Raw genomic sequence first — 56,679 nt, forward strand, 5'->3', positions numbered from 1 at the left:
AACCCGGGTGGCCGCCGGCAACCGGAGCCGTCGGCACGATGGACTCCGCCACGGATGACGGCCGGCTACCTGACCAGCCGCAAGCAGTTCGGCGTCACCCTCAACAACTTCCAGTCGCTCACCTTCCGGGCCGCCGACCTCTACATCGCCCTGAGCTCACCCGGAGCCTGGTCGGCTGGGCCACGATGGTCGAGGCAGAGGCGCCCGAGGAACTGGCCGAGGCCAGCACCCGGGCAGCCTTCCAGGTCGCCAAGGCTGGCCGGCTCATCGGCCACGAGTCCATCCAGTTGCACGGCGGCATCGGCATGACTGCCGAATACGCGATCGGCGCCCACACCGCGCACCTGTTCACGCTCGAGCAGTGGCTCGGAACCGGCGGCCACCACCTCAGTGCCCTGGCGGCGACGGTGGCCGACCACGGGGAGGTCGAACCGATCCGTTGACCGACCGCCCCACTCGTCCATGGTTTGGGAGGACCATGGACGATGTGGGGGTGCCTGACTGGCCGGTCGTCCCGCTCTTCTGCTTCCTGTTCGTGCTCGCATGCGTGCGCGGCGGAGCGACGTACGCCGTGGGCCGTGGGGTCCGCAGCGCGGCCGACCGCAGGAGCCATCTCGCCGAGAGCGAGAAGATCATCCGCGGTGAGACGATCGTGCGCAGGTACGGCGCACCTGCGGTCACCGCCTGCTTCTTGACCGTGGGGCTCCAGACCGCGGTGCTGGCGGCGGCCGGGTCGCTGCGCATGCCGCTCCCCGCTTCGCTCCGGCGCTCGCGATCGGCGCCCTCTTCTGGGCGACGATCTATGTCACGATCGGGTTCGCCGTCGTCGAGGCCATCTGGGGTGGCCGCGCCTGGGTCCCGTTGGCGGTTGCCGCCGGACTCCTCCTGCTCGCCTGGCTGGGCAGCCGGGCCCGTCGCCGCTTTGCCGCCGACGACGAGGCATAGTCCCGGACGAACTTGTAGTGAAACGCGGCGGGGACTACAAATTCGTCAGGGACTATCGCGGTGGGCGGGCGGCGCCCGGGGTGGTCAGCTACGCGCCGCGCGGATCATCTCCTCACGGGGCACGACCTTGATCCGTTCGCGACCACCCGACTCCCCGAGCGCGAGTTCGTGGGCGTCGAGGCGCAGCCAGTCCTCGTGGGTCACGACGTCCACCCCGCGGGCGGCCAGGTGCTCGAGGATCGACTCACGCGCCGGCGACTCCGGCACCGGGATGCCGTCGAGATCGTCGAGGAGGCTCCGGATGGTCTCGGCCGCATCCGACTTGGTGTGCCCGATGAGCCCGACCGGGCCGCGCTTCACCCATCCGGTGGCATACACGCCGGGGACCGCCATCCCGTCGAGGTCGAGCACCCGGCCGGCATCGTTCGGGACCACACCTGCGGCGTGGTCGAAGGGCAGGTCGGGCAGGTGCGACGAGAGGTAGCCCACCGCCCGGTAGACGGCTTGGACCGGGGTCTCGACGTACTCCCCGTGCCGACCGCGTTGCCGGTGCCGTCGAGCTGGGTCCGCTCGGTGCGGATCGCCTCGACCCGCCCCTCTCCCAGCAACGCGACGGGTGCGTGGCACAGGTGGAGGTGGATCCGATGCGCGGCACCCGTGGGTGTCGCCTCCAGATACTTCAGCAGGGTGTCCACGACGAGCCTGACGCCCTTGTTCGAGCTGATGACCGACTGGCTGGCCTCATCGATCTGGAAGCCGTCCTCCTCCACCAGCACGTCGACACTCGGGGAGTGGGAGAGTTCCCGCAGCTCCATGGGCGAGAACTTGACCTGCGCCGGACCGCGACGGGCGAAGACGTGCACGTCCTTGGCCCGGTTGGCGGCAAGACCACGATGGACGTTGTCGGCGATCTCGGTGGTGAGCTGTTCGTCTGCCGGCTTGGCGAGCATCCGGGCGACGTCGAGCCCGACGTTGCCGGCCCCGATCACCGCAACCGACTCGGCATCCAGGGTCCAGTCCCGCGGCACGTCCGGGTGACCGGCATACCAGGAGACAAAGTCGGCGGCACCATGGCTGCCGGGAAGGTCGATGCCGGGGATGTCCAGAGGACGATCCGTGGCGGCACCGGTCGCCACGATGACGGCGTCGTAGTGGTGCTGCAGGTCGGTCAGCTTCAGATCGGTGCCGAACTCCACGTTGCCCAGGAAACGGATCCGCGGGTTCGCGAGCACCCGGCCCAGGGCCTTGATGATCTCCTTGATCCGTGGATGGTCCGGCGCCACGCCATAACGCACCAGACCGTACGGCGCGGGAAGCCGGTCGAGGACGTCGACCTCCGCTGCGTCGTACTCCTTGGTCAAGATGTCAGCGGCATAGATGCCGGCAGGGCCGGCGCCGACGACGGCAACACGGATGGGGCGCATGAAGACTCCTCGCATCGAGATTCAGATAAGGCAAGCCTTACCTAAATGCGAGGGTGGGCCAACGTGATGCCCGACACAGCTCCTCAGGCGAGTGCGGCACGCTCCCTGAGTGCGTCCTCGAGCAGGCCCACCAAGGCCTCGACCTGGATGTCGGCGGAGTCGACGATCTCCTCGTCGGAGCCGTCCAACGCTCGGGCCGCCAGGCTCGCCTTGGAGTCGATGAGTTGGGCGATGCGGGCGTCGATCGTCTGCGCCGCGATGAGCCGCCACGCGGTGACCGGCTCGGTCTGGCCGATGCGGTGCACCCGGTCGATGGCCTGGGTCTGCTCGGCATTGGTCCACGAGAGCTCGGCGAGCACCACGTTGGACGACACCTGCAGGTTGAGGCCGACCCCAGCCGCGGTCAACGAGCAGACGATGACCTTGACCTCGGGATCGTTGACGAAGGCATCGATCTGGTTCTGTCGCGTGGTGCTCGACTGATCGCCGCGCACCGTGGCATAACGGATGCCACGCTGCTCGAAGTAGGCCTGCGCGGTGTCCATGACGTCGATGTGCTTGGCGAAGAAGACGACCTTGCCGGTGCTGTGCGCCAGTTGCGCGGCATAGTCCGCGGCCATGGTGACCTTGGCGCGACCGATCTCGCGCACCATCGAGAAGACGTTGCCGCCGGTGGAGGCGCCGTTGGCGTCGTTGACCTCCCAGCCCGCAACGCGGCGGACCAGGTCGAGGTCGATCTCGCCAGCATCGAACTCTTCGCCCGCCTTGGCTGCCTTGGCAGCACGGGTCGCGATCGCAGCGTCGTAGCGCTGCATGAGGCGGGTGGCCAGTTCGCGCTCGGCGTCACGGATGGAGCGGCCGAGAGCGCCCTCGAGCTCGACCGGGAGGTCCGCCACCCGGCGGGCAGGGATGTCGGAGGCGACGTCGACCTTGCGACGCCGCACGATCCCCTGATCGACCACCGCTGAGCGAGCTGCCGGATAGAAGGCGTGGTCGATCGGGGTCAGACCGGTGCGCTCCAACGCCGCCATCAGCGGACGGGTGGGCACCTTCTGGTCGATCCAGCCGAGGAACTCCCACACGGCCCGGAAGTCGTCGACGTCATTGATGAGCGGGGTGCCGGTCAGCGCCATCATCAGCGGGTTCCCGCTACGACGGCGGAGCCGGTCGGCGATGTCGAGCACGTTGCGGGAGCGCTGCGACTTGCGGTTCTTGATGAAGTGGGCCTCGTCGACCACCATGCCGCGGAAGCCATGGTTGCCCATCCAGTCGACGTGGCGGTCGAGGACCTCGTAGTTGACGACCACGATGTCGGCGAACCCGTCCATCGACTCGCCGTCGCCGTGGATCACGGTGACGTTGCGGTGCGGGGTCCACGCCTTGGCCTCGCGCGCCCAGTTGGTCTTGACGACGTTGGGGACGACGCAGAGCAGCGGATAGGCCCCCGCGGCCTCCGCTGCCAGCAGCGCCTGCGCCGTCTTGCCCAGACCGGGCTCGTCGGCCAGCAGGAAGGTGCGGTGCCCCTTGGCTGCCGAGGAGATCACCTGGGCCTGGTGGAGCATGAGCTCTCGGCCGCTGGGCGTGGTCGTGGTGAGCGGCTCGGGCAGCTCCATGGAGGAGCGAGCACCCGGCTTGGCCTGTTCGAAGGAGTTGAGCAGTGGCTCGATGAGCTCCCACCCGATGAGGCGCCGCTCCTGCGGCATCTCGACCGGGGTGAGATAGACGGGGGCCCGGAACGGCTGGGCCAGTTGGGCTGCGCGGACGCTGGGCGGCGTGACCTGACGCTCGTGGCGGGCGACGGCCTCGGGGTCCTCCGGGGCCGGCTCCTTCTCGGGCGGCGGCTGCATGCCGCCTGCGATCTGCATCTCGCGCATCATCCGCTTGGCGGACTCGGACACCTCGGCCTCGTCGGCCAGGAGGTGGAAGAACTGGGGCTCACTGGCCGCTGTCTGGGCAAGGATCGTGGCGATCCCGTCGAGCCGTTTGAGCTGGCCGTCGCGCTGGGCCTCGGAGAGGTCGGTGTCGGCCTTGACCCGCTTGCGCTCATCGCGCGCGAGCAGGGCGATCACTTGGAACTTGGTGTGCGTGGTGGTGCTGATCTGGCGCCGCTGGACGTCATGTTCGACCTCGCGGACGGCCTTGGCGAGCACAGGAAGGATGCCCTCGTTGTCCCGTTGCTTGCGCCCTCCGCCGCTGCGGTTCTGGCGTCGCTGTGCCAATCGACTCTCCTCGTACGTCGCCTCTTGCGACTGCGGGACCCCCACCTCGACGGCGAGCGGCCAACTCCTGCGCCGTCCCAGCGGGACGGGCGCCCGAGGCATCGAGGATGCTCGGGATGGAACTACCCGGGTCTGCGAGAACTGCTCGCTGTGGAGTGTGAGTCGCGGTGACCGTTCGCGGAAGGTGCCCGGCAAGGTCGGTCAGGACCCGGCAACGCGTTCGATGCTACCTGACCCCGGGCTCCTCACACGATTCGAGTCACCCCCGGAGCCGGCGGGTGTGCTCGAGGTGGACCTCGCGCATCTGCTCGGCCAGTGCCGGCACCGGGCCGAGCACCTCCACGTGTGGCGCGATCTCCCGGGCCGGGATCGCGGCGACAGGTCCGTCCGGCCAGCCGAGCTCCCGCCGCCACGTGGTGAGCTGGGCCGACGAGGCGACGTACACGATGCGGCCGAGGCCCACCCAGCCGTGCGCGGCCGCGCACATGGGGCAGTGCTCGCCCGAGGTGTAGACCGTCGAGACGGACCGCTCCTCGGGAGTGAGGTGTTCGGCCGCCCAGCGGGCAAGCTCGAACTCCGGATGCCGGGTGCTGTCCCCGCCCGCCGTCCGGTTGATGTCCTCGGCCCGCACCAGCCCCTCACCGTCCACGAGCACCGAGCCGAAGGGCTCCTCCCCTGCCGCCATGGCGTCCCGTGCCAGTTCCACGCACCGCTCGAGGTGTTCGAGGTCCGCTGCCGTGAGTTCACGCATGGACCGAGGCTAGGCCCACGTGCACCGAAACACATCCGCAGGGGGTTTGCCCGCGCTCCGTTCGCGGTAGGACGAGCATTGGCCCGCGGTCGGCGGGAGAGTTCGTGAGGGGAGCCCCGATGTCCGCGAGGCGCATACGCCTGTCCGTCGTCACCGTGCTGGTGGCACTGCTCGGCACCTGGTTGGTCGCCGTACCAGCCGAGGCTGCTGCGAAGGGGGTCGTGACCGGTAAGGTTCTCGGACAGCTGGCAGGCCAGTCGGCCAAGCCCGAGGCCGGGGCGTGGATCGCCCTCGACCGGCTGAATGCCGACGGCTTCCACGACAACGCCTACCGCTCGGGCAACACCAACGCCAACGGCGTCTTCACGATCAAGGACGTGCCCAACGGCAAGTACCAGGTGCGGATCTATCCCAGCAACGATGCTCTCGGCTACGAGTACTACAAGAACAAGTGGAGCCCTTACGGCTCCAGCTACGTCACCGTCAACGGCGGCAAGGTCACCCTCGCCAACGTGGTGCTCGAGCAGCCCGGATGGATGACCGGCAAGGTCACCGGACCGACGACCGCCGAGATGAAGGACGTCTCGGTGATGGTGCAGGACTCCCCAGCAGCGGCGGTTACGGGTTCACGGTCAACTCCAACGGCACCTACGACACCCGCACCGGCGAATGGACCGGCAACACGATCCCCGGTTCCTACGTGATCAGCGCCAGCTACAGCGGCTATCAGGCCGACGACCCCGTCTACACCAGCCCGTCGGCGACGGTGAAGGTCTCGGCCGGCAAGGCGACGAAGGTGCCCGACCTGGTGCTCAAGCGCCGCAAGACCGTGGTGTTCACCGCGACCGACAGCGCCAACCGTCCGTTGAAGTACGCCCCCGTCGGCCTGTGGATCCAGCAGAAGGCCGGCGGCCCCTACCAGTCCGCCCAGTACGGCCCGATCGAGACCGATGCGAACGGCAAGTTCCGTCTCGTCGAGGGACGCAACTACAAGGTCAAGTTCTATCCCGACAAGAACACCCCCGCCGGCAACGTCGCCGAGTACTGGGACGGTCCCTCCGGGACCGGTTCCTACGCGTTGCAGGACGCCACGGCCATCACCTGGCCCAGCAGTGCAGCAGTGAAGCGCTCCTACACCGTGAAGCTGGGCGCGGCACCCGCGATCAAGCAGGGCAAGGTCAAGGTCAAGGGCACGCCGAAGGTGGGCAAGAAGATCAAGGTGGCCACCAGCAAGTGGCCCGGCAACGCCAAGCTCCGCATCCAGTGGGAGCAGGACGGCGTTCCCATCAAGAAGGCCACCAAGCGCAAGCTCAAGGTGACCAACAAGATCGCCAAGGCCACCAAGATCGAAGCGCGCGTCACCGCGACCCGCGCCGGCGACCGAGCCGTCGACAACGTGAGCGCGCCGAAGGTCATCAAGAAGCTCGCGATGAAGGCGAAGAAGCCGAGGGTCTCCGGGAAGGCCACGGTGGGCAAGAAGCTCACCGCGAAGCCGGGAGCGTGGCAGCCCAAGAAGGTGAAGTTCTCCTACCAGTGGCTCCGCGGCGGCAAGCCGATCAAGGGCGCGACCAAGAAGACCTACAAGTTGAAGGCCGCTGACCGGAAGAAGCGGATCCAGGTCAAGGTCACCGGCAAGCTCGGTGGCTACAAGACGGTGACCAAGGCCAGCGGCAAGACCGCGAAGGTCAAACGCTGAGCTGACCCCGAAGGCCACAAGCGTCGATGCCCGTGCAGCTGCTGCTGCACGGGCATCGACGTCTTGCGGTTCAGCGGGTCACTTGGTGACCTTCACCTGCTGCTTGGCGGTGGCAGTGCCGCCGGCGCCGGTCGCCGTGACGACGACCTTCAGCTTGCCCTTCTTCGCATTCTTGACCTTGACCTTCACGACGCCACCCTTGGTGGGGGCGTTCTTGCTCGCGAGGGTCTTCGCGCCCTTCTTGACCGTCACCTTGACCTTGGTCGCGGACGAGGCGGCAACCGCGACCTGCAGACCCTGCTTCTTGATCTGCTTGACCGAGATCTTCTTGACCGCAGCGACCGAGGCGGCCGGCTTCGGGGTGGCGGGCGTCGGCGTACCGACCTCGCTCGGGGTGCGCCCCAGCATCGTCGCGAAGAGGTCGGTCTGGTCGATCACACCGGTCACGTTGGCGGCCTGCGGGCCGGAGGCGGCGACCCGGATCTGGGTGCCGGTGTGGTTGGAGCCCGACTCGGCGGTCGAGTAGGCCACCGTCATCGGGTCGCCGTCGGCGGTCTGGACCGTCGCGGTCTGGCGGCCCTCGCCGGCGCTGCCGACGATCTGGGTGGAGTGGCCGTGGTCACCGGTGACGATGATCAGGGTGTCGGGGTTCTGCTCCTGGTAGTCGAGCGCGACCTGGACGGTCTCATCGAGCGACTTGAGGTCGCCGATGGCGCCGCAGATGTCGGAGGCGTGCTCCTGCTTGTCGATCATGGCGCTCTCGGCCTGCAGGAAGAAGCCCTCGTCGTTGTCGAGGAGCTCGATGGCCTTCTTCGTCATGTCGGCAATGCTCGGCTGGTCGCCGCGATCGGCCTCGGTGCACCGGGTGTCCGGCCCACCCACGCCGCCGGGCTGGGCGACCAGCGGCTCGTAGATCGGGGTCATGTTGCCGCCGGTGAAGAGGCCGAGCACCGGACCGTCCTCGAGGGAGTTGATCGCCTCCATCGAGTCCTTGTCCTCGACGAGCCGGTAGCCGTGCTCGGACTCGGCGTACTCCTTGACGGTCGGTCCCGCGTCCGTGGCCTGGTTGTAACGGTTGAGGCCGCCGCCCATGAGCACGTCGATCTTGTTGTCGACGAGCTGCTCCGAGATCGAGCCCTTGCCACCTTCGGACTTCTTGGCCGACGTGCAGTTGGCCATGTCCGCCGGGCCCTGGCAGGCGCGGGCGTTGATGTGCGAGGCCGCCGCGGCCGGCGTGGCGTCGGTGATCTCCGCGGTGGAGACGTTGCCGACGAGCTTGCCGTCCTGCTTGAACTGCTCGAGGACGGTTCCGTAGTCCTCGCCGGGGACGTTGGCCGCGGTACTCGGTCCCTGCGAGATACGACCGTCGATGGTCTTCTTGCCGGTCGACCAGGCCGAGGCCGTCGGGGCGGAGTCGGAGACGTAGGCGATCGGGTAGTCCGGGCCCTCACCCGCCTTGTAGCCGTGCGTCGTCATGGCACCCGTGAACGGAAGCGCGTCCAGCGCCGCGAAGCGGCCGCTGGCGCCGTGCTCGTAGTTGCGCGCCGCGGTGATGACGGAGTCGTCCATGCCGTCGCCGATGATCAAGATGACGTTGCGAGGCTTGGAGGGGTCGATCTGGGAGGCAAGGTCTGCGGACTTCTCGTCCGAGAAGCCAGTCGGGTACTGCGTGAGCTCTGCCTGAGCAGCGATCGTGCCAACGAGCACCAGCCCCGCTGTGGCAGCGGCGGCGAGCGCGAAACGTTTGCGTCCGAGCACGGGTGTTTCCTTCCGTTGAAGTGGTCTGGACCGCACGGAACCGGTGACACACGACTCGTTGGGAGCCTCAGGGCGACATCTCGGTGTCCATTGGGTGACCACTCGTGCAGACGCAGGGGTGACGAACGCCTGGGGTGGGCCCAGAAATCACCTGAGCCACCCGATCGCGCAGGATGGTGCGATCAGGTGGCTCGGGTCGGGCCGGGTCAGGGCAGGGTCCAGGCGCCGGGACGCTCCTTGGTCATGAGGCCCTGACGGATGAGGCTCTGCCTCGCCTTGCGGGCCGCGAGCTGCCAGCGCAACTCGCCGGTCGGCGTACGGTCGCGGTCACCGGAGCGGAAGTGCTCCTCCAGACGCTCCTCGATGGCCGCGAGCGCGAGGTCGTTGTCGAGCTCACCGTCGGCCTCCTCCAGAAGCTGGAGGATCAGCGGCTCAAGCTCCTCGGACGACGTCCACTTGCGTACGGCGCTCCGCGTCGCGACGGGCGGCTCGGTGCTCTTCCTGGCTCGTGGCGTGCTCGGTGCCTTGGTCTTGCGGGGAGCTGGAGCCTTGGGCTGGGCCACCGGTTCCGGTGCTGGCGGACGCCCGTGGTGGCACTGGCTCAGCGGGAGGTCACACATCTCGCAGTAGTCGTCGCCGTTCATCGTCCGAAATCCTACGCCTGTGGTTGGGACGCGGGCGCCCCGGGAAGGGTGATCTCGCAGACAGGACGGAGGCGACCATGGTGGACAACCACTCAGGCATGTCGGACTGGGGCAGTGCACCGCCCGGTTCGCGGCCCGGCCCACCGCCCCGCGCCGGCCGGAACTGGCCCTTGATCGCCGCCACCGCGGTGACCGCAGCGGTGGTGATCATGTCTGCCGCGCTGGTGTGGGCAGCAGTGTCGGACGACGACGTCGACGACCCGCAGGAGGGCCAGGTCTATGACGTCTCCACCGCCGGCCAGGCAGCGTTCGTCTCGCCCGACGGGTCGGTGCTGTGCAATCTGGAACGTACTCAGGTTCGTTGCGATGTCCCCGAGCATGGCTATCAGCCTCCCGACAAGCCCGGCGACTGCGAGCTCTCGTGGGGACAGGTGCTGACCCTCGGCGCTGATGGGGCGCACTTCGCCTGCGTCGGGGACTTCGCCCTGATGGCAGCGTTGGACGACGAGTCCGGCGCCTCGGGTGATGTCGGTTGGTTCGACGCGGCGGCGAACCCGACCGTCGACTTCCTCGGCGAGCAGTCGGCCGGCCTTGCTCCAGGCAACAGAATCGTCCTCGGGGACCTCGCCTGCACCGCCTTGGCGACGGGCATCGAGTGCACGCGAGGCGACGATGTCGGCTTCATCGTCTCGGGTGACTCCTATGAGTTGAGGTGACTCGTGCGGCGCCGCGGCGCCCGGACTCCGACGCTGTCGGGGCGACCTCGCTGACGCGTCAGGTGAGGAGCCAGTTGACGAGGCTGGCCACCACCAGGAACACCACCAGGAAGACCACGATCCCCACGAGCGCGGCCAGCACCTTGTTGTCCTTCATCCTTGCACCTCCTCGGCCACCGGCACGTCCTTGTGCCACGACTCGGTCACATACTTGGTCACCCACCCCATGGAGACATAGAGGCCCTCGGCCCCGGTGGGTGAGTCGGCGTCGACCTCGAGCGCCACCCGGTTGCGACCACGTCCGGCAGCGTCGGCAATGATCGTGTTGAGCATCCCTTTCGCCACTCCCCGACCCCGAGCAAGGGACCGCACGCCGATGTAGGCAACGTAGGAGCCTGCAGGATCGCCGCCGAGCTCGGTGCCCACCAGTGCCCCCACAGGTTGCGGGTGGGAGCCGTCCATCAGCTCAGCGAGCCACCAGTGGTCCCAGCGATGCCCCGGGTCCTCGCGGAGGCGGAAGACGAACTCCTCGAACGTCTCCTCGTTGGAGTTGAAGTGGTCGGTGAAGGCTTCTTCGAGCACATCGTGCACCGCATGCAGGTCGTCTTCGTCGGGCATCCCGTTGCCGGCACGACGTACCAGCCGGAAGCGGACCCCCTCCTTCTCCCAGGAGACGGGTGACGGCACCAGGTCAGTCTCGGGCGCCTCGACCTGGCGGCTCATCTGCCACCAGCTGCGCACCCTGTTGAAGCCCGCGTTCTCCAGCCACTTGTGCTGACGTTCGTCGTCGGCGAACGCCTCGAGATCGATCTGCTGGACAGCGAGGCCTCGCGCGGCGCCCACCGTGGCGGCCTGCGCTTCAGCCCAGGCGAAGAGTACGTCGGAGCAGACGTCGGCATCGGCGGCCGGCAGGTCACGATCGACCACGTGGCGAAACATCATCCGCCCAGAGGCTCGGTCGTGGACGGTGCCCCACGCCCGGATCACGCCGGCACGGTCGCGCACCACGACGTTCTCACGCATGCGGGTCCCGGTGTCTCCGACGTCGACCAGGACGTCATCGGCGGACGCGGTGGACCAGCCTCGACCGTCTTCCTGCTGAGCGCACAACAACTCCTTGAGCCGCGCGACATCGGCCTCGCTGGAGGCGTCTGGGGGCTCTACCTGCCAAGCGTGTGGCAGGTCCACATCATCGGGGAGCGCTTCTTCGGGTTGACTTTCGAATCTGTTCTCATCCGGAATCATCGCCGTCCAGCCTCCCCGATCACCGCTCCTTGAAACTTTGCGAGTCTCGCCAACCGATACGCTACGCCGCTCTCGCCGCCCCGCAACCAGTCCGATGAGCCGATCCGAGCACCCGGAAATGCACCGAGGGCCCGGAGCGGATTCCGCTCCGGACCCTCGTCAGGCAACTTGTCAGCTGCAGCCGCTGGTGCTGCCACAGCCCTCGCACACGTGGCACGAGCCGGCGGGGCGCATCTTGGTGCCGCAGGTGAAGCAGAGCGGGCTGTCGATCGCGCTGCCCGAGATCTTCTCGAGCAGCTCAGCGGTCGTGTGGGCCTGCTTGTCGTCGACCACGGTCGCCTCGACCACGTCGTCGACCGGCGCGGCGGCCGGGGCCTCCACGACGGGCTCGGACTTCAACGACTCGAGCTCGCTGGCCTCGACCAGCTCATAGGAACCGGTCTCGAGGTGGCGCTGACGCTCTTCAGCGGAGTAGATGCCGAGCATCGAGCGGTCCTCGAAGGACAGGTAGTCCAAGGCCAGGCGGCGGAAGATGTAGTCCATGATCGACTGCGCCATCCGCACATCCGGGTCGTCGGTCATGCCGGCAGGCTCGAATCGCAGGTTGGTGAACTTCGAGACGTAGGTCTCCAGCGGCACGCCGTACTGCAGGCCGATGCTCACCGCGATCGAGAAGGCGTCCATCACGCCGGCCAGGGTCGAGCCCTGCTTGCCGAGCTTGAGGAAGACCTCACCGAGCTGGCCGTCGTCGTGGGCGCCGGAGGTCATGTAACCCTCGGCCCCACCCACAGTGAAGGACGTGGTGCGCGAGATGCGGCTCTTGGGGAGACGCTTGCGGGTCGGTCGGTAGACGATCTTCTCGACGACCTTCTCGGCAACCTCGTTGGTCGCGGTGGTCGCTGCCGACGCGTTGGAGTCGGTGCCCTTGTTCTCGCCCTTGCCGGACGAGAGCGGCTGGCCGACCTTGCAGTTGTCGCGATAGATCGCCGTGGCCTTGAGGCCCAGCTTCCACGACTGCAGGTAGATGTCTTCGATCTCCTCGACCGTCGCCGACTCGGGCAGGTTGACGGTCTTGCTGATCGCCCCGGAGAGGAACGGCTGCGCGGCAGCCATCATCCGCACGTGGCCCATGGGCTTGAGCGCACGCTCGCCCATGGCGGTGTCGAAGATCTCGTAGTGCTCCGTGCGCAGGCCCGGGGCATCGACGACATGGCCGTGCTCGGCGATGTAGGAGACGATCGCCTCCACCTGCTCGGGCTGGTAGCCCAGCTTGCGCAGCGCCCGCGGGATCGTCTGGTTGACGATCTGCATGGAACCGCCACCGACGAGCTTCTTGAACTTGACCAAGGAGAAGTCGGGCTCGATGCCGGTGGTGTCGCAGTCCATCATGAAGCCGATGGTGCCGGTCGGAGCGAGCACGGAGGCCTGAGCGTTGCGGAAGCCGTTGGCAGCACCGAGCTCCTGGACCTGGGCCCACTCGGCGGTGGCCAGCTTGTGCACGGCCAGGTCCTCGGTGTGCAGGGTGCGCACGGCGTCGTTGGCGGCCTGGTGCTTGCGCATGACGCGCTTGTGCGCCTCGGCGTTGCGGGCGTAGCCGGCGTACGGGCCGACGACGGAGGCGAGCTCGGCCGAACGACGGTACGACGTGCCGGTCATCAACGAGGTGATCGTGGCGGCCATCGACCGGCCACCGTCGGAGTCGTAGCCCAGGCCCATCGCCATCAGCAGCGCGCCGAGGTTGGCATAGCCGATGCCGAGCTGGCGGTAGTCGACGGTGGTCTTGCCGATGGACTCGGTCGGGAAGTCGGCGAAGCAGATGGAGATGTCCATCGCGGTGATGATGAACTCCACCGCCTGCTTGAAGCGCTCGGCGTCGAACGTGTCGTCGTCGCGGAGGAACTTCAGCAGGTTGAGCGAGGCCAGGTTGCACGACGAGTTGTCGAGCGACATGTATTCCGAGCAGGGGTTGGACGCGGTGATGCGGCCGGTCTCGGGGTTGGTGTGCCAGTCGTTGATCGTGTCGTCGTACTGCAGGCCCGGGTCGGCGCACTCCCAGGCGGCTTCGGCGATCTTGGTGAAGAGCGAGCGGGCGTCGACGGTCTCGATGACCTCGCCGGTGCCGCGAGCACGCAGCCCGAAGTCGGTGCCGTCCTCGACCGCGCGCATGAACTCGTCGGTGACGCGCACCGAGTTGTTGGCGTTCTGGTACTGCACCGAGGTGATGTCGGCGCCACCGAGGTCCATGTCGAAGCCGGCGTCACGCAGGGCGCGGATCTTGTCCTCCTCGCGCGCCTTGGTCGCGACGAACTCCTCGATGTCGGGGTGGTCGACGTCGAGCACGACCATCTTGGCGGCACGACGGGTGGCACCACCGGACTTGATGGTGCCGGCGGAGGCGTCGGCGCCACGCATGAAGGAGACCGGGCCGGAGGCGGTGCCACCGGAGGAGAGGAGCTCCTTCGAGGACCGGATGCGGGAGAGGTTCAGGCCGGCACCGGAGCCGCCCTTGAAGATGAAGCCCTCTTCCTTGTACCAGTTGAGGATCGAGTCCATCGAGTCGTCGACAGACAGGATGAAGCAGGCCGACACCTGCTGCGGGGACTGGGTGCCGACGTTGAACCAGACGGGGCTGTTGAACGAGAAGTACTGGTGCACCAGGAGCCAGGTGAGCTCGTGCTCGAAGAGCTCGGCGTCGGCTTCGGTGGCGAAGTAGCCGTGTTCCTGACCGGCGTCGGTGTAGGTCTTCACGACCCGGTCGATGAGCTGCTTGAGGCTCCACTCACGAGCATCGGTGCCGACGGCGCCGCGGAAGTACTTGGTCGTGACGATGGTGGAGGCGTTGACCGACCAGAAGTCGGGGAACTCCACACCGCGCTGCTCGAAGACCGACTCGCCGGTCTTCCAGTTGGTCTGGACGACGTCTCGTCGCTCCCACGTGATCTCGTCGTAGGGGTGCACGCCCTCCGTGCTGAAAACGCGCTCGATGGTCAAGCCACCCGCGGTCTGCTGCCCGTTGTCCACGGTCTCCGTCATGCTGCCTGGTCCCCTTCGTTCCTCGGTTGCACTGATTCGTCGGTCTTGCGGCGATGGTGTTGCGGTGATGCGGTGGTGACCTCGACCTGTCACCTCACGTTTTGCACCCGGCACGAAGCTTCCCCACTCCGTGCCGGGTGGTCTGGGTCAGCCCGTCGATGCGGGCTGGTTGGCGCGCTCCATGCGGAGCATCTCGATCTCGGACTCGAAGTCCTCGGCGGACTCGAACGCGCGATAGACCGAGGCGAACCTGAGATAGGCCACCTCGTCGAGCGCGCGCAACGGTCCGAGGATCGCGAGACCAACCTCGTTGGCGGGCACCTCGGCCCAGGCCGCGGCACGCAGTGCGTCCTCGACGTCACGTCCCAGGCAGGCCAGTTGGTCCTCGGTCACCGGGCGGCCCTTGCACGCCTTGCGCACCCCACGCACCGCCTTCTCGCGGGTGAAGGGCTCGGTGGCACCGGAGCGCTTGAGCACGGTCAACTGCATCTGTTCCACGGTGGTGAAGCGCTTCTCGCACGACGGGCAGGTACGCCGACGCCGGATCGCGCTGCCCTCGTCGAGCACCCGCGAATCGAGCACCCGGGTGTCGGTGCTGCGGCAGTAGGGGCAGTGCATCGGGGTCCTCTCTCCTTCGGGTGCGGCAAGGTGTGGTGCAATCGGGGCGCGGACACGTCGGAGCACACCGAGCAGCGGCCCCTGGGGCCTGTCTCTCGTTGTGGTTGTCCGGTGGGCCTGCGTACGGAAGTGGGCCGAGCTGTGGACAACTCGGCTTGACCTGTGGAATTCGCACCTAGTTTCTGTGGACTAGATGTGGAGAACCACAACGGTGTAACTACTAGATGTAGTGGTAACCGTACGTCGCGAGCCGACGGCTTGCAAGTCAATCGGCGTGGCGTTTTTCATGCTCTCCGAACCCACCGACAAATCCCGCTCGTACGTCGTACGACACGCCCACCAGGGCGGCTCACCGGTTCCACCTCGACCGCTGGCGGGACCTGACAGAATGGCCAGCACCATGGCCAAGGGGAAGCGAGTCGGGACGCGGCGGGCGCAGCGCAAGCGCGCCCTGCCCAGTCGGGCGAGCCTGATCCTGTGCCTGGGCATCACCGTCTGCGTGGTCGCGTGGGGCTACCTGGTCAAGGCCGCCATCGACTTCGGCACGGCAGCACGCGACGGCGAGACCAATGCCTGGCTCTTCCTCGCGCTGGCCTGCCTGGGTGCCGCAGCCTGTCTCTTCGCCGGACTCCTGCTGGGCGCGCGCGTGCTGCGCAAGGCCGGTCTCCTGCTCGCACCGACGCCTGCGGAGGACGGCCCCGCGCCCGCGGACGAGCACGCCCCCAGCACCGCTGGCGTCGACGCGGTCGACTTGATCGAGACCCCGACGTACGCCCCTCCCCCGGGCCCCTACCGCGGAAAGCGCGTGGCCCGCTGATCCTCGGGTGAGGAGCAACGGGCCACGGCCGAGCAGAGCCCTTCAGTCACGGATCACGGTGCCTCGTAGCCCTCGGCCGCGTCACGCAGGTCGTCGACCTGCAACTGCGCCGCGTCGAAGGTGTAGACGGTGCCGGTGGCCAACGGGAACACGTTGCCCGCCTTCACGGCCGGCAGTCGTTTGAAGGACGCGGAGTCGAGGATCTCCTGCAGCGGGCCCTCGACCTCTCCGTCCCGGTCGACCTCGTAGAAGATGATGTCCTGGTCGGCCAGGTCAGCGAGGTTCTCGGTGGCGAACTCCTCGACGTAGCGCTCCGGGCTGGAGGTGTAGTCGGGGTTGTAGACGAAGCCCGCGGCATCCATCCGGCGGTAGGAGAGCGACTTCGAGGTGTCGACGTAGAGCTGGTCGGCCATGTTGAGCGACGTCACCCTGAGATCGGCGAGCTCGTCACCGAACTCCTCCTTGATCTCCGCAAGTTGGGCGTCGATCGCCGCGTTGCCCTCCTCGTAGTCGGTGGAGCGACCGACCAGGTCGGCGATCTGCGGGTAGTTGTCCCACACGTTGGTGGGCTCCTCGATCCCGAGGATCACCGTCGGGAACAGCTCGGCGACCTCTTCGTAGTCGATGCCCAAGCCGCCGTGGTCCATCCCGATCACGAGATCCGGATCGAGCTCGATCAGCTTCTCGATGTCGAGTCCGTCGTAGTTGCCGACCGTCGGGATGTCCTTGTAGTTGGACCAGATCGCCGGGTCGATCTCGTCCTCGAGGAACTCTCCGTCGAGCTGACCCACCGGCACGACGCAGAGATCGGCCAGCTCACTGCCCACCCGCCAGAGGGCCACGATCCGCTTCGGGTCGTTCGGCACGCCCTCGACGTCACCGTTGTAGGTGTCGGTGACGGTGCGGGTGCCTTCATCGGCAACCTCCTCGGGGGCGTCGGCGCATCCCTCCGCGACGCGGGGGCCGGCTCCTTGGCATCGTTGCCACCGTCGTCGCTGCCACAGGCGGCAAGCGGAAGCAGGGTCAGGGCGGCGATGGCGACCCCGAGAAGGCGGCTGTGTCGGCGGGCGGAACGCATGCGTTTCTCCTAGCAGTTCGGGATGGCCCGGTGACCAACCCCGGAATAAGGCGAGGCTAACCTATCTCCATGCGTCTCGGCCTTACGAGGTCCGCCCGGATCTCGGGCACCTTCCTCCTGATCCTGCTCGCTCTCCTGGGGCTTGCGGTGCTGATCAGCCTCGCCTTCGGCAGCAGGTCGATCCCCTTCGGCGAGGTGCTCGCATCACTGTTGCACGGCGTCGACTCCGACAACGCGACCGTGATCACCAGCCAGCGACTTCCGCGCACCCTGCTGGGCCTCGCGGCGGGGGTGGCACTCGGCATGGCCGGCGCGCTCATGCAGGGGCACACCCGCAACCCACTGGCCGATCCCGGACTCTTCGGGGTCAACGCAGGCGCGACGTTCGCGGTCGCCGTACTCACCTTCGGGTTCTCCGCCACCAGCACCGCCGCCACCGTGATCGCCGCCCTCCTCGGGGCGGCGACAGTGACCACCGCGGTCTTCGTGCTCGGCCTGCGAGGGCAGCACACCAATGGGCTGGCAATGCTGGCGATCATCGGCACGACGGCGGCCGTGCTGCTGAGCTCCCTCACCTCGGCACTGATCCTGCTCGACCGCCAGACGCTCGACGTGATGCGCTTCTGGGAGGTCGGCTCGCTCGCCAACCGCAACCAGGACCTGATGCTCTGGCTGGTCCCCATCATGACCTTCGGTGCGCTGCTGGCCCTCCACAACTCCTTCTCGCTCAACGCGCTCGGCCTCGGCGACGAGGTCGCCCAGTCGCTCGGCACCCGGGTACGCACCACCCGGGTCACGGGCATCGTCGCGATCACGCTGCTGGTCGGACCGGTGACCGCGCTGTGCGGCCCGATTGCCTTCCTCGGCCTGGTGGCGCCGCACGCTGCCCGTTTCGTCACCGGTCACGACCAACGTTGGTTGGTGCCGTGCGCCGGCATCATCGGGGGCTGCCTGATCCTGGTGGCCGACACCGTCGGCCGAGTCATCCCCGAGCACGGCGAGCTCCAGGTCGGCATCGTGCTCGCCTTCGTCGGAGCCCCGGTGCTGTTGGCCATCACCCGACACCGGAGGTTGGTGAGCCTGTGAGCACCGCTCGACTCGCCGTCCGACGGCGCGGCCTGGCCCTGGGACCGTTCGCGGTCCGCGTTCGGTGGCGTGCCCTGCTCGCCGGACTGGGTACGACGGTGGTGCTGGTCGCGCTCCTGGCCGTCTCGGTGTTCACCGGCACCCTGCACTTCGAACCCGACCGGGTGCTCGCTGCCATTGCCGGCAACGGCAACCGGGTCGAGCAGCTGGTGATCGTCGACCACCGGCTCGCCCGGGCCCTGGCAGCCGTCCTCGTCGGCTTCGCCCTGGGCTGCGCGGGCGCGCTGACCCAGTCGATCACCCGCAACCCGATTGCCAGTCCCGACATCCTGGGCGTCATCTCCGGCGCCAGCCTCTGCGCCGTTGCCGTGGCCACCCAACCGAGCCTGCGCAAGCTCTTCGGCAACCTGCCGACCGGGGAGGCAATCTCCTTGGCGGCAATGCTGGGAGGCCTGCTCACCACCGCCTTGATCCTTGCGTTGTCGTGGCGCGCCGGCTTCGACGGGCTGCGCCTGATCCTGGTCGGCCTGAGCGTCAATGCCATCGCGATCGCCGGGGTCAGCTTCGCCCTCACCCGCACCGAGGACTACAGCGCCCAACTCGCGATGCGGTGGCTCACCGGGTCGTTGGCACCAGCCCGCATGTCCGACGTGGAGCGGCTCCTCCCCCTGGTCCTTGCCGGTGCCGCCGTCTGCGTGGTGCTGCACCAGGGTCTCGCCCGGCTGCGCATGGGCCGCGACCTGACCCAGCTGCTCGGCGGCCGCCCGGCCCGCATCGAGGCCGTCGCCCTGCTGGTCGCGGTGCTTCTCGTCGCCGGGGCCTGCGCGGTGGCCGGCCCGGTCGCCTTCGTCGCCTTCGTCGCCGCCCAGGGCGCGATGCGTCTCTTCGGCACCGCCGGCCCCCGCCCTTGGCCGCCGGGCTGCTCGGTGCCACGCTCGTCCTCGGCGCCGACCTGCTGGTGCAGCGCATCCCCGGCGAGCTGCCCGTGGGTGTGCCCACTGGTGTGCTGGGCGCGATCTTCCTGCTCAACCTGTTGCTGCGAACCACGCGGAGGACCCGTGTCTGACACCCTGCTCACCACCGAGACACCGCTGCGCCTCCAACGCGTCACGGCGGGCTACGGATCGGCAAGGATCCTGCACGACCTGGACATCGAGATCCCCGCCGGCCGCTTCACCTCGATCATCGGCCCCAACGGGTGCGGCAAGTCGACCACGCTCCGAGTGATGGCGCGCCTGCTCGTCCCCACCTCGGGTGACGTGCTCTGCCGCGACCGCCCGATCGCCGACCTGCGACCGAAGGACCTCGCCACCGAGCTCGCCATGCTCCCGCAGGTGCCGGTCGCCCCGAGGGCATGAACGTCGAGGATCTCGTGAGCATGGGGCGCCAGCCGCACCAACCGTGGTGGCGTTCCTGGAGCACCCAGGACGACCGCATCGTCGCCGAGGCGATGGAGGCCACCGGGATCTCCGATCTCGCGGGGCGCCCCCTCGACGAGCTCTCCGGCGGCCAGCGACAGCGCGCATGGATCGCGATGACCTTGGCTCAGCAGACCGAGCTGCTGCTCCTCGACGAACCGACCACCCACCTCGACCTGGCCCACGCAGTCGAGGTGCTCGACCTGGTCGGCCGGCTGCGTGACGACATGGGGCGCACCGTCGTCGCCGTCCTCCACGACCTCAGTCTCGCCGCGCGCTACAGCGACCACCTCGTGGTGCTCAAGGACGGCCGGCTGGTCACCGCGGGGCCACCGCGCGACGTACTCACACCCGCGATGCTGTGGGAGACGTTCGGCCTCCGCGCCCACGTCTTCGACGACCCGGTGGAGGGGCGTCCCGTGGTCGTACCGGTGAGCCATGTCTGAGCCGGCTCCGAAGACCGCGTGGGCCCTCCTGCGACGGGGGTACGTCGCAACCCCGGTCGGATGGCCGGCTTCTTGACGCTGCTCACCCTCTGGCAGGTGTGCGAGACCCTGGTGCCGGTCGCGATCGGCCTGGTCATCGACAAGGCCGTCGCGACCTCCGACCTGAGTGCGCTGCTCTGGTCGGGCGCCGGCATCTGTCTGCTCTTCCTCGTGCTGTCCTTGTCCTACCGTTTCGGTGCCCGGATGGGCTTCACCGTCGTCCAGTGGGAGATGCACCGGCTGCGGCTGGAGATCACCGGTCGCTCGCTCGACCCACGCGGCGTTGCCGACGGGCCGCTGACCGGACAGACCCTCTCGTTGGCGACCTCCGACACCGACAACGTCGGCTTCACCATCCGCTCCCTGGGCTACAGCCTCGCGGCCATCGGCTCTCTCGTGATCGCCGCCGTGGTGCTGCTGCGCATCGACGTGGGCCTGGGCCTGACGGTGCTCATCGGCGTGCCCGTCGTGGTGCTGGTCCTCCAGGCCCTCACCCCGCTCATCGCACGACGCACCACCAAGCAGGAGGAGGCCGTCTCCGCGGCAGCCGGGGTGGCGACCGATCTCGTGCGCGGCATCCGGGTGGTCCAGGGGCTCTCGGCCGAGGACGAGGCGAGCCGCCGCTACCGCCGGATCAGCCGCCATGCCTGGATCGCCGGCATCCGCAACGCCGAGGCGTTCGGATCGATGATCGCGGCCACCCAGCTGGCCGGCGGACTCTTCCTCGCCCTCGTCGCGCTGCTCGCCGGCAACCTGGCACTCGACGGTGAGATCAGCATCGGCGAACTCGTCGTGGTGGTCGGGCTGAGCAGCTACCTGACCAGTCCCATCCAGGTGATCGGCTCCATCAGCGCCCAGATCGCCCGGGCCCGGGCCTCTGCGGAGCGGATCGTCACTCACCTGCAGGCCAAGGCCCGGGTCGCCGCGGGTGACGTGACCCCCGACGCAGCCGCACCGTGGCGGTGCACGGCCCCCGACTTCGAGTCGACCCAGGGCGAGTTGCTCGGCATCGTCGTCGCCGACGCGGGCCGGGCGGAGGCACTGTTGGCACGCCTCGCCGACGGCGACAGCGGGATCACGGTGGGCGACGTACCACTGGACGAGGTGAGCCTCGAGGCCCGCCGTGACCTCGTCGTCGTCAACCCGCACCGGGTCGACCTCTTCGAAGGGACCCTGGCCGAGACCATCACTCCGGCCGTTGGCTGCTCGCCCGCAGCACTGACCGCCGCCCTCGAGGCCTCGGCTGCCACCGACGTCGTGGACCTGTCCCCCGACGGCCTCGACCAACGCGTCCATCCCGACGGCGCCACGCACTCCGGCGGACAGCGCCAGCGCATCAGCCTCGCCCGGGCGCTGCTGGCCGACCCACCGCTGCTCGTGCTGCACGACCCGACGAGTGCGGTCGACGCCGTCACCGAGCACCGGATCGCGCAGGGCCTTCGGGGCCACCGTCATGGGGCAGGCAGCAACCGGAGCACGTGGCTGGTCACCACCTCTCCCGCCCTGCTCGCCGTTGCCCACCGGGTGGTGCTGGTCGAGGACGACCGGGTGGTCGCCACCGGCACCCACCATGACCTGACCGACCATCCGACCTATCGGGAACTGGTGCTGCGATGAGTGACCGCCTGCTCCTGCCCACCGCGGACCTGCGCACGACGACCCGGGCCACGCTCCGGCTGGTCTCGGCCCGCCGGTGGCCGCTGCTCGGCTCCGCCCTGTCCTTCCTGGCCGTCGGCGCCCTGGCGCTGGTGCCACCGTGGATGCTCGGGCGCATCGTCGACATCGTCACCACCGGCGGTGACTCCATCACCCGGCCCGTGGTGGCCATCGCCGGTGCCGCCCTGGCGTCGGCGCTCTTCACTGCGTTGTCGATCAGCCTGCTGGCCCGCGCCGCGGAGCCGGCCGTGGCCGAGCTGCGCGAGGAATCACTCGATCGAGCGCTCCACGTGGAGGCCGCCGCGCTCGAGTCCTCGGGCACCGGCGACCTGCTCGCCCGCGTCGGTGACGACGCCCGCCTGGTGGCCGACTCGGTCAGCGACTTCGTGCCGACGCTGATCAACTCGGTGGTCCTGATCGGCTTCACCCTCGGCGGTCTCGCCGCGCTCGACTGGCGGCTGGCGTTGGCGGGGCTCCTCGCCGCGCCCTTCTATGCCCGGGGCCTGTGGTGGTACCTGCCCCGGTCCGGTCCGCGCTACCGGGAGGAACGGATCGCCCAGGGGCAGCGCGCCCAGGCCATGGTCGGCGCCCTCAACGGCTCCGACACGGTGCGCGCGCTCGGGCTGCAGGACCAGCAGCTGGCCGTCGTCGAGGAACGCTCCGGGCACGCCCGCGACATCACGCTCGGCGTCTTCGTGCTCCTCACGAAGTTCTTCGCCGCAGCCAACCGGGCCGAGGTGGTCGGCCTGTGCGCCGTGCTCGGCACCGGCTTCTGGCTGGTCGAGACCGAACGGGTCACCGTCGGCGCGGTCACCACGGCAGCCCTCTACTTCCACCGGCTGTTCGACCCGGTGAGCGCCCTGCTCTTCGTCTTCGACAAGCTCCAGTCGACCGGTGCCTCGTTGGCCCGCCTCGTCGGACTCGCCGAGACCCCGGCGGCAGCCCCGCCGTCGTGCCCGAGCGGCACGGCGCCCTCGAGCTCCGCGCCACCGGCCACTCCTACGTCGAGGACCGCCCGGTGCTCACCCCCACCGACCTCGTCCTGTCCCCCGGGGAACGCGTGGCCGTCGTCGGAGCCACCGGGGCCGGGAAGTCGACGCTGGGCCGCATCGCCGCAGGCCTGTTGCCGCCGAGCATCGGCGAGGTCACCCTCGCCGGGCAGACGTACGACGACCTCGGTCGTCGGGGGTCCGCTCGCGGGTGGTGATGGTCAGCCAGGAGGGGCACGTCTTCGCCGGGTCGGTGCGCGACAACCTCACCCTCGGCTGTCCCGAGGCCACCGACCAGGAGGTGCTGCAGGCCCTGGAGAAGGTCGGCCTGAAGGCTTGGCTCGACACCTTGCCCGACACCCTCGACACCGTTGTCGGCGACGGCGGCCTGCAGCTCACCCCCGCCCGCGCCCAACAGCTCGCGCTGGCCAGGCTGGAACTGCTCGACCCGTGGTTCGTGATCCTCGACGAGGCGACCGCCGAGGCAGGCTCTGCCGGTGCCCGCGACCTCGACGTCGCGGCACTGGCGGTCACGCAGGGCCGCGGCGCACTCGTCATCGCCCACCGCCTCAGCCAGTCGGCCAGCGCCGACCGCGTGGTCGTGATGGCCGACGGTCGCGTTGTGGAGAGCGGCACCCACGACGAGCTCGTCGCCGCCGGTGGACGCTACGCGGAGTTGTGGAACGCGTGGACAGGAGCGTCCCGAATGTCCACGGAAGCCCCGACTCCGGTGCGCGGAACCCCCTGACCGACGTACAGTGAGCCGAATCCGCCCGTGACGTGGGGCACGTCGGGCGAACACTCGGAGGGGAAATCCATGCACGCACGCGTCCGTACGACGCTGGCTGGGCTCGTCGGCCTGGCGACCGTCTTCACCACCACCGGCCTCGTGGTCGCCACCACCACCACGACCGCAGGAGCCGCCACCGCCGGCGCCGTCTGCACGGTGAAGGCCAACGGGACGACCGGCGCCGCTCCCGGCAGTTTCGGCGCCACCGTCAACGGCAGTGTCGATGCCAACGACAACTCGCGCGTGACCTCGGTCGTCGTGGCGCTCGACGTCACCACCGACACCAACAAGAGCGGCAACTGGAAGGTCGAGCTCACCGGCGGGAAACAGAAGGTGCTCCTCAAGGCGCAGTCCACGGGTGGTCTCCTCCAGCCGCCCCGCTCGGATGTCGCCCTGCGCTCCATCACCCTCGACGACTCGGCAGCCACGGGGATCCTCGCGGCCACGGGCCCCGGCAGGTACCAGCCCTCCGCGCCGCTCTCCAACGCCACCGGCGCCAAGCCGGTCGGAGCATGGACCCTGAGCATCGCCAACACCGGCCTCCTCGGCGTCAACAAGGAGACCGGCACCGTTCGCAGCTGGTCGGTCACCGTGAAGTTCACCTGTGACGACGACGAGGACTATGTCGCCAACTCCAAGGACAACTGCCCCAGCGTCCCCAACACCGACCAGCGAGACGCGGACAAGGACGGCCTGGGCGACGCCTGCGACCCGGATGCCGACAATGACGGCATCCCCAACGAGAACGACAACTGCCCCACCGTGGCCAACAAGTCCCAGGCCGACCTGGACAAGGACGGCGTCGGCAACGCCTGTGACGACGATGCGGACGGCGACTCCTTCTACAGCGGCGACAAGTGCCCCTTGGCCGCCGCCGACACCGACAGTGGCTGTCCGGAGGTCAAGCGCAAGCTCAACGTGAAGTACAAGCCCGGCAAGCGCGCCTTCGTGGGGAAGGTGAAGGCAGCCGCGAAGAAGGGCAAGTGCCAGGCCCGGACTCCGGTACGTCTCGTCAAGGGCTTCAAGGTCGTGAAGGTGGTGAAGACCAACAAGAAGGGCAAGTTCACCCTTCCCCGGGGCCAGAGGTCCGGGAAGCTGCGGGTCACCCTCCCCTCACGGTCCATGGCAAGAAGACGTCGCAGTTCGCCTGCATCGACAAGTCGTCGAAGAAGTTCAAGCTGAAGTGACCGCGCCGTTCACCACCCGGTGGACACAGCAGGGCGACACGCCGTCGAACGCGTATTCGACATCCTGCTTGCCTCTTTCGAACACGTGCTCTAGTCTCGTACACGTGTTCGATCGAACGCCCATTCGATCCTCGCCCAGGCGAAGTGTCGGAGGGTTGCTGTAGATCTCCGGTCGGACACCAACCGACCTACTTCCCCCTGGAGGTCTCGATGAGCACCGTCGCCCTGCACTCCACCCCCACCCGTCGCCAGCTGCAGCTCACCCGCCGCGGCCGCGCGGTCGTCTTCATCGCTGCCGCCGTGCTGGTGCTGATCGCCGCGGTCTTCCTCGGCGCTACGTCGGTCGCCACGGCCGACGAGGGTGGTTCGGCCACCGCGACCCGCGTGATCATGGTCGACGAGGGCGACACCCTCTGGGCGATCGCCGCCGACCTGGCCGAGGACGGCGAGGTGCGCGAGATGATCGACACCATCAAGCGCATCAACGCGCTCGACTCCTCCGCCCTGCAGGTCGGCCAGGAGATCCACGTCCCCGCCTGAGCGGGCGACACTCCACGTCGAACAGATGTTTGAACCTCGGCGCCCGCTGAGGCAGAGTTGTGCCCACTCCCACGAGTCGCGATCCACCCTCGGAAAGGCAGCGCGCCGATGACACCTCGCAACGACTCCCGCAAGGTCACAGAGCTCCCCGACGGTCCCCCGGACGCGAGCGGCCTGACCCAACGCCAGACTCGGATCCTCGAGGCGATCCGCGACGCCATCGAGCAGCGCGGATATCCGCCGAGCATGCGCGAGATCGGCGAGATCGTCGGACTCACCAGCTCCTCTTCCGTCGCCCACCAGCTCAAGGTGCTGGAGTCCAAGGGCTTCCTCAAGCGCGACCCGCACCGGCCACGTGCCATCGAGGTGTTCCTCCCCGAAGTGCTGGCGGCCCGCCGGGCGATGGGTTCGGCCGACGACTCCGACGTCGACGTCACCGGCATCGGAGACAGCGTCCCGGCCGCCACCTACGTGCCCATGGTCGGGCGGATCGCCGCCGGTGGCCCGATCCTGGCCGAGGAGCGAGTCGAAGACGTCTATCCGCTGCCCAAGTCGCTCGTCGGCGACGGCACCCTCTTCATGCTGGAGGTCAGCGGCGAGTCCATGATCGAGGCCGCGATCTGCGACGGCGACTACGTCGTTGTCCGCCAGCAGCCCACGGCCAACAACGGCGACATCGTGGCCGCCATGATCGACGGCGAAGCCACGGTGAAGACCTTCCAGCGCAAGGACGGCCAGGTCTGGCTGCTCCCACACAATCCGGTCTTCGATCCGATCGACGGCACCCACGCCTCCATCCTGGGCATCGTCACCGCAGTCCTGCGTCGGGTCTGATCCCGACCGTGTCCCGCGCCGGTCCCGGTCGTTGTGCGGGGCATGGTGAAGTTCTCCTGGCCGGGGCGCGCCACCGTGCTCTGCCTCCTCCTGGCCATCGCTCCCTCGTCCGCCTCGGCCGACGAGGGAGCTGCCGTCTTCCCTGACGACAACGGGGTCACTGCCCTGGAGGACCTCACCGGCGCCGCGCTGGAGGAGCTCCTTGCGCGCGACCCGACCGCCCGGCTCGACGCCCGGGGACGCCTGCTGTTCGCCGATCGCCACGCAACCACCCTGACCGGCCCGGAAGCACCCAGCCGCCAGGTCGCGCCGCTGGGCAAGACCTTCACGCTGCACAGCCGCCCGGGATCGAAACGCGTCATCCACCTCGACTTCGACGGCGAACGGGTCTGCAACACCGCGTGGAACGACAGCGGCCTCCTCGGCCCGATCCTCGGCGGCGGCCTCGCCTGCGGCAACCATCCGGGGTTCAAGGGCAACACCGGCGGAGGTTTCAGCAAGGCGGACAAGAGAGCGATCCAGGAGGTGTGGGCCAGGGTCAGCGAGGACTTCGCCCCGTTCGACGTCGACGTGACCACTCAGCGCCCCGCGCGCAATGCGCTCGAACGCACCAACACGAGCGACAAGTCGTTCGGCGTGCACGCCGTGGTCAGTTCCAGCGCCCAGGTTCGCAACAGCACCTGCGGCGGCCCCGGTTGCGCCGGGGTCGCCTACGTCGGCATCTTCGACGACCCGCAGGCCAACGACGCCCGCATCCTGTGGGCCTTCCCCGAGGAACTCGGCAACAGCCCACGCCGGCTGGCCGACGTCATCTCCCACGAGGCCGGCCACACGCTCGGGCTCAACCACGACGGCCAGGGCAACCTCGACTACTACGGCGGCCACGGCATCTGGGCGCCGATCATGGGATCCTCCGATCGTCACCTGACCCAGTGGAGCCGCGGGGAGTACGCCGGCGCCACCGAGACGCAGGACGATCTCGCCGTACTCGCGCAGAACGGTATCCCCCGACTTGCTGACGATCACGCAGCCAACAAGCGCAAGGCAAAGCGGATCCGCCGTGCCCAACCGGTCTCCGGCGTCATCGGCACGTCTGCCGACGTCGACGCCTTCGTCATCAAGGCCAGCTGTCGCGCAAAGGTGAAGGTGAAGGCCCGCAACGCCGATCTCGGGCCCAACCTCGACCTCCGACTCACGGTGAAGCGGCCCCGCAAGCCCGCCCAACTCGTCAATCCGCTGTCGTCGGCATCAGGAACCGCAGGAGGTCTCGACGCCACCTGGCAGGGCAAGGGTCGGCCCGGCACCTGGCTGGTCAAGGTCGCCGGCACCGGAGCGCGCAACCCGGCCAGCACCGGGTACTCGGGTTACGGCAGTCTTGGGCGCTACACCCTCAAGGTCACGGGGAAGTGTGTGCGTCGCTGATCCGAGCCGGGTTCAGGAGCCCGCAAGGCGTTTGAGGGCCCCCTGCACCAGGGCCCGGTCCTCCGTCGGCCACATCGGCGGCAGGCTGGCGCGCAGGAAACCCCCGTAGCGGGCGGTGGCCAGCCGCGGATCGAGCACCGCCACCACGCCCTTGTCGTCGGTGGTGCGGATCAGCCGACCGGCGCCTTGGGCCATGAGCAGCGCAGCATGATTGGCGGCCACCTGCATGAAGCCGTTGCCGCCGGCCTGGTCGGCTGCGCGTTGACGCGCCGACATCAGCGGGTCGTCGGGGCGCGGGAACGGGATCCGGTCGATGAGCACCAGCTGGCAGGTGTCGCCCGGGACGTCGAGGCCCTGCCAGAGGCTGAGTGTGCCGAAGAGGCAGGTGTGTGGATCCTCGACGAACTGCTTGGCCAACTCGGGAAGCTGGGCCTCCCCTGCGCCAACGTGGTCAGGTGGGGCAACCGCTTGCGCACCTCCTCGGCCGCGGTGTCGGCCGCGCGCCGAGACGAGAAGAGACCGAGGGTGCGTCCGTCAGCGGCATCGATGAGGTCGACGATCTCATCGAGCTGGGCCTTGCCCAGTCCGTCGCGGCCCGGCGGCGGAAGGTGCCGGGCGACGTAGAGGATCGCCTGCTTGCGATAGTCGAACGGTGACCCGACGTCGACTGCTCGCCACGGCAGCGCGTCGCTCGGGGGTCCTGCGGCTGGCCGACGTCCTCGGCCGCGCGTTCGGACGGCTTGAGACCCAGGCTGCCGGCCACGGAGTCGAAGTTTCCTCCCAACATCAAGGTGGCGGAGGTGAAGACCACCGTCTTGTCGGTGAGCAGCTTGTCGCGCATCTGCGCCCACACCTGCAGCGGCGCGATGCACAGCTGCGGGCCACCACGCTGGGGTTCGCGGCCGTTGAGCCACAACACGTCGGCCTGGGACCCGGCTGCCATCCGCTCACTCGTGTTGAAGACCTCCTGCACTCCTCCCTTCGCCTGGGTGCGACCGGCGTCGACGTCGCCGTCGGACTCCTTGGGAAAGGCCCCGACACAGGAGCGGGCAGCGTCTCGCACCAGCACCAAGGCGTCTGCGAGTTGGGAGGAGATCTGGTCGATGCGGCCCTCAGTGGTCATCGCGATGGCGTCGGCCAGCGCGTCCCCGGCGTCGGCGAGCTCGGTGGCCTGGTCGCCATCGACGTAGCGCTGGGCCCGCTTGGCCGCGCGCTCCACCTCGGACACGCTGAGCTCGTCCGTGGCGGCCTGGGTGATGCGAGCGGTCAGCTCATGGGCCTCGTCGATCACCACGGCGTCGTACTCGGGGATCATCGGAATGCCCTCGATCGCGTCGATCGCCAGCAGGCTGTGGTTGGTGATGACGACCTTGGATCGGGCCGCCCGCTCCTTCGCCATCTCAGCGAAGCACTCCTCGCCGTAGACGCAGCGCGCACGCCCCAGACACTCGCGGGCACTCACCGACACCTGGCGCCAGACCCGGTCGGTGTGGCGGGGAGCGTTGTCCTTCTCCCCGGTGCCGCCGGACTCCGCCTCCTCCTCGACCCACTCACGCAGCTTGAGCACCTCCGCACCCATCGAACCCGTGGGAGCCTCGATGAGGACGCCCTGGTCGTCGGGCGCGCCCTCGCGCACCCGGTGCAGGCAGGCGTAGTTGGAGCGGCCCTTGAGCACGGCGTACGACGTGTCGAGGCCGGGGCGCTCCACGGCCTTCACCAGCCGCGGGATGTCACGCTCGACCAGCTGGTGCTGAAGCGCCAACGTCGCCGTGGCCACCACGACGCGCTCGGGATGGAGCAGGGAGGGCACCAGGTAGGCGAGGGACTTTCCGGTGCCGGTGCCGGCCTGGACGAGCAGGTGCTGCTCGGCTTCGAAGGCGTCGGCCACCGCCTCGGCCATCTGCACCTGTCCAGCCCGCTCCTGCCCGCCGAGGGCGGCAACCGCCTCACTCAGGAGTGTCGTCACCGGATGGTCGGAGGCTTCGCTGTCAGGCACCACCGGAGCAGACTATCGGGGGCCACCGACAAGCGGTGACCCCCGATCGGGTCTGTGGACGGTGCAGGTCAGACGACGGCGCCGGAGTCCTCCGGGTCGCGCTCCTTCTTCACCTTCGGCTGCCGTGGGAACGCCTGGAACCGTTGCAGGAAGCTCGCCAGCGGCGTGGCGACGAAGACCGTCGACAGGGTGCCGATGATCAAGCCGAGCAACAGGGCCAGCGCGAAGTCGGTCAACGAGTCACCGGCCATGAAGACCAGTGCGCCGAGGATGAACATGGCGCCCAGACCGGTGTTGACCGTGCGTGGCATGGTCTCGATCATCGCGGTGTTGGACACCTCGTCGAAGGTGCCCGTCTTGGTCCCGTGCCAACGTTCTCGGATGCGGTCGAAGACGACCACGGTGTCGTTGACCGACAGACCGATGATGGTCAACGCGGCCGCCAGGAAGACCCCGTCGATCGGCTTTCCGAGCCAAGCGAAGATACCCGTCACGAGCACCACGTCGTGGGCCATCGAGACCACGGCCGAGAGTGCGAAGGTCCAGTGGAAGCGGAAGGCCAGGTAGGCCATCTGGGCGAGCAGCGCGATGAAGAACGCGATCAATGCCTTCTTCTTCAGCTCGTCACCCAGGCTGGCCGCCACGGTGTCGTCCGAGATCCTCTCCGTGACACCGACCTTGGCGTCGATGGCGTCTTCGATCTGGTCCCGCTCCTCGTCGGAGATCTGGCCGGCGCGGATGGAGATGCGCTCCTCGCCGTCGCTGCCCTTCACGTTCTGCACCACGGCTTCGGGGATGCCGATGTCGGAGACGAGCTCACGAGCATCATCGGCCTTGAGCACCTGGTCGGTGGAGTAGACCAAGGTCCGGCCACCGGTGAACTCGAGGCCGAGGTTGAGCCCCTTGCCGAAGACACCGGCCAGCGCGATCACGACGAGCACGACGGCCGTGCCCAGCCAGAGGTTCCTCCGAACCATGATCTGCGGATTCTTCTTGGTCAGCCAGGTGCGCACCCGGCCGACGTTGGCGAGACCCGTGATGGCGGGCCGCCGGGCGACGAACTTGGTGGTCACACCGATCTCGGTGAGCACGCGTGCGATCACCAGCGCCGAGATCATCGACGCGACGACACCGATGGAGAGCGTGACACCGAAGCCCTTGACCGAACCCGAGGCGAGCAGGAAGAGCAGCAGCGCGGCCAGCAAGGTGGTGACGTTGGAGTCGATGATCGCGGTCCACGCCTTGTTGAAGCCGACCTGGAGGGCACGCCGCATCCCCGCTCTCGGATTTTCGGCATACTCCTCCCTTGCTCTCTCGAAGACGAGCACGTTGGCGTCGATCGCCAGTCCGATCGCGAGCACGAAGCCGGCGAGTCCTGGCAGGGTCAAGGTCGCGCCGATGCCCACCGTCATCGCATAGGCGAGCAAGGCGTACGACGTCAGCGCCAGCGCCGCCAGGGCACCGACGAGGCGGTAGACGATGATGATGAAGAGGCCGGTCATGATGACACCGATGACCGCGGCCTCGATGGAGGCGCTGATGGCGGCGTCACCGAGCGTGGGGCCGATGACGGAGTCCTGCATCGGGACACCGTTGAGGAACTTGCCGTCCTCATCGAAGGAGCCGAGCGACAGCGGCAGCGCACCGGCCTCGATCAGGAGCGCGAGGTCCTTGGCGCTCCGTTCGGAGAAGTTGCCCGTGATCTCGGTGCTGCCACCGGTGATGCCGACATTGCACCGGACGCTCTCGCCTGCCTGGGGCGCCGAGATGACGGTGTCGTCGAGCACGAAGGCCGTCTGACGCTGCGGGTCGCCGCTCGGGAAGCAGGCCGCATCCGCAGTGAGCTTCTCGTAGACGTCACCGGCCTCGCCGTCGAAGCTGATCTGCACCGCCCAGCCGACGCTGCCCTGGGGCAGCGCGGCGTCGGCACTCTTGATCTCGTTGCCGTTGATCGCCGTGGGGCCGAGCTCGTAGTACTGCCCCTCGTCGTCCCCGACGATGATGTTGCCTTCCTTCGAGGGCTCGGCGTTGGGCCCGGATGCCGTGGCCACCACCGGGTGCACCGACAGCTGGGCCGTCTTGCCGATCACCGTCTTGGCCTGGGTGGGGTCCTGGACGTCGGGCAGCTCGACCAGCACCCGGTCGTTGCCGACGCGCACCAGCGTGGGCTCGGAGACGCCGATCGAGTCGACACGGCTCCGGATCACCTCGATGGTCTTGTCGACCTGCTCGGCGGTGACATCACGGTCAGGGTTGTTCGGGTCCTGCGCCTGATACATCAGTTGGGAACCGCCCTTGAGGTCGATTCCCAGACGCGGCTCCTTCTCGAAGGACAACCAGACACAGCCTGCGAGCAGTCCGAGGACGAGCAGCAGGCGAACGAAAGCACCACGTGACATGAGAGGAATCATCCACCACGTCACCAACTGCCCTGCATTCGACCCGGTGCTTGAACGTGTCCCGGCTCACGGCGGGGTTTTGTTGCCACCTACACATGGAGGCGGCGAGACTGCTTCGGTCCCCGGTGCGACCACCGGCGACACCCGAAGCGAAAGGCACCACCCCCGTGCAGTCCCCCACCCACCCTGCTCCGGCGGAACTCTCCCCGCTGGCCAGCCGACTGGTCGTCGTGGTGCTGTGCCTCGGCGCGCTCGCCGGCGCCCTGACCCAGACCATGCTGATGCCGGTCCAGCGCCAGCTGCCCGCCCTGCTGGACACCTCGATCAGCAACGCCTCGTGGGTCATCACCGCAACGCTGCTCGGTGCCGCCGTCTCGATGCCCGTTGCCGGACGCCTCGGTGACCTCTTCGGCAAGAAGCGGATCCTGGTGGCCTGCGCGACCTTCCTCTTCGCCGGCTCCGCACTCTGCGCGTTGACCGACACGCTCACCCCGATGCTCCTCGGCCGGGTCATGCAGGGCCTGGCCATGGGTTACATGCCCGTCGCCATCAGCTTGGTGCGCGAGGTGACCCCACCCAAGATGGCCACCTCGGCGATGGCCACCCTGAGCGCCACGATGGGTGTCGGCGGCGCCATCGGCATGCCGCTCGCCGCCTGGATCGCCCAGGAGCACGAGTGGCACGCGCTCTTCTGGGTCTCGGCCGGTATCGCGGTCGTGGTCCTCGCCGCGACCGTCCTGCTGGTGCCGTCGCGCCCGGCACTCAACCCGGGACGCTTCGACCCCTTCGGGACCATCGGGCTGACGATCGGGCTCGTGGCCACCTTGGTCGGCATCTCCAAGGGCACCGACTGGGGCTGGACCTCCGGGCGGACCTGGCTCTTCCTCGCCCTCGGGCTCGTGACCCTGCTCGCGTGGGGCCGGCACCAACTCGGCCACCCCAACCCGCTCGTCGACCTGCGCACGACGGCCCGGCGTCCGGTGCTGTTCACCAACCTGGCTGCGCTGCTGGTCGGCTTCGGGATGATGGCGCAGTCGATCGTGGTTCCCCAACTGCTCACCATGCCGGCGGCGACCGGTTTCGGTCTCGACCAGTCCCTGCTCCAAGCAGGGCTGTGGATGGCTCCCGGCGGCATCTTGATGCTGCTGCTCGCCCCGGTCTCCAGCCGCCTGCTGACGAACCTCGGGCCACGGATCAGCCTCGTGATCGGGGCCTGCTTCCTGGGCGCCGGCTACCTGGTCGGCCTGTTCTTCATGACCGAGTCCTGGCACATGCTGCTCATCATGTGCATCTGCTCCGTCGGCGTCGCCGTCGGCTACGCCTCGATGCCGATGCTGATCCTCGAGAACGTGCCGATGCACGAGGCCGGGTCGAGCGTCGGCGTCAACAACTTGATGCGCTCGATCGGAACGACCCTCGCGGGCGCGGCAATGGCCGCCGTACTCACCAGCAAGACCTTCACCCTTGCCCCCGGCGCGGCCGCCATCCCCGCCGAGGAGACGTTCCGCTGGACGTTCCTGATCGGCGCCGTCGCGGCCTTCGTCGGCGCGCTCCTCGCGCTGGCCATCCCGAAGCGAAAGCCGGTCATCGACCCGCCACTGGAGGCGCGGGTGGGCGAGCCCGCAACACTCGCGGACTGATCAGGCTCAGACGGCGTACGCCGCCAACTCGCCTGCCAGTGCCTCATCGGCCCGACCCTTCACGAGGGTGCCCTCGCCCGTGTGCTCGAGATCGAGGATCTCGCCCGCACGATGGAGCCGGTCGATGAGGTCGCCGCGGGCGTAAGGCACGAGTGCCTCGAACTCGACGGCCGGTCGGGGCAGCTCGCTCTCGACCAGGGCGAGGGCCTCCGCGACGCCCTCCCCGGTCTTGGCGCTCACCACGACGGAGTGGGGCTCACGCGCCTTCAGCCGCGCCAGGACCATGGGGTCGGCGGCATCGGCCTTGTTGATCACGATCAGCTCCGGGACGTCGGCTGCGCCGATGTCGGCGAAGACCGCACGCACCGCGGAGATCTGTCCCTCCGGATCGGGGTGGGAACCGTCGACCACGTGCAGCACCAGGTCGGCACCGGCCACCTCCTCGAGCGTGGACCGGAAGGCCTCGACGAGCTGGTGGGGCAGGTGGCGAACGAAGCCGACCGTGTCACTCATGGTGTAGATGCGGCCGTCGGCGGTCGTCGTACGTCGAGTGGTGGGGTCGAGGGTCGCGAAGAGCGCGTCCTCGACCAGCACGCCGGCATCGGTGAGCCGGTTGAGCAGCGACGACTTTCCGGCGTTGGTGTAGCCCGCGATCGCCACCGACGGGATCGCGTTGCGCTTGCGCTCGGACCGCTTCGTCTCGCGGGTGCCCAGCATCTGCTTCAGCTCACGACGGAGCTTGGCGATCTTGGTGTTGATGCGACGTCGGTCGGTCTCGATCTTGGTCTCACCGGGGCCACGGCCACCGATGCCCTCACCGCCGGCCACCCGGCCACCGGCCTGGCGGGAGAGACTGCCGCCCCAGCCGCGGAGCCGCTGCTTCATGTATTGCAGCTGGGCCAGTTCGACCTGCGCCTGCCCCTCCTTCGACTTCGCGTGCTGGGCGAAGATGTCGAGGATGAGCGCGGTGCGGTCGACGCACTTGACCTTGAGCTTGTCCTCCAGGTTGCGCAGCTGGGAGGGGGCGAGGTCGCCGTCCATGATCACGGTGTCGGCACCGGTGGCCTGCACGATCTCGCGCACACCGTCGACCTTGCCGCGACCGATGTAGGTCGCCGGATCGGGCTTGGTGCGGCGCTGGAAGATCGCCTCGAGCACCTCGGAGCCAGCTGTCTCGGCCAGCAGCGCGAGCTCGGCCATCGAGTTCTCGGCGTCCTCGACGGTGCCCTCGGTCCACACCCCGACCAGCACGACCCGTTCGAGACGCAGCTGGCGGTATTCGACCTCGGTGATGTCTTCGAGCTCGGTGCGCAGCCCGGCGACCCGGCGCAGGGCGTGGCGAGCGGCGAGGTCCTCGTCGCCACTGGTGAGCTCCTCGGGGTCGGGCCCGTCGAGGGAGACGACCTCGTCGGCGTAGCCGGACTCGAAGCCGTCCTCGTCGTCCCAGCCCTGGGTCGCGTCGAGTTCGTCGGCGAGGGAGAAGTGTTCAGATGCGTTCGTCATATGCCCTCAAGGGTAGGCCGCTCCTCGACGAGGGTCGAACGAGTTTGCCGAGAGCAGAAACGGGCGGGCCGGATCCGGCCCGCCCGCTCGACGTTCTCCTCAGTTCACTTGGGTGGCATCCGGATGCCACCGTCGACCCGGACGACCTCGGCGTTCATGTAGGAGTTGGTGACCAGCTCCACCACCATGGAGGCCAGTTCGTCGGCCTGCCCGAGGCGCTTGGGGAAGAGCACGCTCTGGCCGAGGTGGGCCTTGAACTGCTCAGCACCCTCACCCTCGCCGTAGATCGGCGTGTCGATGAGGCCCGGGGCGATGGTGTTGACCCGGATGCCGGCGGCGGAGAGATCGCGCGCGACCGGCAGGGTCATCCCCACGACGCCGCCCTTGGAGGAGGAGTACGCCGCCTGGCCGATCTGGCCGTCGAAGGCCGCGACGGAGGCCATGTTGACGACCGCACCCCGCTCGCCGGACTCCAGCGGCTCGTTGCGGCTCATCGCCGTGGCCGCGAGCCGGATGGCGTCAAAGGTGCCGATCAGGTTGATCGCGATGACCTTCGAGTAGGCGCCCAGGTCGTGTGCCGATGCTGCGTCGCCGTCCTTGCCGATGGTGCGCTGGGCCCAGCCGATGCCGGCCGAGTTGACCAGCGCACGCAGCGGGCCGAGTTCAGCGGCCTTGTCGACGGCCGCCTGGATCTGCTCGGTCCGGGTGACGTCGACCGCGACGAAGGCGCCGCCGATCTCCTGGGCGAGGGCCTCACCCTTCTCGGCGTTGAGGTCGGCCACGACGACCTTGGCGCCCTTGGCCGCCAGCTGACGGGCCGCAGCCGCTCCGATGCCGGAGGCACCGCCCGTGACGATTGCGCTTGCTCCTGTGATGTCCATGACACCGGAGCATAGGACCGGTCCCGTCGTCCCGGCGGGCCCGGTCCCCTGATGTGGATGACCGGATGCGTCATCCCGCCCGCTCGACGAGGGTCATGGCATGGACCCTCATGCCGACCTGGTCGCGCCGTCCGGCGCACACTTCCTACGCCCGCCGCCCAGGCTGCGGCGTCCGCAATTCGTCGCCGCGGTGCCCGTCGACCCGTCCGGCACGGTCGGTCCGACCCGAGGCCAGGCGCGCGGGCGGCAGTGGCGGCGTACCGCGGCGGGGTTGTGCGTGCCCACTGCAGCCGTCTTCGACCAACCCGCGCAGCGCATCGTTGAGGCCAGCGCTCTGGCAGGACCGATCGGTGGAGTGACGGGGTGGGCCAGCCTCCACCTCGCGGGGGCTCGGTGGTTCGAGGAGTGACCACCTGGGCAGGGCGCTTCCGGTGCAGGTCTGCGTCGGGCCGCTCCGTCAGTGCGCTGCGCGTGATCGGATCGTGTTCGCCCGCAACCGCGTGGCCACCTCGGAGATCGTCTGGCGCTACGGCGTCCCGTGCCTCAACATCCACCGTTCCCTCTTCGACGAAGTGGTTCGCCGCGGCACTGCACAGGCAGGTGCCGCGGCGATCGACATGGTGCTTTACGCCGAGCTCACGTCGTTGCGGCGCTTCACCGCATGGTTGGGCACGGTGCGAGACGTCCCGGGCGTGCCCTTGGTACGACGCGCGGTCGCCCTCTCGGTCGAGGGCGTCGAGTCACCTCAGGAGAGCAGGTTGCGCTTCGCGTGGATGTTCGGCGCCGGGCTGCCCGAACCCCTGTGCAACATGGACGTCCACTCGACGTCCGGCGCCTTCCTGGCCCGACCTGACCTCTTCTCGCCCGAGCTCGGGCTCATCGGTGAGTACGACGGCGAGGTCCACAGTGGCGCGGCAGCGCGAGGTCACGACCACACCCGGGTGGACCGACTGCGGGACCACGGCCTCGAAGTGGTCTCCGTGGTGGGCGGTCAGCTGGACGAGCGCGAAGTCGTCAAGCGGCTGCGGGCCGCGGCACGACGCGCGCAGCGCTCACAGGTCGAACGCGACTGGGTCCTGCATGGGCCGAACGGTCCGCGGCCACCGCTCGACTGGCGCATCGACGCCCGGCTGTCCTGGCTCAGCAGCAAGCGCCGTGAGTTGCAGCTGCGCGACATGCCCGGTCCCATGTGATGTGAGTCAGGGGTTGGATTCCTCGCGGAACCCAACCCTGACTCACATCAGACACCGTTCAAGACGCACTGATCACTTCTTGCCGCCCTCCTTGGCGAGCCACGAGTTGACCCGGTCGCGGATCTCGGAGGTGTCGGGGTCGGCGTGTAGACCCGGTCCTCGTCGAGGAAGGCGAACATCGGGCAGCTGTCGAACTCCGGGGTCAGGGTCTCGAGCTCGGTGAGCACCTCACCCGTCGCGACCTCACGCACCGTCAGCTCGTAGTCGAACTGGACGAAGTCGAAGCGACCCTTGTCCTTCTCCTCCGAGGCCTTGCACTTGCGGGGCTTCACGCTGGCGCTCGGCTCGCCCTCGACGCAGACGATGAAGTTGGCCTCTGCCCAGTCCGGGACATCGATTCCCCACTTCTCGTTGGGGCCGACGCTCAGGTTGCCGCTGTAGTTCGGCTGCTTCTCGGTGTTGAGGGCGCCGAGCCCCTTCGCCGACTTGGCGTCGAACGACGGAGCGTTGGTGGCGGCGCCACCCAGGCAGACACGGGCGAGGTCAGAAGTAGGAGGTGGCCTCGAACGGAGCGGCCCCGGTGGAGCCGTCGTCACCGGGCTCGCCGGCACCGGCCTCGACCAGCCACGCACCGATGGCACTCTCGATGCTGCGGGAGTCAGGCATGGAGTGCGCCTTGCCGTCGCGGATCACGGCGTACGACGGGCAGCCGGTCTGCTTCTCTGCGTAGGGGTCGAGCTCCTTGAGCACCTCGCCGGTGGCGGCCGCACGGATGCTGACGTTCCAGTCGGTGGGCTGCCATTCATAGGCGCCCTCCCGCTCGTCCTCGCACTGCTGCGGCTCCACCGTGCTGCTCGGCGTGCCCTCGGCGCAGACGACGAAGTTGGTGGTCTCGAACTCGCCGTACTCCTGAGGCCCAGCTCCTGCGAGGCACCGAGCGGCATGGAACGGAACGTCCGGCTCATCGAGGCTGTTGAAGAAGGGCAGGCCCACCGGAGCCGCCGGATCCCAGGCGGCGGCGTTGCTCATCGCCTGGTCCTGGCAGACGAGGCCGACCTCGTCGAAGTTCGCTGCCTCGAAGGAGTTCGCAGGAGCGGCGTCAACGCCGTCGTCGGTCCCCGCGTCCGAGGGCTCGCCACTCGGATCCGCTCGCCTGGCTGTTGTCGTCACCCTTCGCGTCGTCGTCCTTGTCGTCGCCCGACAGCGCGACGGCTGCCGCAATGCCGCCGCCGATGAGCAGGAGGACGAGCACGATCGCGCCGATGACCAGTCCCTTGCGACTGCCGCCACCCGACGGCGGCTGTTGCGGCGGGCCCCACCGGCCCCTGTGGTCCACCGGGGCCACCCGGTCCACCGGAAGGCGGCCCCCAGCCGCCTTGCCCGCCACCCGGCTGTCCGGCGGGCTCTGCTGCTGTCCCGGGGCGGGCCAACCCCGCTGCGGCTGTCCGGCCTGCTGCGGCCTGTCCGGGCGCCGGCCAGGACCCCTGGGGCGGCTGGCCCGGGCAGGCCAACCCTGCTGAGGCTGTCCCGGGCCGGCCACGAACCCTGCGGCGCGGGGCTGCGCCCCTGCTGTCCCCACTGCTGCTGGGGCATGGCGGTCGGCGCGTCCTGGCCCTCGGGAGGCCCCCTGGCGGGTCGGTTCGTCTGCGGGAGGGAACTGCTCGGACATCGGACTCCTCGAGGGATGCGGGCTACTCCCGGTTTCTCGCCCGGATCAGAGCATTCCAAACCTCACAGCTCGGTGAGGCCCTCCGCGAAGAGCACGGCCGGGCCTCGCAACAGCGTGCGGTTGTCGGCGGTCCAGGTGATCCACAGCGTGCCGCCCGGTACGTCGACCCGATAGGTCACGTCGTCGACCGGCGGCTGGGCCGCGCCGTCGCGCAGGGCCGCCGCGACCATCACCGCGCAGGCACCGGTGCCGCAGGAACGGGTCTCCCCGAACCGCGTTCGTGCACCCGCAGCGCAACGTGGCGCTCGCCGCGGTCGACGACGAACTCGACATTGACCCCGTGCGGATAGACGACCGGGTCGTGTCCCGGTGGCTCCAGGAGCGTGCCCGCGTCATCGAGGGAATCCACGAAGGCAACGGCGTGCGGGTTGCCCATGTCGATGTGGCGGGCCGACCAGCCGAGGTGACCGACCGTGACGACACTGTCACCGAGCACGATCGGGGTGCCCATGTCGACGGTGATGCTGCCGTCGTCCTCGAAGGTCAGCACCTTGGTGCCGCCACGGGTGGCCACGGGCACCGGTGCGGTCGGGTCGACCAGACCGGCGTCAGCGAGGTGGCGCCCGAACACCCGCACCCCGTTGCCACACATCTCGGAGACGGAGCCGTCGGAGTTGCGGTAGTCCATGAACCACTCGGCCTCGCCGACCACCTCGAGCAGGCCGAGCTCACGGGCGGCGCGGGCGCGGATCACCCGCATCACGCCGTCGCCGCCGATCCCCGCGCGGCGGTCGCAGAGCGCGGCGACGCGGCTCGGCGACAACGCACCGTGCACGGTGCCGTCGTGGTCGGGGAGCAGCACGAAATCGTTCTCGGTGCCGTGGCCCAGCAGGAAGGAGTAGCTCACGGGTCCCATCCTCCCACCCCTGGCCGACGGTCCGCGAGCCGAAAAGTAGTCTGCGGCTCATGCAGATCAGCCTGGGAGACCACACGCCGTCCGTTTCCGCGAGCGCCTGGGTGGCGCCCAACGCGACCCTCGTGGGTGACATCACGGTGGGTGAGCGCTGCTCGATCTTCTACGGCGCGGTGCTGCGCGCGGAGTTCGACTCGATCACCATCGGCGACGGCAGCAACGTGCAGGACAACGCGGTCTTCCACGTCGACAACGACTTCCCGATCGTGATCGGCGAAGGGGTCACGATCGGCCACGCGGCGGTCGTGCACGGGGCCACGATCGAGGACCATGCCCTGGTGGGGATGAACGCGACGGTGATGAACGGTGCCCACATCGGCGCGGAGACCCTCATCGCAGGCGGCGCTGTCGTGCCCGAGGGCATGAAGGTGCCGCCCCGCAGCCTGGTCGCCGGGGTGCCGGCCAAGGTACGCCGCGAGCTCACCGACGCGGAGGTCGCCGGGTTGCACCGCAACGGTCCCGGCTACGAGCGCATCAGTGCGATGCACGCCGAGGCGCTCGCCCAGCAGTGAGCCCACTGCGAAACAGCGCAACACCCGCGATCTCGACCCGCAATACCCGCGACTTCGCTGATCAGCCGACGACGTGCGCGACCACCTGGTCGACCAGGTCGGGTGCGTCCCAGTCGAACCAGGTGATCCGCGGGTCCTTCTTGAACCACTGGTCCTGTCGTTTCGCGAAGCGCCGGGTCGCGATGACCGTGCGCTCACGGGCCTCGGCCTCGGTGAGGTCACCGGCAAGGTGGGCCAGCACCTCCGGGTAGCCAATGGCCCGTGAGGCGGTCCGGGCACTGGCCAGTCCGCGTGCCGCGAGCGACCGCACCTCCTCGACGAAACCTGCCTCGAACATCTCGGCCACGCGTTGGGTGATGCGGGTCAGGAGGATGTCGCGGTCGATGGCGACGCCCACCTGCACCGCACCCTCGAGTGCGTAGTCGAGCCTGGGCAGCGTGGTGGAGAACCTGTGCCCGGTCAGCTGCACGACCTCGAGCGCGCGGACGATGCGCCGACCGTTGGAGACGAGGATCCCGGCAGCCGCCTCCGGATCTGCCTGCGCCAGCCGGGCGTGCAGTGCAGCCGGCCCGTCCTGGGCCAGTTCCGCCTCGAGCTCGGCCCGCAACGCCGGATCCGTGCCGGGGAACTCGAAGTGGTCGAGCACGGCGCGGGTGTAGAGAGCCGAACCCCCGACCAGGATCGGCACCCGCCCCCGGTGCCGGATGTCGTCGACCGTGTCCCGGGCCGACTGCTGGAAGTCCGCGACGCTGGCGGTCTCCTCGATCTCCATGAGGTCCAGCAAGTGGTGCACGATGCCGCGCCGCTGCGCGACCGGAAGTTTCGCCGTACCGATGTCCATGCCGCGATAGACCTGCATCGCGTCGGTGTTGACGATCTCGCCGCCCAGCCGCTCCGCCAGCCCCAGCGACAAGCCGGTCTTGCCTGCGGCTGTCGCGCCGACGACCGCGACGACCGGCGGGGTCCGGGTGACGGGATGGGAGCAGGCCATGGCACTAGTGTTCCAAACAGCACGGGGCGCGATCAGACGCGGCCCGACCTCGGACAGGAGCAACTGATGGGCTTCCTCGACAAGTTGAAGGGCAAGGGCGACGGCCTCAAGGAGAAGGCCGCCGACGCCGTCGACAAGCACGGCGACAAGATCTCCGACGGCATCGACAAGGCAGCCGACTTCGTCGACAAGAAGTCCGGGGGCAAGCTCGGCGACAAGGCGGACGCCGTGGCGGAGAAGGCCAAGGACGCGCTCGACAAGCTCGACGGCAAGGACGACGACATCAAGTGACCGTCTGCCCGCGGAGCCGTACGCCGGCTCCGCGGGCACCGCACGAGATCACCGGGGTTGATGCTCCTATGTCTTGTCAAGCCGCGTCGCAGAGGTCTTCTTGAGGTGGTTTTCTGCTGCTGGTCTCAGCGATTGTGGGCAGTAGGCAGCGGTAGACCTGTCGGGCGAGGTATCGCTTCAGGCAGCGCATGATCTCGGGCTTGGTCTTGCCCTCGGCGGTGCGTCGCGCAACGTAGATCTTGGTCGGCTCGTGCCAATGCATCCGCGTGACGACGGCCCGGTGCAGGGCTGCGTTGGCTCGGCGGTCACCGCCGCGGTTGAGCCGGTAACGCGTCGTCTTTCCCGACGAGGCGGGCACGGGGTTCGTACCGCACAGGGCCGCGAACGCGGCCTCGCTGCGCAGCCGGTCGGGGTTGTCCCCCGCGGCGAGCAGCAGTGCTGCGGCCGTGTCTGGGCCGACGCCGGTGAGCTCGACGAGCGTGGGCGCGACAGCGGCTGTGAGGCGATCCAGATGCTCGCGGAGCTCCTTGGCCTCGGCTCGCAGTGTGAGGGCGCGACGAGCCAGCAGCCGTAGAGCGTGTTTGGCGGCCGACAGGGGTGTGGTGAGGTCGCCTGGTCGCAGTGCGGCGCACCGCTCCAACAATCTGGCCAGACCCAGATCGGTAAGTGATTCGCGCAGTTCGTCTGGGGCGGTGACCAGGACGGCCTTGAGCTGGTTGACCGCCTGTGTCTGCGCTTTGACCGCGGAGTCGCGGGTCATCTTGAGCATGCGGATGACCTCGACTTGGTCATCACCGTTCTTGGGGGTGCCGGTCGCGGTACCGGCCAGCACGGCCCTCGCGGCGGACTCGGCGTCGATGGGGTCGGACTTGCCCTTGCGGTGACGGGTGCTGCGGTCAGGCCGATTGACCTCGACGACACGCTCGCCGCAGCGACGCAGGTAGCGGGCGAGCCCCGCTCCGTAGGAGCCGGTGCCTTCGATTCCGAACGCTTCGACCTGTCCCAGGTCGTAGGCCCATCGGCGTAGTTGCTCATAGCCGGCAGCGGTGGCCGGGGTGGCCAGTTCGGCCACCCAGCGGCCCAGCGCATTCAGCGCTACGGCGACGTGCGAGTCCTTGTGGGTGTCGACCCCGATCGTGACGGTGTTGGCGGGCGTGGTGGTGACGTCAGTGGTGGTAGCAGGCATGCTGGTGATGGCCTTCTCTCGCTGGCAGGCGGGTATGGGTCACCGCCGGTCGGGCGGGCGGACACGACTGCGACGAGGCTCAGTAAAGCCATGCTCCTATGAGGTCACTGCCCGCCAGACCGGTGGTTTGGTCGTCCCCACCAGCCGGGTCGACAGATCAACCCAAAGGCACCCGGGGGCCGGTCGTTAGATGGGTCAGACCCGGCCGGTGGCGACACATTCATACTCGCAGTCGATAGGGTCAGTCCGTGCCGTCACAGGAGGCTCCGCTGCTGACCCTCATCGAGGCCGCCGTGCTCGGCCTGCTGGTCGACCGGCCCCAGCACGGATTCGAGCTGGCCAAGGCGTTCGAACGCGACAACTGGCTGGGGGAGATCTTCACCACGCAGCGACCGGTGGTCTACCGGGCGCTCAACACGTTGGAACGCAAGGGCCTGCTCACCGAGGAACGCAGGGAGGCGTCCAGCCGCGGCCCCGCGCGCACCGTGCTCCGATGCACCTCGGACGGCAGCATCGCCTTCCAGGAGTGGCTGGAGACACCGGTGCGTCACCTGCGGGACGTGCGGTTGGAGCTGCTGATCAAGTTGGCGCTCCACGAGCACCACGGGCTCGATGTCCAGCCGTTCATCTCTCGGCAGATCGAGCACTTCCGACCGATCCACGACGCCCTGCAGGTCAGCCCCACTCCCACAGACGGCACCGGACGCCAGCTCGCCCTGTGGCGCAAGGAGGCCTCACACACGGTGATGCGGTTCCTGGAGAAGCTCCGGGAAGGTCCTGCGCGGCCCTGACCCGAGCCAGCGCTAGGGGCCGAGCAGCCACACGGTGACGAGTTCACCGCGCTTGAGGTGAGTTGCCTCCTCCGGGACGTCGATGAGGCAGTCCGCGCCAGCGAGCCAGCTCAGGAAGTGCGAGCCCGGCGGGCCAGCGAGACTCACGGTGCCCTGGCGGGGGTCGAGGTAACCGCGCCGGAACTGTCGCTTCCGAGCAGGAGCGTCCAGTGATTCGGCAAGTTCGGCGGTCACCTGTCGCCGCTGCGTGTTGCGATGACCCATCGCCGCCCTGATCGCCGGCCGCAGGAACACCTCGAAGGACACCAGTGAGCTGACTGGATTGCCCGGAAGGGTCACGACGGGGACTCCTTCGTAGGTGCCGGCGCCTTGTGGCATCCCGGGCTGCATCGCGACCTTGGCGAACTCCACACCACATCCGGTCAGTGCTTGCTTCACGACTTCGTGGGTTCCTGCGCTGACGCCTCCCGACGTGACCACCAGATCATGGTCGACCAGTTCGGCGAAGGCAGCCCGGAAGTGCGCGACGTCGTCATGCACGAAGTGCACCGTGTCGACGAGCGAGCCCGCCTCTCGCAACGCAGTCGCCAACATGATCGAGTTCGACTCATAGACCTGTCCGGGCTGGACCCCGTTGCCCGGTGCGACGAGCTCGGTTCCGGTCGAGAGCACCGCGATGCGCAATGGACGACGGACCTCGAGCTCGACCATGCCCAACGCTGCTGCCAGCCCCACCTGGCTGGCGCCCACGGTGACGCCGGTGGGGAGGACGACCTGGCCGGCCTCCACGTCGACGCCAGCACGGCGCAGGTGGGCACCCACCGCTGGAACCTCGTCGATGCGGACCAAGTGGGCGTCGCCGTCGGTCGACTCGACCGGGATGACGGCGTCTGCCCCCTCCGGCATGAGGGCCCCGGTCATGATGCGGTGGGCGGTTCCCGGTTCGAGGCGTGGTACGTCGACGCGGCCGGCCGGGATGTCGGTTGTCACCGGCAGCGAGACAGGGACGCTGACGATGTCGGCCACGCGTACGGCGTACCCGTCCATCGCGGAGTTGTCGAAGAGCGGCAGCGGCAAGGGGGCCCTGACATCGGTGGCCAGCGCTCGCCCGACCGCGTGCTCGAGCGGGACCAGGTCCGGCTCGGTGGGAGCGATCAAGTCAGCGACCAGCCGGGCGTGCTCCTCCACTGGACGCATCATGTCGTTGCTCACGGTTGACACCTCATCTCGTTGACTCCGTTCGGCCCGTGCTAGTTCGGATAGATGGAGACCTCGAGCGCCTTGACCACGGCATGGACCTGTTGGCCCGGGACCAGATCCAGTTCGGCGATGACCGCGGCAGTGACCTCCGCAGCGAGGTGGACTCCTGACGGAGCGGTGCCGTGGACCCGCACGGTGGGCCCACGAGGTTCGAGTTCACGAACGGTGAGCGGGAGTGCGTTGCGCGGGCTACCACCGGGTGGATCGAGGTGGAGCGCCACCGACTTCGGCGAGAAGGCCGCGACGGCATGCTCACCGACGCGGGTGCCCTCATGTGCGATGCCCTGCATCTCGAAGCCGTCGGCCAGGCGTACCCCTCCAGCGGTGGCAACGCCGGGACAGAGGTTGAGATCGGCCAGTCGGGCACCGAAGGTGCTGCGCGGACGGGTCAGGACGTCCGCGGTCGCACCGACCTCGACGACCAGGCCACCTTCCATGATCACCACCCGGTCGGCCAGCATCAGGGCATCGAGGACGTCATGGGTGACGATGATCGCGGTCCGGTCCACCAGCACGCGGCGGAGCAGTTGCCGCATGGCGGGCATCATGGTCACGTCCAGGGCGGCCATCGGTTCATCGAGCAGCAACAGGTCCGGCTCGGCAGCCAGGGCGCGGGCGATCGAGATGCGTTGCGCCTGCCCTCCGGACAGCTGGGCCTGCTTGCGCCCGGCGAACTCAGAGGCGTCCACGGCTTCGAGCCAGCGGAGCGCCCTGGCCCGCGCCTCGCGTCTCGGCACCCCGGTGCTGCGCGGGCCGAAGGCGACGTTCTCCAGGACCGACAGATGAGGAAAGAGCAAGGGGTCCTGGGCCATCAACGCGATGCCCCGTGCGTGCGGTGGCAGCCAGCGCCCGGTGTCGAACAGGGTCCGGCTGCCCAGCTGTGCTCGGCCGCTGTCGGGACGGAGCAGACCGGCGAGCAAGCCGATGACGGTCGACTTCCCGGCGCCGTTGGGTCCGAGCAGGGCGACCGTCTCCCCCGCGGCGACCTCGAGCTGCACGTCGACCCGACGCTCCTGGTGGGTGGCGTTGAGACTCAGGGCCGTGGAGGCGACGCCGTCGGTGCGCGGTTGGTCGTTCACAGCGCGCTCCGTCTGCCGCGGACCAGCCCGATGACGAGGACCGCGACCACCACCAGCACCAGCGACAGCGCGACCGCCGCGTCGGGGTCCGTCTCGCGTTGCAGGTAGATCTCCAACGGCAGGGTGCGGGTGACCCCCTGGAGGCTGCCGGCGAAAGTGATCGTGGCCCCGAACTCACCGAGGCAACGGGCGAAGGAGAGGATCGCGCCCGACGCGAGCCCGGGCAGCACCAGCGGCAGCGTCACCCGCCGCAGCACCGTGGTCGGGCGAGCGCCCAGGGTCGCAGCAACGAGTTCGTAGCGTTGTCCTGCCGTGCGCAGCGCACCTTCGAGGCTGACCACCAGGAACGGGAGGGCGACGAAGGTCTGGGAGAGCACGACGGCGGTCGTGGAGAAGGCGATCTGGATGCCGAGCACGTCCAAGTGCTCACCGAGCAATCCGCGGCGTCCGAACGTGTAGAGCAGCGCGATGCCGCCAACCACTGGCGGCAGAACCAGGGGAAGCAGCACCAACGAGCGGAGGATTCCCTGACCGACGAACGAGGTGCGCGCGAGCAACAGCGCCATCGGCACCCCCAGCAGCACGCACAGGATCGTGCTCGTTGCGGCGGTCCGCAGACTGAGTTGGAGCGCGGCGACCGAGGACTCAGAGGTGATGAGGGTGATGAAATTGCCCCAGTCGACCCGCATCCCCAGCGCGACGAGCGGGAGCAGCACGAAGGCTGCTCCCGCCGCCGCGGGCACGAGCACCCATGCTGGCAGCGCTGAGTAGTCGTGGCCGCGTCTCGTCACTGGCAGTCCTTGGGTCAGGGCTGACCGAAGCCAGCAGCGGCAAGCACGCCCTGACCCACTGAGCCGAGGACGTAGTCGACGAACGCCTGCGCGAGGTCGCCGTGCTCGGAGTCCTCCAGAGCAGCGATCGGGTAGTTGTTGACGGCTTCGGCCGACTCCGCGAACTCGACGGCCGTCACCGCATCTCCCGCATTCTTGGCGTCGGTGACGTAGACGAGCCCGGCGTCGGCCTCGCCGCTGGTGACCTTGTTGAGCACGTCGGTCACCGAGGACTCCTCGCTCGCCGGGGCGATGTCCACGCCGGCAGCCTCCTCCACCCGGGTGGAGGCAGCCCCGCAGGGAACCTCGGGAGCGCAGAGCACGACCGTCAGATCGTCGTTGGCCAGGTCGGCCAGACTGGTGATGCCCTCGGGGTTGCCGGGCTCGGTGACGATGGTGAGCACGTTGGTCGCAAACAGCTCGGGGTCTTCAGCAGTCAGGTCGTCATCGGTGGCCTTGGTCATGTTGTTCTCGTCGGCCGAGGCGAACACGTCGGCCGGCGCACCCTGCTGGATCTGCGCGACCAGGTCCGAAGATCCAGCGAAGTTGAAGTTCACCGTGACGCCGTCGTTCTCGGCCTCGAACTTCTCGCCGATCTCAGTGAACGTCGAGGTGAGCGAAGCAGCGGCGAACACGGTCAAGGTCACGTCCTTGTCGGAGCCGGACCCATTGTCGTCGTCACCACACGCCGTCAGGCCTCCCGCCAGCAGCAGAGCGACCGCGGCCAGGGCCGGGCCTCGCAAGATTCGTTTCATGGCATTCCTTCCAATCGTTCGACGACCACATTGGTCGACTTGATCACGGCGACAGCGACGCTGCCGGGTTCCAGACCGAGGTCACCAACGGCCTCGGTGCTCATCAACGAGACCACTCGGAACGGACCGCACTGAAGCTCCACCTGGGCCATCACCTTGTCGGCGGTCACCGCCGTGACCAGCCCGACGAACCGGTTGCGGGCCGAGCTGTCCCGGCTCGACGGATCAGGTCGGTCCTGGGCCAGCTCCTGGGCCAGCACCGCAAGGTCCGACCCAGCCACACACTTCCGGCCACCGTCGTCGAGGTGCTCCGGGATGCGTCCCGACGAGATCCAGCGTCGGACCGTGTCGTCACTGACACCCAGGAATCGAGCCGCATCCGCAATCCGTATCTGCTGCACCCGAGAACCGTAGCAGCGCCGTCTTTGCGACAGTTTTCGATCCAGTGAACCGATGATTCGGATCGTCTCGAACGTCGCCACAGTGCGTTCCTTTCCAGTAGTCTCAGTGTGACTATATCGTCACGAAGGATCGATTCAGGCAAGAAGAGAGGTTTCAGATGAAGCGGTGTGTCACTGGGAGCCGATGGCGAAGAGCCTCGTCGGGACTGCTTGCGTTGGCGATGGTGGTGACGGCATGGACGACCCTCGGGGCGACACCGGCGACCGCGGCAGCAGCGGACCAGTTGTGCGGCCCGGAGGGAGGCGTCTCCGACAGCCTCGCGGTCACCGGCTGGGTCCACGAGGAGCGCAGCTACGACGAAGCCGACCTCGCGGCGCTGCCCCAGACCACCGTGGCCGACACCTTTCGATCCGGTAGCGGGACCACCAGCAGGAACTACTCAGGTGTCGACCTGTGGCGGCTCCTGGAACTCCCGGACAACTCCGGCGGAATCGGGACGTTCCTGCTGCCCAGCGCCCCGTCGGGGCCCCAGGATGGCCCACAGCACAATGACATCACCCGCTACTCGGTGGTGGTGACCGGATCCGACTGCTTCCAGGCCGTCTATGCGATGACCGAGATCAGCCCGTGGTTCGGCGGCCAGCCGGTCGTCGTCGCGACCGCCCAGGGCGACTACGACGCCGACGACCTGACCCCGGTGACCGATTCGCTCGGCGACAGCGGCTTCGCCCGGATCAGCAACCCGATCGATGTCCGCGGCAGCCGGAGGATCTCGAACATCGTCGAGATCCGGGTCCTGCAAGCCCCGGTCGGGAGCAGCGTCCCGCCCGCGAACGCCCCGACCTGCGCCGGCGGTGTCTCCGACGAGTTCACCGTCAGCGGCGCCGTGGCCTCGCCACGCACCTATGATCTCGCGGCACTTCAGGCCGAGGAGCAGACCACCATCGCGGCTGGCAGCGCCAACTGCACCGGCGTCGAGCTCTGGCGGCTGCTGGGCCTCTCCGCGGAGAACGGGGGCCTCGGTTCCTACATCACCGCAGAAGCTCCGGGGCCGCAGTATCCAGACCCCCAGCACAACGACTTGACGCGATTCTCGGTGATGGTCACTGCGTCCGACTGTCACCAGAGCTTGTTCTCACTCGCCGAGATCAGTCCGTTCTTCGGTGGCCACCCGGTCCTCGTCGCCACCGCCTTCGGTGCTCACGACCCCGACGACCTCACCCCCGTCACGGATCCCCTCGGGGCCAACGGGTTTGCCCGGATCGCCAACCAGGTCGACCAACGTGGCACTCGCCGGGCCTCCAACATCGTCGACATCAAGGTGATCGCGCCGCCGACTCCTGAGGTCGTCTGGGAGACACCGGCAGCCATCGTCCAAGGCACGCCGCTGAGCGACGTACAGCTGAATGCGCACGCGGTCCTTCTCGACGCCGAGGTTCCGGACACCTTCACCTATGACCTGCCGTCCGGCACGGTCCTGCCGGTGGGCACGCACACCCTCTCCGCACTCTTCGTCCCCGAGTCACCGAGCTCGGTCACGATCGCGCGCGGAGCGGTGACCCTCCAGGTCGTCGACTCCCCCGGAGCCGACGTCCCCACCTCCATCGCCAGCACGGTGCAGCGGAAGGTCATGACGTACGGGCAGTCCAACCGGGCGAGCGCCGTCCTCACCGCTGGGGCGAACCCGCTTGGCGGACAGCAGGTGGAGCTCTTCGAGCGCTCTCATGGCTCCTCCACGTTCACTCGCGTCGCGGCGGCCGTGACCGACAGCCAGGGACGCGCATCGGCGCGGATCAAGCCGGCCAAACGTGCTGTCCACGAGTGGCGGTACGCCGGCAGCGAGGGCTACGCGGCTTCCCGCTCCGCTCGCCAAGCGGTCAAGGTGCGCGCCAAGGTGACGCTGGCCGTGCGGAAGAAGCAGACGAAACATGGCGTGAAGGTCGTCGCCAAGGGCACCGTCCGGCCCACCCGTGCGGGCGCGAGCGTGCGTCTCATGAAGAAGTCCAAGGCGGGTGCCGTCGCCGTCGCCCGTGGGACCGTGAAGCGCAACGTCAAGCTGAAGCTCACCAAGAGCCTGCCGCGTGGCACCCATCGCCTGTTCCTGGTCGTCCGCGCCGGGGAGGGCAGCGCCAAGGGCACCTCCCCGACCCGCACGGTGACGATCAAACGGCGCTGACCGACACCCCACCTCCTGCCGGAAGGGCCGCGGACACACGTCCGCGGCCCTTCTGTTTCACGAGGATGTGACGCAAGGTGGGGGCATGAACGCCGAAGGCAACGACCAGGCCCGTCCCGACGGGGTCGACTCCCCGCGCCCGCCCCCGAGACCCAGGAGCCCCAGCTCCTGCCCGGCGGCGCGGACTCGCTCGAGGATCCGAAGTACGGCGACACCCCGGGCGACCCGGTCCCGCGCGATCTCAATCCCGACGCCAACCCGGCGGTCGATGACGAAGCTCCTCGCGAGGTCAAGGAGCCGGACGACAAGCAGCAGGAGCCGGACACGGGCACCTCCGGCGAGGGTGACACCCCGCAGGAACCGCCTGCCTGAGGGACAGTTGCCCACTCACCTCAACGTGCGGTCGACGAGCTCACGGGCCAGCGCGAAGGCGGAGGTGGCTGCCGGCGACGGAGCATTGCGCACGAAGGTCGTGACACCGGCGTCGGAGAGGACGAAGTCGTCGACGAGCGTGCCGTCACGATCGACGGCCTGGGCCCGGACGCCGGCGTGCCCCCGGGCGCCAGATCTGCGGTCGTGAGCCCGGGGACGTACTCCGCCGCCATGGCCACGAAGCGTCTGCGACTGACGGCCGTCAGCAGTTCCCCCGCGCCTGCGCGCCAGTGCCGGCGGGCGACCCGCCAGGTGCCCGGCCACGTCAGGGACTCCCAGAGGTCCCGTCCCCGGACCCGACCGAGCGCGTAGGCGTCCCTGGCCGCGACCAGCAGTGCCGTCGGTCCCAGCGAGACCTCTCCGCCGAGGTGGCGGGTGAGATGCACCCCGAGGAACGGCAGCTCGGGGTCGGGCACCGGATAGATCATGCCGCGCACGATGGGCTCGGGAGTGGGCCGCAGGGCCAGGTAGCCGCCCCGGAACGGGACGATCCGAGGATTGGCGTCAGCGCCGGCCGCACGGGCGAGCCGGTCGGCCCACAGCCCCGCACAGGCGATGACCCGGCGGGCCCTGATCCGGCCGCGTCCGGTGGTGAGGCCACCGGTCTCGTCGATCGCCAGCACCTGTTCGTCGAAACGGAGGTCGACGCCCTCGACCTCGAGCTCCCGACGGATCGCCCGCGCCACCTCGGCGAAGTCGACGATGCCGGTGTCGGGTGCGTGCAGGGCCGCCACCCCGACCGCGTGGGGCTCGATCTCCCGGACCTGGTCGGCGTCGACCCGGCGCAGGCCGGGTGTCTGGTTGGCGAGGCCACGTCGGTACAGCTCATCCAGTCGTCCGAGCTCCCCCGCGTGCCGGGCGACGATGAGCTTGCCCGAGCGTTCGTGGGCGACGCCGTGCTCGGCGCAGTAGTCGTACATCAACCGCGCCCCCTCCACGCACAGCTGCGCCTTCAAGGAACCCGGCTGGTAGTAGATGCCACCGTGGACCACCCCGGAGTTGTGACCGGTCTGGTGCGCGGCGACGTCCGCCTCCTGCTCGACCACGACGACCCGGGCCCCCGGACGACGACGCAGCACCTCCCGGGCCACCGCCAGACCGACGATGCCGGCCCCGACCACCGCGACGTCGTACGTCGCAGCGGTGGTCGGGGCCGGCATCTCGGGTCCTGCTTCGGTCACTTCTTGGTGAAGGCCGCCAGGCGCTGCTGCGCATCGTCGGTCTGTACTGCCTCGGCGATCGTGCGCGCCTCGACCTCGCCGGCTTCGGCACGGGTGCGCTCCCACGAGTCGCGGATCAGCCGCCGGGCGCTGCCCAAGGCAAAGACCGGACCCGCTGCCATCTTGACCGCGAGCTCACGAGCCGTGGAGAGCGCCTCCTCGTCGGCCACGACGGTGGTGACCAGGCCCCAGTCCAGCGCGTCGGCAGCGGTGAGCTGGCGGCCGGTGAGGGCGTACTCGAGCGCCCGCACCTGACCGACGGCACGAGGCAGCAGCCAGGAGACGCCGATGTCAGGGGTGAGGCCGACGCCCGGGTAGGCCATCACGAACTTGGTGGACTCGGCAGCGACGATCACGTCAGCGGCGAGCATCACGGAGTTCCCGGCGCCGGCGACCGCGCCCTGCACAGCGCACACGACGGGCTTGGCGAGGAGTCGAGGCGCTGCGCAGCGGCGTCGAGAGCACGGGCCAGGGCCAGCAGGAAGCCGGCCTGGTCGTCGGCGGCCACCATCGAGGCCACGTCGCCACCGGCGGAGAAGCGCTTGCCGGCACCGGTGAGCAGCACGGCACGGACTGCGTCATCCTGCTCGGCCCGTGCGATGGCCTCGTCGAAGGCGAGCGCGGTCGGCAGGTCGAAGGAGTTCGACACGGCCGGACGGTTGAGCTCGATGTGGGCGACCCCGTCGGCGACGGAGTAGTTCACGAGGTTGTCGGTCATGTTCACACCCGCTTCAGGAGGGCAGCCAGGGCCTGACCGCCACCGATGCACATGGTGACGATGCCGTATTCGAGGTCGTTGCGCACCATGGTCTTCGCGGCCCGCGCGGTGAGGATGGCGCCGGTCGCGCCGACCGGGTGGCCGAGGGCGATCGCGCCGCCATAGGGGTTGACCTGGTCGGGCGAGAGCCCAGCGTCACGCGAGACCGCGATGGCCTGCGAGGCGAATGCCTCGTTGAGCTCGATGGTGCCGATGTCCTTCGGGCTCAGGCCGGTGCGCTCGAAGAGGTCCTTGAGGGCCAGCACGGGTGCATAGCCCATCAGCTCGGGCTCCATGGCGCCCGTGGAGACCGCCTCGAGGGAGACCAGCGGCGACAAGCCGTGCTCAGCCGCAGCAGCCTCGGTGGCCAGCACCACGGCGCCAGCGCCGTCGTTGATCCCGGAGGCGTTGCCGGCCGTGACCGAACCGTCCTTCACGAAGGCAGCGCGGAGCTTGGCGAGCGTCTCCACGGTGGTGTCGGGCTTGGGGTGCTCGTCGACCTCGACGGTGTGGGGCTTGCGGCCACCCACCTCGACCGGGGTGATCTCCTCGGCAAAGGCAGCCTTGGCCGCATCGGTCGCCGCACGGCGCTGCGACTCCACGGCGAACTCGTCCTGCTGAGCGCGGTCGACGCCGTACTTGGTGGCGACGTTCTCGGCGGTCACGCCCATGTGCTTGTTGCTGAAAGGGTCGGTGAGCATGCCGACGGTGCCGTCGACCAGCGCGCGGTCACCCAGCTTGTAGCCGTTGCGCGCCCCGAAGTCGAGGAAGGGCATCCGGCTCATCGACTCGTCACCACCGGCGACGGCGAAGTCGAGGCCGTTCCAGCGCATCTCCATGGCGGCCGACCAGATGGCCTGGAGGCCCGAACCGCACAGGCGGTTGACCGTGTAGGCGGGAACGCTCTGCGGCAGGCCGGCGGCAAGCGCGACCCGGCGGGCGTTGTAGCCGTCGGGGCCGACCTGGCCGATCTGGCCCATCACGACCTCGCGGACCAGGTCGCCGCTCACGCCGGCGCGGCTCAGCGCGGCGGTCACGGCAGTGGCGCCGAGCTCGTGGGCGGGCACGTCCTTCAACACCCCGCCGAAACTGCCGACCGGCGTACGCGCCCCGTCGACGATGACGATCTTCTGCTCACTCATGCCTCGCATCGTAGGCGCGCGGCTCGGAAGCAAACCGCCCCGGGGTCAGTCCGGTGACCGCGGTGAAGTCGCGGATGAAGTGCGCCTGATCGGCATAGCCGAGGTCCGCGGCGACGGCGGCGAGGTCGAAGGCAGTCGACCGCTGGCGCAGTCGTTGGGCAGCTTCGTGCAGGCGCCGCCGCTGGATCAACCACTTTGGCGTCAGACCCAGGCGCCGAGCCGTCAGCCGTTGCAGTGAGCGCTCCGGGAGCCCGAACTCCGCGCACACCTGGGCCACCCGGCGTACGTCGGGCCGGGCCTCGGTGAACTCGACGATGCGGTTGACCAACATGCCCTCGTCGTCGACGGGAAGCAACCGCCGCAGCTGTTCCTCCACGTGGCCGGCGGCGCTCCGTTGGGCGCTCTCGGATCCGGGATCGTCCGCCATGCAGTCACGCACCGCGCGGGCCAACCCCGCACCATCGATGCCAGCCAACGTCTCCAGCGGTACGCCGTCGTCGGTCACCTCCGTCACGGGCCGCTGAAGCAGCAACCAGCCCGTCGCGGGCTGCAGCAGCACACCGAAGGTCCAACCGCTGCCACTCAACCGGCGGGTGCCGAGGCCCCGGGTCGGTCCGACGAGTGCCGCCCGCTCGGCGTCGATCGCGAGCAGGCAGACGGGGTACTGGAGCACCCGCTGCACGCTTTCCTTCCCCTCAGGGAGCGACCAGACGGGGATCCAGTGGCGCCGCACCAGGCTCGTGAGGTCAGCGGCAGGGGCATAGCGATGGATCGGCGGCGAGGCACCGGTGGCGTCGCGCAGGTGGGCGGGCTCGTCAGGGTCGATGCGTTCATCGGGCACGGCACAAGTCTGTCGGGTTTCTTCAATGCGCGACGGTCCGATTCCGGCAGACTCGCCTCCATGACAGACACCCTCGACTCCTACCTCAACCTCGCCGATCGGTTCGGCGAACTGGTCTCCCGCCTGCCCGACGACTCGTGGTCCGCCAACAGCCCCTGCGAGGGCTGGACCGCCGCTGACGTGCTCGACCACGTGGTCGACAGTCAACGCGACTTCTTCGCCCGGCACTCCCTCGAGCTCGGAGAGCGCCCCTCGGCCGAGGACCCTGCCGAGCTCTGGGCAACCCACGACGCAGCGGTGCGCCGCGCACTGGGCGACGGGTCAGTGCTGACCCGCGAGTTCGACTCCTTCTTCGGCCCCAGCACCATCGGCGCCACGCTGTCCACCTTCTTCGGCCTCGACCTGGTCATCCACCGCTGGGACATCGCGACCGCCGCCGGCGTGGGCACCGAGTTCACCAACACCGAGATGGACCACGTCGAAGCCTGCCTGGACGAGCTGGGCGCCAACATCTATGCGCACGGCGCCTGCAGTGACGCCGTACCGGTGCCGGCGGACGCCAGCCGCCAGGACCAGCTCGTCGCCCGGACGGGCCGGCAACCCGCCTGAGCATGACAGCGGCAGGAAGGTGTCGCTCCATGACACCTTTCTGCCGCTGTCCCACGCTCCCTCCACAGGCTGCCCGCACACCGGTCGCGCTCGGACCGCCCCTGACCCCACGCTGGTCCGATGCACCGCCTGCTTCCACTCCTCCGCGACCAGGCCGGCGTCTGATGCGCAGGCGCGACCTGACCCCGATCCACCCCGGCGTGTACGTCGACCACACCGGTCCACCGAGCTGGTTGCAGCGCGCGTGGGCAGCTGTCCTGCACGGCTGGCCCGCGGCGTTGTGTGCCGAGTCGGCCCTGCGCGCCTGGGACGGACCGGGTCGCCGAGGTCATCCGGACGCCGGCGCGATCCACATCGCCGTCGACCGCAATCGCCACGTGGTGCCGCCGCCGGGGGTGGTGGTGCATCGGCTGGCTGATCTGGAGGGCAAGAGCCAGTGGCATCTGGGGCCGCCGCGGCTGCGCATCGAGGAGGCGGTCGTCGATGACCTGGCGCAGGGCTCGAACTCGGTGCTCGAGCATGGCTACCTCCGCCTCGTCGAACGCCCGCACGGCCTCCCGCGTGGTCGACGCCAAGTGGCTGCCCGATCACGGGGACGGATCTATCGCGACGTGCTCCATGAGGAATAGGGGCAGGTCGTCGAGCTCGACGGGGTGATCGACCACACCGGTGCCGAGGCGCGTGACCGCGACCTGGAGCGTGACCTCGACGCAGCCGTCGACGGGCTGGCCGGTGTCCGGCTCGGCTGGGGGCAGGTCTTCAGCCGCTCACCGGGTGGGAGAGCTGCTACGCCGGGGTGGGTGGACCGGCGCGGTGCAGCGCTGTCCCCGGTGTCCTCGATGCGCCGATGCGCCGATGCGCCGAGTGAAGATGGCGACAGCTCACTGTCGCTGCATGACCCCGAACTGCCGCTGTCTTGACCTCAGACGCCGCAGGCGGGCGCGTCGGGCAGTGGCGCCGGCACGCCCACCGCCGGCATGCCGAGCCCCACACCCTTGCTCGGCGCAGGCTCAGCCGTACGCCGCTCCCACGCGTCACCGGCACGAGTGCGGCGCAGTGACAGCACCGGGCCGTCGGCGACCAGGTGGTGGGGAGCTGCATAAGTGATCTCGACGGTGACCATGTCACCGGGGCGCGGTCGCACGTCGGTGGTCGAGCCGGTGCCCCCGGTGGTCGAGCCCATCCCGTCGGTGGTCGAGCCCATCCCGTCGGTGGTCGAGCCTGTCGAGACCAAGGAGAAGTCGGCCTCGAAGTGCACCAACCGGTTGTCGGGCGCGCGGCCGGAGAGGCGGTGGGTGGCAGCGTCCTTGCGGCCCTCACCCTCGGCGACCATCAGCTCGACCGTGCGTCCGACGAGCGCCTTGTTCTCGCTCCAAGTGATCTCGTTGACCAACTCGGTGAGCCGTTGGTAGCGATCCTTGACCACGGCCGGGTCGATCTGGTCGTCGAGGACCGCGGCAGGGGTGCCGGGACGCTTGGAGTACTGGAAGGTGAAGGCGCCCGAGAAGCGGGCCTCGCGGACCACGTGCATGGTCTCGAGGAAGTCCTCCTCGGTCTCCCCGGGAAGCCGACGATGATGTCGGTGGTGATCGCGGCGTCGGGGATGGCGGCGCGCACCCGGTCGATGATGCCGAGGAACTTGCTCTGCCGGTAGGACCGGCGCATGTCCTTGAGGACCTTGTCGGAGCCCGACTGCAGCGGCATGTGAAGGCTGGGCATCACGTTGGGCGTCTCGGCCATCGCCTCGATGACGTCGTCGGTGAACTCGGCCGGGTGGGGGCTGGTGAAACGGACCCGCTC

Annotated in this window: 52 protein-coding genes and 6 pseudogenes (1 of these 58 only partly in view); 26 read left to right on the forward strand and 32 right to left on the reverse strand. The window is 68.9% G+C overall.

The window, feature by feature from the left end:
• Window positions 1-443, forward strand: a pseudogene (locus tag L1066_RS02855) (hypothetical protein); the annotation flags it as partial.
• Between the two features lie 586 nt (window positions 444-1,029).
• Here the strand turns inward: L1066_RS02855 and L1066_RS02860 are convergent.
• The 4 genes from L1066_RS02860 to L1066_RS02875 form a co-directional block, all read right to left on the reverse strand.
• Window positions 1,030-1,323, reverse strand: a complete 294-nt coding sequence (locus L1066_RS02860) for a hypothetical protein (RefSeq protein WP_235734885.1) — start codon at window positions 1,321-1,323, stop codon at window positions 1,030-1,032.
• Window positions 1,302-2,369, reverse strand: a complete 1,068-nt coding sequence (locus tag L1066_RS02865) for an FAD-dependent oxidoreductase (RefSeq protein ID WP_235734886.1) — start codon at window positions 2,367-2,369, stop codon at window positions 1,302-1,304. Before L1066_RS02865 ends, L1066_RS02860 begins: the two co-directional genes overlap by 22 nt.
• Window positions 2,370-2,452: 83 nt before the next feature.
• Window positions 2,453-4,588: a DEAD/DEAH box helicase gene (locus L1066_RS02870; RefSeq protein WP_235734887.1), complete on the reverse strand. Its 2,136-nt coding sequence runs from the start codon at window positions 4,586-4,588 to the stop codon at window positions 2,453-2,455.
• 259 nt (window positions 4,589-4,847) lie between these two features.
• Entirely contained in the window at window positions 4,848-5,339 is a 492-nt protein-coding gene (locus tag L1066_RS02875) for a nucleoside deaminase (RefSeq protein ID WP_235734888.1), read from the reverse strand.
• A gap of 119 nt (window positions 5,340-5,458) precedes the next feature.
• On the opposite strand from L1066_RS02875, the gene L1066_RS02880 reads away from it, so the two are divergent.
• Together L1066_RS02880 and L1066_RS02885 are read left to right on the forward strand one after the other, a co-directional pair.
• Window positions 5,459-6,043, forward strand: coding sequence for a peptidase associated/transthyretin-like domain-containing protein (locus L1066_RS02880; protein ID WP_235734889.1), 585 nt, complete (start codon window positions 5,459-5,461; stop codon window positions 6,041-6,043).
• Complete coding sequence (locus L1066_RS02885; protein WP_235734890.1) at window positions 6,040-7,035, forward strand: hypothetical protein; 996 nt, start codon at window positions 6,040-6,042, stop codon at window positions 7,033-7,035. Before L1066_RS02880 ends, L1066_RS02885 begins: the two co-directional genes overlap by 4 nt.
• Window positions 7,036-7,113: 78 nt before the next feature.
• Here the strand turns inward: L1066_RS02885 and L1066_RS02890 are convergent, their stop codons facing one another.
• Complete coding sequence (locus tag L1066_RS02890) at window positions 7,114-8,793, reverse strand: alkaline phosphatase (RefSeq protein ID WP_235734891.1); 1,680 nt, start codon at window positions 8,791-8,793, stop codon at window positions 7,114-7,116.
• 206 nt (window positions 8,794-8,999) lie between these two features.
• Entirely contained in the window at window positions 9,000-9,437 is a 438-nt protein-coding gene (locus L1066_RS02895) for a hypothetical protein (RefSeq protein WP_235734892.1), read from the reverse strand.
• Between the two features lie 77 nt (window positions 9,438-9,514).
• Between L1066_RS02895 and L1066_RS02900 the strand changes: the two genes are divergently transcribed.
• Window positions 9,515-10,153, forward strand: a complete 639-nt coding sequence (locus tag L1066_RS02900) for a hypothetical protein (protein ID WP_235734893.1) — start codon at window positions 9,515-9,517, stop codon at window positions 10,151-10,153.
• 153 nt (window positions 10,154-10,306) lie between these two features.
• Here the strand turns inward: L1066_RS02900 and L1066_RS02905 are convergent, their stop codons facing one another.
• The 3 genes from L1066_RS02905 to nrdR form a co-directional block, all read right to left on the reverse strand.
• On the reverse strand, window positions 10,307-11,341 hold the full coding sequence (locus L1066_RS02905) for a GNAT family N-acetyltransferase (protein WP_235734894.1): 1,035 nt from the start codon (window positions 11,339-11,341) through the stop codon (window positions 10,307-10,309).
• A 228-nt stretch (window positions 11,342-11,569) separates the two neighbouring features.
• Window positions 11,570-14,431, reverse strand: coding sequence for a vitamin B12-dependent ribonucleotide reductase (locus L1066_RS02910; RefSeq protein ID WP_235734895.1), 2,862 nt, complete (start codon window positions 14,429-14,431; stop codon window positions 11,570-11,572).
• A gap of 147 nt (window positions 14,432-14,578) precedes the next feature.
• Window positions 14,579-15,049: a transcriptional regulator NrdR gene (gene nrdR / locus L1066_RS02915; RefSeq protein ID WP_235734896.1), complete on the reverse strand. Its 471-nt coding sequence runs from the start codon at window positions 15,047-15,049 to the stop codon at window positions 14,579-14,581.
• A gap of 400 nt (window positions 15,050-15,449) precedes the next feature.
• Here nrdR and L1066_RS02920 point away from each other — a divergent pair, with 400 nt between their 5' ends.
• Window positions 15,450-15,866: a hypothetical protein gene (locus tag L1066_RS02920; protein ID WP_235734897.1), complete on the forward strand. Its 417-nt coding sequence runs from the start codon at window positions 15,450-15,452 to the stop codon at window positions 15,864-15,866.
• 53 nt (window positions 15,867-15,919) lie between these two features.
• Here the strand turns inward: L1066_RS02920 and L1066_RS02925 are convergent, their stop codons facing one another.
• Entirely contained in the window at window positions 15,920-16,732 is an 813-nt protein-coding gene (locus L1066_RS02925; RefSeq protein WP_235734898.1) for an ABC transporter substrate-binding protein, read from the reverse strand.
• 281 nt (window positions 16,733-17,013) lie between these two features.
• Here L1066_RS02925 and L1066_RS02930 point away from each other — a divergent pair, with 281 nt between their 5' ends.
• The 11 genes and pseudogenes from L1066_RS02930 (at window position 17,014) to L1066_RS02970 (ending at window position 27,351) form a co-directional block, all read left to right on the forward strand.
• Window positions 17,014-18,030, forward strand: coding sequence for a FecCD family ABC transporter permease (locus L1066_RS02930; RefSeq protein WP_235734899.1), 1,017 nt, complete (start codon window positions 17,014-17,016; stop codon window positions 18,028-18,030).
• Complete coding sequence (locus tag L1066_RS26355) at window positions 18,027-19,388, forward strand: iron chelate uptake ABC transporter family permease subunit (RefSeq protein ID WP_312006845.1); 1,362 nt, start codon at window positions 18,027-18,029, stop codon at window positions 19,386-19,388. Before L1066_RS02930 ends, L1066_RS26355 begins: the two co-directional genes overlap by 4 nt.
• Window positions 19,385-19,894: an ABC transporter ATP-binding protein gene (locus L1066_RS26360; RefSeq protein WP_283095258.1), complete on the forward strand. Its 510-nt coding sequence runs from the start codon at window positions 19,385-19,387 to the stop codon at window positions 19,892-19,894. The genes L1066_RS26355 and L1066_RS26360 overlap by 4 nt, the downstream gene beginning before the upstream one ends.
• Before the next feature lie 60 nt (window positions 19,895-19,954).
• Window positions 19,955-21,550, forward strand: a complete 1,596-nt coding sequence (locus tag L1066_RS02940) for an ABC transporter ATP-binding protein (RefSeq protein WP_235734900.1) — start codon at window positions 19,955-19,957, stop codon at window positions 21,548-21,550.
• Window positions 21,551-21,693: 143 nt separating this feature from the next.
• Window positions 21,694-22,383: pseudogene (locus L1066_RS28350) on the forward strand (ABC transporter transmembrane domain-containing protein); the annotation flags it as partial.
• Window positions 22,384-22,649: 266 nt separating this feature from the next.
• Window positions 22,650-22,999: pseudogene (locus tag L1066_RS29070) on the forward strand (ATP-binding cassette domain-containing protein); the annotation flags it as partial.
• A gap of 126 nt (window positions 23,000-23,125) precedes the next feature.
• A pseudogene (locus L1066_RS29075) lies at window positions 23,126-23,326 on the forward strand (ABC transporter ATP-binding protein); the annotation flags it as partial.
• Between the two features lie 69 nt (window positions 23,327-23,395).
• Window positions 23,396-24,550: a thrombospondin type 3 repeat-containing protein gene (locus L1066_RS29255; RefSeq protein WP_235734901.1), complete on the forward strand. Its 1,155-nt coding sequence runs from the start codon at window positions 23,396-23,398 to the stop codon at window positions 24,548-24,550.
• A gap of 215 nt (window positions 24,551-24,765) precedes the next feature.
• A complete protein-coding gene (locus L1066_RS02960) occupies window positions 24,766-25,095 on the forward strand; it encodes a LysM peptidoglycan-binding domain-containing protein (RefSeq protein ID WP_235734902.1) in 330 nt (109 codons plus the stop codon).
• Between the two features lie 108 nt (window positions 25,096-25,203).
• Entirely contained in the window at window positions 25,204-25,929 is a 726-nt protein-coding gene (gene lexA, locus L1066_RS02965; protein ID WP_235734903.1) for a transcriptional repressor LexA, read from the forward strand.
• A 42-nt stretch (window positions 25,930-25,971) separates the two neighbouring features.
• On the forward strand, window positions 25,972-27,351 hold the full coding sequence (locus L1066_RS02970; protein WP_235734904.1) for a hypothetical protein: 1,380 nt from the start codon (window positions 25,972-25,974) through the stop codon (window positions 27,349-27,351).
• Between the two features lie 12 nt (window positions 27,352-27,363).
• Here L1066_RS02970 and L1066_RS02975 read toward each other — a convergent pair.
• Together L1066_RS02975 and secD are read right to left on the reverse strand one after the other, a co-directional pair.
• A pseudogene (locus L1066_RS02975) lies at window positions 27,364-29,350 on the reverse strand (ATP-dependent DNA helicase).
• Window positions 29,351-29,415: 65 nt separating this feature from the next.
• Complete coding sequence (secD, locus tag L1066_RS02980; protein WP_235734905.1) at window positions 29,416-31,746, reverse strand: protein translocase subunit SecD; 2,331 nt, start codon at window positions 31,744-31,746, stop codon at window positions 29,416-29,418.
• 167 nt (window positions 31,747-31,913) lie between these two features.
• Here secD and L1066_RS02985 point away from each other — a divergent pair, with 167 nt between their 5' ends.
• Window positions 31,914-33,386, forward strand: coding sequence for an MFS transporter (locus L1066_RS02985; protein ID WP_235734906.1), 1,473 nt, complete (start codon window positions 31,914-31,916; stop codon window positions 33,384-33,386).
• 6 nt (window positions 33,387-33,392) lie between these two features.
• On the opposite strand, the gene hflX is transcribed toward L1066_RS02985, so the two are convergent.
• Together hflX and L1066_RS02995 are read right to left on the reverse strand one after the other, a co-directional pair.
• Window positions 33,393-34,889: a GTPase HflX gene (gene hflX, locus L1066_RS02990; RefSeq protein ID WP_235734907.1), complete on the reverse strand. Its 1,497-nt coding sequence runs from the start codon at window positions 34,887-34,889 to the stop codon at window positions 33,393-33,395.
• A 104-nt stretch (window positions 34,890-34,993) separates the two neighbouring features.
• On the reverse strand, window positions 34,994-35,770 hold the full coding sequence (locus tag L1066_RS02995) for an SDR family NAD(P)-dependent oxidoreductase (protein WP_235734908.1): 777 nt from the start codon (window positions 35,768-35,770) through the stop codon (window positions 34,994-34,996).
• A gap of 100 nt (window positions 35,771-35,870) precedes the next feature.
• On the opposite strand from L1066_RS02995, the gene L1066_RS03000 reads away from it, so the two are divergent.
• Both L1066_RS03000 and L1066_RS03005 read left to right on the forward strand, forming a co-directional pair.
• Window positions 35,871-36,179 (forward strand): hypothetical protein, encoded by a 309-nt coding sequence (locus L1066_RS03000; protein ID WP_235734909.1) that lies wholly within the window; start codon window positions 35,871-35,873, stop codon window positions 36,177-36,179.
• 73 nt (window positions 36,180-36,252) lie between these two features.
• Window positions 36,253-36,963, forward strand: coding sequence for a hypothetical protein (locus tag L1066_RS03005; RefSeq protein ID WP_235734910.1), 711 nt, complete (start codon window positions 36,253-36,255; stop codon window positions 36,961-36,963).
• A 47-nt stretch (window positions 36,964-37,010) separates the two neighbouring features.
• Here the strand turns inward: L1066_RS03005 and L1066_RS03010 are convergent, their stop codons facing one another.
• From L1066_RS03010 to dapF, 5 genes are all read right to left on the reverse strand, one after another.
• On the reverse strand, window positions 37,011-37,559 hold the full coding sequence (locus tag L1066_RS03010) for a hypothetical protein (protein ID WP_235734911.1): 549 nt from the start codon (window positions 37,557-37,559) through the stop codon (window positions 37,011-37,013).
• Window positions 37,507-37,992: a hypothetical protein gene (locus L1066_RS03015; protein ID WP_235734912.1), complete on the reverse strand. Its 486-nt coding sequence runs from the start codon at window positions 37,990-37,992 to the stop codon at window positions 37,507-37,509. Before L1066_RS03015 ends, L1066_RS03010 begins: the two co-directional genes overlap by 53 nt.
• A gap of 70 nt (window positions 37,993-38,062) precedes the next feature.
• Complete coding sequence (locus L1066_RS03020) at window positions 38,063-38,299, reverse strand: hypothetical protein (RefSeq protein WP_235734913.1); 237 nt, start codon at window positions 38,297-38,299, stop codon at window positions 38,063-38,065.
• A gap of 395 nt (window positions 38,300-38,694) precedes the next feature.
• Entirely contained in the window at window positions 38,695-38,862 is a 168-nt protein-coding gene (locus L1066_RS27405; RefSeq protein WP_312006846.1) for a hypothetical protein, read from the reverse strand.
• Entirely contained in the window at window positions 38,862-39,539 is a 678-nt protein-coding gene (gene dapF, locus L1066_RS03025) for a diaminopimelate epimerase (RefSeq protein WP_312006847.1), read from the reverse strand. The genes L1066_RS27405 and dapF overlap by 1 nt, the downstream gene beginning before the upstream one ends.
• Before the next feature lie 59 nt (window positions 39,540-39,598).
• On the opposite strand from dapF, the gene L1066_RS03030 reads away from it, so the two are divergent.
• Window positions 39,599-40,117: a gamma carbonic anhydrase family protein gene (locus tag L1066_RS03030; RefSeq protein ID WP_235734914.1), complete on the forward strand. Its 519-nt coding sequence runs from the start codon at window positions 39,599-39,601 to the stop codon at window positions 40,115-40,117.
• Between the two features lie 61 nt (window positions 40,118-40,178).
• Here the strand turns inward: L1066_RS03030 and miaA are convergent, their stop codons facing one another.
• Window positions 40,179-41,108: a tRNA (adenosine(37)-N6)-dimethylallyltransferase MiaA gene (gene miaA, locus L1066_RS03035; RefSeq protein ID WP_235734915.1), complete on the reverse strand. Its 930-nt coding sequence runs from the start codon at window positions 41,106-41,108 to the stop codon at window positions 40,179-40,181.
• A 66-nt stretch (window positions 41,109-41,174) separates the two neighbouring features.
• On the opposite strand from miaA, the gene L1066_RS03040 reads away from it, so the two are divergent.
• Window positions 41,175-41,399, forward strand: a complete 225-nt coding sequence (locus L1066_RS03040; RefSeq protein WP_235734916.1) for an antitoxin — start codon at window positions 41,175-41,177, stop codon at window positions 41,397-41,399.
• Window positions 41,400-41,475: 76 nt separating this feature from the next.
• Here the strand turns inward: L1066_RS03040 and L1066_RS03045 are convergent, their stop codons facing one another.
• Window positions 41,476-42,585: an IS110 family RNA-guided transposase gene (locus tag L1066_RS03045; protein WP_235734917.1), complete on the reverse strand. Its 1,110-nt coding sequence runs from the start codon at window positions 42,583-42,585 to the stop codon at window positions 41,476-41,478.
• 248 nt (window positions 42,586-42,833) lie between these two features.
• Between L1066_RS03045 and L1066_RS03050 the strand changes: the two genes are divergently transcribed.
• Window positions 42,834-43,376 (forward strand): PadR family transcriptional regulator, encoded by a 543-nt coding sequence (locus L1066_RS03050; protein ID WP_235734918.1) that lies wholly within the window; start codon window positions 42,834-42,836, stop codon window positions 43,374-43,376.
• A 12-nt stretch (window positions 43,377-43,388) separates the two neighbouring features.
• On the opposite strand, the gene moeA is transcribed toward L1066_RS03050, so the two are convergent.
• From moeA to L1066_RS03075, 5 genes are read right to left on the reverse strand one after another with little or no spacing between them, the layout of a single operon-like run.
• On the reverse strand, window positions 43,389-44,588 hold the full coding sequence (gene moeA, locus L1066_RS03055) for a molybdopterin molybdotransferase MoeA (protein WP_235734919.1): 1,200 nt from the start codon (window positions 44,586-44,588) through the stop codon (window positions 43,389-43,391).
• A gap of 38 nt (window positions 44,589-44,626) precedes the next feature.
• Window positions 44,627-45,715, reverse strand: coding sequence for a sulfate/molybdate ABC transporter ATP-binding protein (locus tag L1066_RS03060; protein ID WP_235734920.1), 1,089 nt, complete (start codon window positions 45,713-45,715; stop codon window positions 44,627-44,629).
• On the reverse strand, window positions 45,712-46,506 hold the full coding sequence (locus L1066_RS03065; RefSeq protein WP_235734921.1) for an ABC transporter permease: 795 nt from the start codon (window positions 46,504-46,506) through the stop codon (window positions 45,712-45,714). Before L1066_RS03065 ends, L1066_RS03060 begins: the two co-directional genes overlap by 4 nt.
• 14 nt (window positions 46,507-46,520) lie before the next feature.
• Window positions 46,521-47,300, reverse strand: coding sequence for a molybdate ABC transporter substrate-binding protein (gene modA, locus L1066_RS03070; RefSeq protein ID WP_235734922.1), 780 nt, complete (start codon window positions 47,298-47,300; stop codon window positions 46,521-46,523).
• Window positions 47,297-47,701 (reverse strand): TOBE domain-containing protein, encoded by a 405-nt coding sequence (locus L1066_RS03075; RefSeq protein WP_235734923.1) that lies wholly within the window; start codon window positions 47,699-47,701, stop codon window positions 47,297-47,299. The genes modA and L1066_RS03075 overlap by 4 nt, the downstream gene beginning before the upstream one ends.
• A 227-nt stretch (window positions 47,702-47,928) precedes the next feature.
• On the opposite strand from L1066_RS03075, the gene L1066_RS03080 reads away from it, so the two are divergent.
• On the forward strand, window positions 47,929-49,878 hold the full coding sequence (locus L1066_RS03080) for a hypothetical protein (protein ID WP_235734924.1): 1,950 nt from the start codon (window positions 47,929-47,931) through the stop codon (window positions 49,876-49,878).
• Window positions 49,879-50,270: 392 nt separating this feature from the next.
• On the opposite strand, the gene lhgD is transcribed toward L1066_RS03080, so the two are convergent.
• Genes lhgD through L1066_RS27410 form a run of 5 tightly spaced genes read right to left on the reverse strand, consistent with a single transcriptional unit; the run spans window position 50,271 to window position 54,270 of the window.
• On the reverse strand, window positions 50,271-51,470 hold the full coding sequence (gene lhgD, locus L1066_RS03085) for an L-2-hydroxyglutarate dehydrogenase (protein WP_235734925.1): 1,200 nt from the start codon (window positions 51,468-51,470) through the stop codon (window positions 50,271-50,273).
• 17 nt (window positions 51,471-51,487) lie between these two features.
• Complete coding sequence (locus L1066_RS26365) at window positions 51,488-51,901, reverse strand: enoyl-CoA hydratase/isomerase family protein (RefSeq protein ID WP_283095260.1); 414 nt, start codon at window positions 51,899-51,901, stop codon at window positions 51,488-51,490.
• A complete protein-coding gene (locus tag L1066_RS26370) occupies window positions 51,901-52,248 on the reverse strand; it encodes an enoyl-CoA hydratase/isomerase family protein (RefSeq protein WP_283095261.1) in 348 nt (115 codons plus the stop codon). The genes L1066_RS26365 and L1066_RS26370 overlap by 1 nt, the downstream gene beginning before the upstream one ends.
• Window positions 52,249-52,250: 2 nt before the next feature.
• Entirely contained in the window at window positions 52,251-53,429 is a 1,179-nt protein-coding gene (locus L1066_RS03095) for a thiolase family protein (RefSeq protein WP_235734926.1), read from the reverse strand.
• On the reverse strand, window positions 53,422-54,270 hold the full coding sequence (locus tag L1066_RS27410) for a helix-turn-helix domain-containing protein (protein ID WP_235734927.1): 849 nt from the start codon (window positions 54,268-54,270) through the stop codon (window positions 53,422-53,424). The genes L1066_RS03095 and L1066_RS27410 overlap by 8 nt, the downstream gene beginning before the upstream one ends.
• A gap of 60 nt (window positions 54,271-54,330) precedes the next feature.
• Between L1066_RS27410 and L1066_RS03105 the strand changes: the two genes are divergently transcribed.
• From L1066_RS03105 to L1066_RS03115, 3 genes are all read left to right on the forward strand, one after another.
• Complete coding sequence (locus tag L1066_RS03105) at window positions 54,331-54,879, forward strand: TIGR03086 family metal-binding protein (RefSeq protein ID WP_235734928.1); 549 nt, start codon at window positions 54,331-54,333, stop codon at window positions 54,877-54,879.
• 164 nt (window positions 54,880-55,043) lie between these two features.
• The gene (locus L1066_RS03110) at window positions 55,044-55,508 is read left to right on the forward strand and encodes a hypothetical protein (RefSeq protein ID WP_235734929.1); all 465 of its coding nucleotides are present in this window, start codon (window positions 55,044-55,046) and stop codon (window positions 55,506-55,508) included.
• Between the two features lie 24 nt (window positions 55,509-55,532).
• On the forward strand, window positions 55,533-55,799 hold the full coding sequence (locus L1066_RS03115; RefSeq protein WP_235734930.1) for a hypothetical protein: 267 nt from the start codon (window positions 55,533-55,535) through the stop codon (window positions 55,797-55,799).
• Between the two features lie 2 nt (window positions 55,800-55,801).
• Here the strand turns inward: L1066_RS03115 and miaB are convergent.
• Window positions 55,802-56,679, reverse strand: a pseudogene (miaB, locus tag L1066_RS03120) (tRNA (N6-isopentenyl adenosine(37)-C2)-methylthiotransferase MiaB); it runs 708 nt beyond the window's last position.

This window comes from Nocardioides alcanivorans, from assembly GCF_021555175.1.
GTDB classification, from domain to species: domain Bacteria; phylum Actinomycetota; class Actinomycetes; order Propionibacteriales; family Nocardioidaceae; genus Nocardioides; species Nocardioides alcanivorans.

Bases quoted from the DNA above. Each gene is read 5' to 3' on its own strand.
- L1066_RS03045 (WP_235734917.1), bottom strand. From the start codon at position 42,585: ATGCCTGCTACCACCACTGACGTCACCACCACGCCCGCCAACACCGTC.
- nrdR (WP_235734896.1), bottom strand. From the start codon at position 15,049: ATGCACTGCCCCTACTGCCGCAGCACCGACACCCGGGTGCTCGATTCG.
- L1066_RS03110 (WP_235734929.1), top strand. From the start codon at position 55,044: ATGCGCAGGCGCGACCTGACCCCGATCCACCCCGGCGTGTACGTCGAC.
- L1066_RS03015 (WP_235734912.1), bottom strand. From the start codon at position 37,992: ATGAGCAACGCCGCCGCCTGGGATCCGGCGGCTCCGGTGGGCCTGCCC.
- L1066_RS03095 (WP_235734926.1), bottom strand. From the start codon at position 53,429: ATGAGTGAGCAGAAGATCGTCATCGTCGACGGGGCGCGTACGCCGGTC.
- L1066_RS03000 (WP_235734909.1), top strand. From the start codon at position 35,871: ATGGACCCTCATGCCGACCTGGTCGCGCCGTCCGGCGCACACTTCCTA.
- L1066_RS02910 (WP_235734895.1), bottom strand. From the start codon at position 14,431: ATGACGGAGACCGTGGACAACGGGCAGCAGACCGCGGGTGGCTTGACC.
- L1066_RS02960 (WP_235734902.1), top strand. From the start codon at position 24,766: ATGAGCACCGTCGCCCTGCACTCCACCCCCACCCGTCGCCAGCTGCAG.
- L1066_RS02930 (WP_235734899.1), top strand. From the start codon at position 17,014: ATGCGTCTCGGCCTTACGAGGTCCGCCCGGATCTCGGGCACCTTCCTC.
- modA (WP_235734922.1), bottom strand. From the start codon at position 47,300: ATGAAACGAATCTTGCGAGGCCCGGCCCTGGCCGCGGTCGCTCTGCTG.
- L1066_RS02920 (WP_235734897.1), top strand. From the start codon at position 15,450: ATGGCCAAGGGGAAGCGAGTCGGGACGCGGCGGGCGCAGCGCAAGCGC.
- L1066_RS02940 (WP_235734900.1), top strand. From the start codon at position 19,955: ATGGCCGGCTTCTTGACGCTGCTCACCCTCTGGCAGGTGTGCGAGACC.
- L1066_RS03030 (WP_235734914.1), top strand. From the start codon at position 39,599: ATGCAGATCAGCCTGGGAGACCACACGCCGTCCGTTTCCGCGAGCGCC.
- L1066_RS02970 (WP_235734904.1), top strand. From the start codon at position 25,972: ATGGTGAAGTTCTCCTGGCCGGGGCGCGCCACCGTGCTCTGCCTCCTC.
- L1066_RS02995 (WP_235734908.1), bottom strand. From the start codon at position 35,770: ATGGACATCACAGGAGCAAGCGCAATCGTCACGGGCGGTGCCTCCGGC.
- hflX (WP_235734907.1), bottom strand. From the start codon at position 34,889: ATGACGAACGCATCTGAACACTTCTCCCTCGCCGACGAACTCGACGCG.
- L1066_RS26370 (WP_283095261.1), bottom strand. From the start codon at position 52,248: ATGACCGACAACCTCGTGAACTACTCCGTCGCCGACGGGGTCGCCCAC.
- L1066_RS27405 (WP_312006846.1), bottom strand. From the start codon at position 38,862: ATGGTCGCGGCGGCCCTGCGCGACGGCGCGGCCCAGCCGCCGGTCGAC.
- L1066_RS03040 (WP_235734916.1), top strand. From the start codon at position 41,175: ATGGGCTTCCTCGACAAGTTGAAGGGCAAGGGCGACGGCCTCAAGGAG.
- L1066_RS26360 (WP_283095258.1), top strand. From the start codon at position 19,385: ATGAACGTCGAGGATCTCGTGAGCATGGGGCGCCAGCCGCACCAACCG.
- lhgD (WP_235734925.1), bottom strand. From the start codon at position 51,470: ATGCCGGCCCCGACCACCGCTGCGACGTACGACGTCGCGGTGGTCGGG.
- L1066_RS02900 (WP_235734893.1), top strand. From the start codon at position 9,515: ATGGTGGACAACCACTCAGGCATGTCGGACTGGGGCAGTGCACCGCCC.
- L1066_RS03105 (WP_235734928.1), top strand. From the start codon at position 54,331: ATGACAGACACCCTCGACTCCTACCTCAACCTCGCCGATCGGTTCGGC.
- L1066_RS02875 (WP_235734888.1), bottom strand. From the start codon at position 5,339: ATGCGTGAACTCACGGCAGCGGACCTCGAACACCTCGAGCGGTGCGTG.
- secD (WP_235734905.1), bottom strand. From the start codon at position 31,746: ATGTCACGTGGTGCTTTCGTTCGCCTGCTGCTCGTCCTCGGACTGCTC.
- L1066_RS29255 (WP_235734901.1), top strand. From the start codon at position 23,396: ATGCACGCACGCGTCCGTACGACGCTGGCTGGGCTCGTCGGCCTGGCG.
- miaA (WP_235734915.1), bottom strand. From the start codon at position 41,108: ATGGCCTGCTCCCATCCCGTCACCCGGACCCCGCCGGTCGTCGCGGTC.
- L1066_RS02880 (WP_235734889.1), top strand. From the start codon at position 5,459: ATGTCCGCGAGGCGCATACGCCTGTCCGTCGTCACCGTGCTGGTGGCA.
- L1066_RS26365 (WP_283095260.1), bottom strand. From the start codon at position 51,901: ATGCTCGCCGCTGACGTGATCGTCGCTGCCGAGTCCACCAAGTTCGTG.
- L1066_RS02895 (WP_235734892.1), bottom strand. From the start codon at position 9,437: ATGAACGGCGACGACTACTGCGAGATGTGTGACCTCCCGCTGAGCCAG.
- lexA (WP_235734903.1), top strand. From the start codon at position 25,204: ATGACACCTCGCAACGACTCCCGCAAGGTCACAGAGCTCCCCGACGGT.
- L1066_RS02865 (WP_235734886.1), bottom strand. From the start codon at position 2,369: ATGCGCCCCATCCGTGTTGCCGTCGTCGGCGCCGGCCCTGCCGGCATC.